Source organism: Streptomyces sp. NPDC005408 (assembly GCF_040606445.1).
GTDB lineage: Bacteria > Actinomycetota > Actinomycetes > Streptomycetales > Streptomycetaceae > Streptomyces.
This window is the reverse complement of the sequence record NZ_JBEXEX010000004.1, coordinates 223,371-278,461: the sequence shown is the minus strand read 5'-3', so window position 1 is coordinate 278,461 and position 55,091 is coordinate 223,371. Positions and strand designations below refer to the sequence as shown.

56 protein-coding genes, 4 tRNA genes and 1 pseudogene (2 of these 61 cut by a window edge) are annotated in these 55,091 nt (G+C 68.8%); 41 read left to right on the top strand and 20 right to left on the bottom strand.

Features of this window, described 5'->3' with window-relative positions:
• Together ABZS64_RS06745 and ABZS64_RS06740 are read left to right on the top strand one after the other, a co-directional pair.
• Positions 1–599 carry the 3' portion of an ABC transporter ATP-binding protein gene (locus tag ABZS64_RS06745; protein WP_355824046.1) on the top strand. It extends 343 nt beyond the left edge of the window, so 599 of the gene's 942 nt are visible here — the last part of the coding sequence; its start codon lies off the left edge, out of view; the stop codon is at positions 597–599.
• On the top strand, positions 586–1,473 hold the full coding sequence (locus tag ABZS64_RS06740) for an ABC transporter permease (protein WP_355824044.1): 888 nt from the start codon (positions 586–588) through the stop codon (positions 1,471–1,473). Before ABZS64_RS06745 ends, ABZS64_RS06740 begins: the two co-directional genes overlap by 14 nt.
• A gap of 7 nt (positions 1,474–1,480) precedes the next feature.
• Here the strand turns inward: ABZS64_RS06740 and ABZS64_RS06735 are convergent, their stop codons facing one another.
• Positions 1,481–2,029: an NAD(P)H-dependent oxidoreductase gene (locus ABZS64_RS06735; RefSeq protein ID WP_355824041.1), complete on the bottom strand. Its 549-nt coding sequence runs from the start codon at positions 2,027–2,029 to the stop codon at positions 1,481–1,483.
• A 96-nt stretch (positions 2,030–2,125) separates the two neighbouring features.
• Complete coding sequence (locus ABZS64_RS06730) at positions 2,126–3,430, bottom strand: M28 family metallopeptidase (protein ID WP_355824039.1); 1,305 nt, start codon at positions 3,428–3,430, stop codon at positions 2,126–2,128.
• 267 nt (positions 3,431–3,697) lie between these two features.
• On the opposite strand from ABZS64_RS06730, the gene ABZS64_RS06725 reads away from it, so the two are divergent.
• On the top strand, positions 3,698–3,904 hold the full coding sequence (locus ABZS64_RS06725; RefSeq protein WP_355824036.1) for a hypothetical protein: 207 nt from the start codon (positions 3,698–3,700) through the stop codon (positions 3,902–3,904).
• A gap of 20 nt (positions 3,905–3,924) precedes the next feature.
• Here ABZS64_RS06725 and ABZS64_RS06720 read toward each other — a convergent pair whose 3' ends face one another.
• Positions 3,925–4,374, bottom strand: a complete 450-nt coding sequence (locus ABZS64_RS06720) for a VOC family protein (protein ID WP_355824033.1) — start codon at positions 4,372–4,374, stop codon at positions 3,925–3,927.
• 21 nt (positions 4,375–4,395) lie between these two features.
• On the opposite strand from ABZS64_RS06720, the pseudogene ABZS64_RS06715 reads away from it, so the two are divergent.
• Both ABZS64_RS06715 and ABZS64_RS06710 read left to right on the top strand, forming a co-directional pair.
• Positions 4,396–4,977 (top strand): annotated as a pseudogene (locus ABZS64_RS06715) (ABATE domain-containing protein); the annotation flags it as partial.
• A gap of 21 nt (positions 4,978–4,998) precedes the next feature.
• On the top strand, positions 4,999–5,391 hold the full coding sequence (locus tag ABZS64_RS06710; protein ID WP_355824134.1) for an SRPBCC domain-containing protein: 393 nt from the start codon (positions 4,999–5,001) through the stop codon (positions 5,389–5,391).
• On the opposite strand, the gene rarD is transcribed toward ABZS64_RS06710, so the two are convergent.
• Positions 5,392–6,372, bottom strand: a complete 981-nt coding sequence (gene rarD / locus ABZS64_RS06705; protein ID WP_355824030.1) for an EamA family transporter RarD — start codon at positions 6,370–6,372, stop codon at positions 5,392–5,394.
• A gap of 123 nt (positions 6,373–6,495) precedes the next feature.
• The gene (locus ABZS64_RS06700) at positions 6,496–7,356 is read right to left on the bottom strand and encodes an SDR family oxidoreductase (protein WP_355824027.1); all 861 of its coding nucleotides are present in this window, start codon (positions 7,354–7,356) and stop codon (positions 6,496–6,498) included.
• A gap of 93 nt (positions 7,357–7,449) precedes the next feature.
• On the opposite strand from ABZS64_RS06700, the gene ABZS64_RS06695 reads away from it, so the two are divergent.
• Positions 7,450–7,824: a helix-turn-helix domain-containing protein gene (locus ABZS64_RS06695; RefSeq protein ID WP_355824024.1), complete on the top strand. Its 375-nt coding sequence runs from the start codon at positions 7,450–7,452 to the stop codon at positions 7,822–7,824.
• 35 nt (positions 7,825–7,859) lie between these two features.
• On the opposite strand, the gene ABZS64_RS06690 is transcribed toward ABZS64_RS06695, so the two are convergent.
• The 5 genes from ABZS64_RS06690 to ABZS64_RS06670 form a co-directional block, all read right to left on the bottom strand.
• The gene (locus ABZS64_RS06690; RefSeq protein ID WP_355824021.1) at positions 7,860–8,909 is read right to left on the bottom strand and encodes a 2-oxoacid:ferredoxin oxidoreductase subunit beta; all 1,050 of its coding nucleotides are present in this window, start codon (positions 8,907–8,909) and stop codon (positions 7,860–7,862) included.
• Positions 8,902–10,851 carry a 2-oxoacid:acceptor oxidoreductase subunit alpha gene (locus ABZS64_RS06685; RefSeq protein ID WP_355824018.1) on the bottom strand — a complete coding sequence of 650 codons (1,950 nt, stop codon included), beginning with the start codon at positions 10,849–10,851 and terminating at the stop codon, positions 8,902–8,904. Before ABZS64_RS06685 ends, ABZS64_RS06690 begins: the two co-directional genes overlap by 8 nt.
• Positions 10,852–11,100: 249 nt before the next feature.
• Positions 11,101–11,760, bottom strand: coding sequence for a response regulator transcription factor (locus tag ABZS64_RS06680; protein ID WP_355824131.1), 660 nt, complete (start codon positions 11,758–11,760; stop codon positions 11,101–11,103).
• 246 nt (positions 11,761–12,006) lie between these two features.
• A complete protein-coding gene (locus ABZS64_RS06675; RefSeq protein ID WP_355824129.1) occupies positions 12,007–13,320 on the bottom strand; it encodes a sensor domain-containing protein in 1,314 nt (437 codons plus the stop codon).
• 574 nt (positions 13,321–13,894) lie between these two features.
• On the bottom strand, positions 13,895–15,076 hold the full coding sequence (locus ABZS64_RS06670; protein WP_355824015.1) for a sensor domain-containing protein: 1,182 nt from the start codon (positions 15,074–15,076) through the stop codon (positions 13,895–13,897).
• Between the two features lie 191 nt (positions 15,077–15,267).
• Here ABZS64_RS06670 and ABZS64_RS06665 point away from each other — a divergent pair, with 191 nt between their 5' ends.
• The 12 genes from ABZS64_RS06665 (at position 15,268) to ABZS64_RS06610 (ending at position 26,454) form a co-directional block, all read left to right on the top strand.
• Positions 15,268–15,666 carry an NADH-quinone oxidoreductase subunit A gene (locus ABZS64_RS06665; protein WP_355824012.1) on the top strand — a complete coding sequence of 133 codons (399 nt, stop codon included), beginning with the start codon at positions 15,268–15,270 and terminating at the stop codon, positions 15,664–15,666.
• A complete protein-coding gene (locus ABZS64_RS06660) occupies positions 15,657–16,250 on the top strand; it encodes an NADH-quinone oxidoreductase subunit B family protein (RefSeq protein WP_355824010.1) in 594 nt (197 codons plus the stop codon). Before ABZS64_RS06665 ends, ABZS64_RS06660 begins: the two co-directional genes overlap by 10 nt.
• A complete protein-coding gene (locus tag ABZS64_RS06655) occupies positions 16,247–17,434 on the top strand; it encodes an NADH-quinone oxidoreductase subunit C (protein WP_355824007.1) in 1,188 nt (395 codons plus the stop codon). Before ABZS64_RS06660 ends, ABZS64_RS06655 begins: the two co-directional genes overlap by 4 nt.
• Positions 17,431–18,399, top strand: coding sequence for a complex I subunit 1 family protein (locus ABZS64_RS06650; protein WP_355824004.1), 969 nt, complete (start codon positions 17,431–17,433; stop codon positions 18,397–18,399). The genes ABZS64_RS06655 and ABZS64_RS06650 overlap by 4 nt, the downstream gene beginning before the upstream one ends.
• Positions 18,399–18,959, top strand: coding sequence for an NADH-quinone oxidoreductase subunit I (locus ABZS64_RS06645; protein ID WP_355824001.1), 561 nt, complete (start codon positions 18,399–18,401; stop codon positions 18,957–18,959). The genes ABZS64_RS06650 and ABZS64_RS06645 overlap by 1 nt, the downstream gene beginning before the upstream one ends.
• Positions 18,956–19,525, top strand: a complete 570-nt coding sequence (locus ABZS64_RS06640) for an NADH-quinone oxidoreductase subunit J (RefSeq protein WP_355823998.1) — start codon at positions 18,956–18,958, stop codon at positions 19,523–19,525. The genes ABZS64_RS06645 and ABZS64_RS06640 overlap by 4 nt, the downstream gene beginning before the upstream one ends.
• Positions 19,525–19,902 (top strand): NADH-quinone oxidoreductase subunit NuoK, encoded by a 378-nt coding sequence (gene nuoK / locus ABZS64_RS06635; protein WP_355823995.1) that lies wholly within the window; start codon positions 19,525–19,527, stop codon positions 19,900–19,902. Before ABZS64_RS06640 ends, nuoK begins: the two co-directional genes overlap by 1 nt.
• On the top strand, positions 19,899–21,911 hold the full coding sequence (locus tag ABZS64_RS06630) for an NADH-quinone oxidoreductase subunit L (RefSeq protein ID WP_355823993.1): 2,013 nt from the start codon (positions 19,899–19,901) through the stop codon (positions 21,909–21,911). Before nuoK ends, ABZS64_RS06630 begins: the two co-directional genes overlap by 4 nt.
• A 27-nt stretch (positions 21,912–21,938) precedes the next feature.
• The gene (locus tag ABZS64_RS06625; RefSeq protein ID WP_355824126.1) at positions 21,939–23,516 is read left to right on the top strand and encodes an NADH-quinone oxidoreductase subunit M; all 1,578 of its coding nucleotides are present in this window, start codon (positions 21,939–21,941) and stop codon (positions 23,514–23,516) included.
• Positions 23,513–25,054, top strand: a complete 1,542-nt coding sequence (locus ABZS64_RS06620; RefSeq protein WP_355823990.1) for an NADH-quinone oxidoreductase subunit N — start codon at positions 23,513–23,515, stop codon at positions 25,052–25,054. The genes ABZS64_RS06625 and ABZS64_RS06620 overlap by 4 nt, the downstream gene beginning before the upstream one ends.
• A 147-nt stretch (positions 25,055–25,201) precedes the next feature.
• Positions 25,202–26,065, top strand: a complete 864-nt coding sequence (gene htpX, locus ABZS64_RS06615; RefSeq protein ID WP_355823988.1) for a zinc metalloprotease HtpX — start codon at positions 25,202–25,204, stop codon at positions 26,063–26,065.
• On the top strand, positions 26,062–26,454 hold the full coding sequence (locus tag ABZS64_RS06610) for a YccF domain-containing protein (RefSeq protein WP_355823987.1): 393 nt from the start codon (positions 26,062–26,064) through the stop codon (positions 26,452–26,454). The genes htpX and ABZS64_RS06610 overlap by 4 nt, the downstream gene beginning before the upstream one ends.
• Positions 26,455–26,562: 108 nt before the next feature.
• Here the strand turns inward: ABZS64_RS06610 and ABZS64_RS06605 are convergent, their stop codons facing one another.
• Positions 26,563–27,831: an amino acid permease gene (locus ABZS64_RS06605; protein WP_355823984.1), complete on the bottom strand. Its 1,269-nt coding sequence runs from the start codon at positions 27,829–27,831 to the stop codon at positions 26,563–26,565.
• A gap of 84 nt (positions 27,832–27,915) precedes the next feature.
• Between ABZS64_RS06605 and ABZS64_RS06600 the strand changes: the two genes are divergently transcribed.
• The gene (locus tag ABZS64_RS06600) at positions 27,916–28,185 is read left to right on the top strand and encodes a GlsB/YeaQ/YmgE family stress response membrane protein (RefSeq protein WP_355823982.1); all 270 of its coding nucleotides are present in this window, start codon (positions 27,916–27,918) and stop codon (positions 28,183–28,185) included.
• Between the two features lie 15 nt (positions 28,186–28,200).
• Here the strand turns inward: ABZS64_RS06600 and ABZS64_RS06595 are convergent, their stop codons facing one another.
• The 3 genes from ABZS64_RS06595 to ABZS64_RS06585 form a co-directional block, all read right to left on the bottom strand.
• Positions 28,201–28,830 (bottom strand): alpha-ketoglutarate-dependent dioxygenase AlkB, encoded by a 630-nt coding sequence (locus tag ABZS64_RS06595; protein ID WP_355823979.1) that lies wholly within the window; start codon positions 28,828–28,830, stop codon positions 28,201–28,203.
• 32 nt (positions 28,831–28,862) lie between these two features.
• Positions 28,863–29,375, bottom strand: a complete 513-nt coding sequence (locus tag ABZS64_RS06590) for a methylated-DNA--[protein]-cysteine S-methyltransferase (protein WP_355824124.1) — start codon at positions 29,373–29,375, stop codon at positions 28,863–28,865.
• A 196-nt stretch (positions 29,376–29,571) separates the two neighbouring features.
• On the bottom strand, positions 29,572–30,060 hold the full coding sequence (locus ABZS64_RS06585) for a YajQ family cyclic di-GMP-binding protein (protein ID WP_355823976.1): 489 nt from the start codon (positions 30,058–30,060) through the stop codon (positions 29,572–29,574).
• Positions 30,061–30,255: 195 nt separating this feature from the next.
• On the opposite strand from ABZS64_RS06585, the gene ABZS64_RS06580 reads away from it, so the two are divergent.
• Positions 30,256–30,337 (top strand) — tRNA-Tyr (locus tag ABZS64_RS06580).
• A 117-nt stretch (positions 30,338–30,454) separates the two neighbouring features.
• Here ABZS64_RS06580 and ABZS64_RS06575 read toward each other — a convergent pair.
• From ABZS64_RS06575 to ABZS64_RS06565, 3 genes are all read right to left on the bottom strand, one after another.
• Complete coding sequence (locus ABZS64_RS06575) at positions 30,455–30,952, bottom strand: GyrI-like domain-containing protein (protein ID WP_355823974.1); 498 nt, start codon at positions 30,950–30,952, stop codon at positions 30,455–30,457.
• Between the two features lie 77 nt (positions 30,953–31,029).
• On the bottom strand, positions 31,030–31,686 hold the full coding sequence (locus ABZS64_RS06570; protein ID WP_355823971.1) for an SDR family oxidoreductase: 657 nt from the start codon (positions 31,684–31,686) through the stop codon (positions 31,030–31,032).
• A gap of 68 nt (positions 31,687–31,754) precedes the next feature.
• Positions 31,755–32,987: an amidohydrolase family protein gene (locus ABZS64_RS06565; protein WP_355823968.1), complete on the bottom strand. Its 1,233-nt coding sequence runs from the start codon at positions 32,985–32,987 to the stop codon at positions 31,755–31,757.
• Positions 32,988–33,225: 238 nt separating this feature from the next.
• Between ABZS64_RS06565 and ABZS64_RS06560 the strand changes: the two genes are divergently transcribed.
• The 10 genes from ABZS64_RS06560 (at position 33,226) to ABZS64_RS06515 (ending at position 39,514) form a co-directional block, all read left to right on the top strand.
• Positions 33,226–33,298: transfer RNA gene (locus tag ABZS64_RS06560), tRNA-Thr, on the top strand.
• A gap of 46 nt (positions 33,299–33,344) precedes the next feature.
• A tRNA-Met gene (locus ABZS64_RS06555) sits at positions 33,345–33,417 on the top strand.
• A gap of 88 nt (positions 33,418–33,505) precedes the next feature.
• Positions 33,506–33,670, top strand: coding sequence for a 50S ribosomal protein L33 (gene rpmG / locus ABZS64_RS06550; RefSeq protein WP_003956487.1), 165 nt, complete (start codon positions 33,506–33,508; stop codon positions 33,668–33,670).
• 85 nt (positions 33,671–33,755) lie between these two features.
• A complete protein-coding gene (locus ABZS64_RS06545; protein WP_355823966.1) occupies positions 33,756–34,208 on the top strand; it encodes a MaoC family dehydratase N-terminal domain-containing protein in 453 nt (150 codons plus the stop codon).
• Positions 34,208–34,636, top strand: coding sequence for a MaoC family dehydratase (locus ABZS64_RS06540; protein WP_355823963.1), 429 nt, complete (start codon positions 34,208–34,210; stop codon positions 34,634–34,636). Before ABZS64_RS06545 ends, ABZS64_RS06540 begins: the two co-directional genes overlap by 1 nt.
• Before the next feature lie 130 nt (positions 34,637–34,766).
• Positions 34,767–35,327, top strand: coding sequence for a TetR/AcrR family transcriptional regulator (locus ABZS64_RS06535; protein ID WP_355823961.1), 561 nt, complete (start codon positions 34,767–34,769; stop codon positions 35,325–35,327).
• Between the two features lie 79 nt (positions 35,328–35,406).
• Positions 35,407–36,849, top strand: coding sequence for an MFS transporter (locus ABZS64_RS06530; protein WP_355823959.1), 1,443 nt, complete (start codon positions 35,407–35,409; stop codon positions 36,847–36,849).
• Positions 36,850–36,941: 92 nt separating this feature from the next.
• Positions 36,942–37,997: a UDP-N-acetylmuramate dehydrogenase gene (locus tag ABZS64_RS06525; RefSeq protein WP_355823956.1), complete on the top strand. Its 1,056-nt coding sequence runs from the start codon at positions 36,942–36,944 to the stop codon at positions 37,995–37,997.
• A gap of 141 nt (positions 37,998–38,138) precedes the next feature.
• Positions 38,139–38,663: a SigE family RNA polymerase sigma factor gene (locus ABZS64_RS06520; protein ID WP_355823953.1), complete on the top strand. Its 525-nt coding sequence runs from the start codon at positions 38,139–38,141 to the stop codon at positions 38,661–38,663.
• Entirely contained in the window at positions 38,660–39,514 is an 855-nt protein-coding gene (locus ABZS64_RS06515; protein WP_355823950.1) for a hypothetical protein, read from the top strand. The genes ABZS64_RS06520 and ABZS64_RS06515 overlap by 4 nt, the downstream gene beginning before the upstream one ends.
• Positions 39,515–39,805: 291 nt before the next feature.
• On the opposite strand, the gene ABZS64_RS06510 is transcribed toward ABZS64_RS06515, so the two are convergent.
• The gene (locus ABZS64_RS06510; protein WP_355823947.1) at positions 39,806–40,438 is read right to left on the bottom strand and encodes an NAD(P)H-binding protein; all 633 of its coding nucleotides are present in this window, start codon (positions 40,436–40,438) and stop codon (positions 39,806–39,808) included.
• An 87-nt stretch (positions 40,439–40,525) separates the two neighbouring features.
• Between ABZS64_RS06510 and ABZS64_RS06505 the strand changes: the two genes are divergently transcribed.
• A complete protein-coding gene (locus ABZS64_RS06505) occupies positions 40,526–41,122 on the top strand; it encodes a TetR/AcrR family transcriptional regulator (RefSeq protein WP_355823944.1) in 597 nt (198 codons plus the stop codon).
• On the opposite strand, the gene ABZS64_RS06500 is transcribed toward ABZS64_RS06505, so the two are convergent.
• The gene (locus ABZS64_RS06500; protein WP_355823941.1) at positions 41,112–42,134 is read right to left on the bottom strand and encodes an adenosine deaminase; all 1,023 of its coding nucleotides are present in this window, start codon (positions 42,132–42,134) and stop codon (positions 41,112–41,114) included. The two genes, ABZS64_RS06505 and ABZS64_RS06500, sit on opposite strands and share 11 nt — an antisense overlap.
• 123 nt (positions 42,135–42,257) lie before the next feature.
• Positions 42,258–43,484 carry a pyridoxal phosphate-dependent aminotransferase gene (locus ABZS64_RS06495; protein ID WP_355823938.1) on the bottom strand — a complete coding sequence of 409 codons (1,227 nt, stop codon included), beginning with the start codon at positions 43,482–43,484 and terminating at the stop codon, positions 42,258–42,260.
• Between the two features lie 169 nt (positions 43,485–43,653).
• Between ABZS64_RS06495 and ABZS64_RS06490 the strand changes: the two genes are divergently transcribed.
• The 10 genes from ABZS64_RS06490 to ABZS64_RS06445 form a co-directional block, all read left to right on the top strand.
• Positions 43,654–43,726, top strand: a tRNA-Trp gene (locus ABZS64_RS06490).
• A gap of 109 nt (positions 43,727–43,835) precedes the next feature.
• Positions 43,836–44,123 (top strand): preprotein translocase subunit SecE, encoded by a 288-nt coding sequence (secE, locus tag ABZS64_RS06485; protein ID WP_355823935.1) that lies wholly within the window; start codon positions 43,836–43,838, stop codon positions 44,121–44,123.
• Positions 44,124–44,198: 75 nt separating this feature from the next.
• The gene (gene nusG / locus ABZS64_RS06480; protein ID WP_355823932.1) at positions 44,199–45,131 is read left to right on the top strand and encodes a transcription termination/antitermination protein NusG; all 933 of its coding nucleotides are present in this window, start codon (positions 44,199–44,201) and stop codon (positions 45,129–45,131) included.
• 177 nt (positions 45,132–45,308) lie between these two features.
• Entirely contained in the window at positions 45,309–45,743 is a 435-nt protein-coding gene (rplK, locus tag ABZS64_RS06475; RefSeq protein WP_355823929.1) for a 50S ribosomal protein L11, read from the top strand.
• Positions 45,744–45,849: 106 nt separating this feature from the next.
• Complete coding sequence (rplA, locus tag ABZS64_RS06470) at positions 45,850–46,572, top strand: 50S ribosomal protein L1 (protein WP_355823926.1); 723 nt, start codon at positions 45,850–45,852, stop codon at positions 46,570–46,572.
• Positions 46,573–46,723: 151 nt separating this feature from the next.
• Entirely contained in the window at positions 46,724–47,584 is an 861-nt protein-coding gene (locus ABZS64_RS06465; RefSeq protein ID WP_355823923.1) for a DUF1396 domain-containing protein, read from the top strand.
• A gap of 261 nt (positions 47,585–47,845) precedes the next feature.
• A complete protein-coding gene (gene rplJ / locus ABZS64_RS06460; protein WP_355823922.1) occupies positions 47,846–48,376 on the top strand; it encodes a 50S ribosomal protein L10 in 531 nt (176 codons plus the stop codon).
• A 109-nt stretch (positions 48,377–48,485) separates the two neighbouring features.
• Positions 48,486–48,869: a 50S ribosomal protein L7/L12 gene (gene rplL / locus ABZS64_RS06455; protein ID WP_355823919.1), complete on the top strand. Its 384-nt coding sequence runs from the start codon at positions 48,486–48,488 to the stop codon at positions 48,867–48,869.
• A gap of 570 nt (positions 48,870–49,439) precedes the next feature.
• Positions 49,440–52,925: a DNA-directed RNA polymerase subunit beta gene (gene rpoB, locus ABZS64_RS06450; protein WP_355823916.1), complete on the top strand. Its 3,486-nt coding sequence runs from the start codon at positions 49,440–49,442 to the stop codon at positions 52,923–52,925.
• Between the two features lie 96 nt (positions 52,926–53,021).
• Positions 53,022–55,091 carry the 5' portion of a DNA-directed RNA polymerase subunit beta' gene (locus ABZS64_RS06445; protein ID WP_355823913.1) on the top strand. The gene runs 1,830 nt beyond the window's last position, so 2,070 of the gene's 3,900 nt are visible here — the first part of the coding sequence; the start codon lies at positions 53,022–53,024; the stop codon falls past the right edge of the window.

Below are 55,091 nucleotides of genomic sequence, written 5' to 3'. Positions count from 1 at the left end.
GCACCCGCGTCGCAGGTGCCCTGGACCGGGTCGGGCTCACATCGGCCGCGGGCAAGAAGGCCAAGGCGTACTCCCTCGGAATGAAACAGCGGCTCGGGCTCGCTGCCGCGCTGCTGCAGCCGCGGAAACTGCTGGTGCTCGACGAGCCGACCAACGGCCTCGACCCGCAGGGGATGCGTGAAATCCGGTCGCTGGTACGGGAGTTGGCCGCGGACGGGACCACCGTCTTTCTCTCCTCCCATCTCCTCGACGAGATCGAGCAGGTGTGTTCGCATGTGGCGGTGATGGCCCAGGGGCGGCTGCTCATCCAGGGACCGGTAGCCGATCTCGCGGCGGGCGCGCGCGGGCGGCTGGTGGTCACCACGCCCGACCCGGCCGATGCCGCGCGCATTCTCAAGGAGCAGGGCGTGACCGATCTGACCGTCACCGACGAGCGGGTGACAGGAGACCCGCCCGCAGCACCTGCGAAGGACCTCGCGGAGCTCAACGCGGCGCTGGTCCGGGCAGGCGTACGGGTGCGGGGCTTCGGCATCGAGCGCGCATCGCTCGAGGACGCCTTCGTCGCGCTGACCGGGGAGGGCTTCGATGTCGCAGGCTGACACGCTCGTACGCGCCGCGGGCGAAAGGACGAGCAGCCCGCTGTGGACACTCGGCCTCTTCCGCTCCGAGCTGACCACCACACTGCGGCGCTGGCGCACGCTCGCCCTGCTGGGTGTGCTGGCCGCCGTTCCCGTACTGATCGGCATCGCCGTCAAGATCGAGACGAGCGACGGCGGGCCGGCCGGCGGCGGCGGTGGGCAGGGGCCCGCGTTCATCGCGCAGATCACCAACAACGGGCTGTTCCTGGTCTTCGCCGCGCTCGCCGCGACCCTGCCCGTCTTCCTCCCGATGGCGATCGGGGTCGTCGCGGGCGATGCGATCGCGGGCGAGGCGAACTCCGGCACCCTGCGTTATCTGTTGGTCGCCCCGGCCGGACGGACCCGGCTGCTGCTCGCCAAGTACGCCACGACCTGCGCCTTCTGTCTGGTCGCGACCCTGGTCGTGGCAGCGTCCGCGCTCGCCGTCGGGGCGCTGCTCTTCCCGCTCGGCGATGTCACGACGATCTCCGGCACCCGCATCTCGTTCGGTGACGGGCTGCTGCGGGCCGGGCTGATCGCCGTCGTCGTCGCCGCGTCGCTGACCGGTATCGCGGCACTGGGTCTGTTCGTCTCGACCCTGACGGGCAGCGGCATCGCGGCGATGGCGACGACGGTCGGACTGCTGATCACCGTGCAGATCCTGGACACGATCCCGCAGCTGCACGGGATCCATCCGTATCTCTTCCCGCACTACTGGCTGTCGTTCGCGGATCTGCTGCGGGAGCCCGTGTACTGGGACGAGGTGCTGAAGAACCTCGGTCTGCAGGGGGTGTACGCGGCGGTGTTCGGGTCGGCGGCGTGGGCGCGCTTCACCGCGAAGGACATCACCGCATAGTCGAGTGTCAGCGGGTGAAGAACTCCTTGGCCCGGGCGGTCGCGTCCGTGTCGCTCTCCACCTGACCCGGCCGGGTGCCGTTTCCGAGCAGGACGCCTGCGAAGCGCATGCCCATGAACTCCGCGGTGTTGCGCAGGGTTCCGATCAGCGGCTCCGCCTTGTCGGCAGTGCTGGCGTATGAGGTCACACCCCACAGGGTGCGCCCGGTCATCCGTGCCCTGAAGTCCACGCCCGGTACGCGCAGCCAGCCCGACCAGTGGTCGAGGTACCTCTTGGTGCTGGTGGACACGCTGTACCAGTACAGCGGGGACGCGATGACGAGGTCGGTCGCCTCCAGCGTGGCGTCAAGGAGCGTCGCGGCATGCCCGGTGGGCGCGGGGTAGCTGCCATCGCCCTCGTGGCGCAGGTCCTCGAACTCGGGCACCGGGAGCTCGGACAGCCGCAGCCAGCGCTGCTCGGCCCCGGCCGGAAGCTGTTCGGCGGCCAGGCGGGCCAGCGTCTCGGTGTTGCCGCCGGTGCGGCTGCTGCCCAGCAGGAACAGGAACTTCCGGGTCATGGGCTCTTCCCCTTGCGCGTCCGAAGATGACTGCATGCGTGCGCAAGTATATGCACACGCATGCAGTCTGTGGGGGGTGGCAGTCGTCGGGACCTCTCAGAAGGTGACCTTGAAGCTGTTGATGTAGCCGGAGTCCTGGGCTGCCTTGTCCTGGACGCGGAGCTTCCAGGTGCCGTTGGCGACCTCGGAGGCGGCGTTGACGGTGTAGGTGGTCTGGACGTTGTCCGCCGAGTCGGAGGAGCTGAACGGCTTCAGGTTGTAGACCGTTCCGTCCGGGGCGAGCAGGTCGACGACCAGGTCGCCGCGCCAGGTGTGGATGATGTCCACGCCGACCTTGAGGGTGCTCGGGGCGTTGCCCGTGCGGCCGGTGACGGTGACCGAGGAGGTGACCGCGGCGCCGTTGTCCGGGATGGAGACGTCAGCGGTGTTCTCGAAGACGGTGCCCGGGCTGGTCGTCCCGGCGGACAGGGTCCAGATCGCGTGCGCGATCGCGTCGCTGTTGCGGTCCAGTGCGGTGTCGTTGATGTTCGCGGTCGTGTCGCAGGAGGAGTGGTAGCAGCGGTCGAAGGCCTGACCGGCCGTGCCGCCCCACTTCTGGGCCTGGGCCGCCGTCTTGGTGTAGTCGGCGCCGGTGAACAGGCCGCCGACCGGCACGCCCGCGTTCTTGAACGGCGCGTGGTCGGAGCGGCCGTCGCCCTCGGTCTCGATCTCCGTGGGGATGTTCAGTCCCGCGAAGTAGTCCTTGAAGGTCTTCTCGATCGCCGGGTCGTCGTCGTAGACGAAGTAGCCGGGATTCGGGGAGCCGATCATGTCGAAGTTGAGATAGCCGGAGATCTTCGAACGCTCCGCGCTGGGCAGGTTGTTGACGTAGTACTTCGACCCGACCAGGCCCAGTTCCTCCGCACCCCACCAGCCGAAGCGCAGGTGCTTCTCCGGCTTGAACTGAGCGCGGGAGACGGCGAGCGCGGTCTCCAGGACGGCTGCCGAGCCGGAGCCGTTGTCGTTGATGCCGGGTCCGGCCGAGACCGAGTCGAGGTGGGAGCCGGCCATCAGTACCTGGTTGGCGTCTCCGCCCGGCCAGTCGGCTATCAGGTTGTAGCCGGTGGCGCCGCTGGAGGTGAACTGCTGGAGGGACGTGGTGAATCCGGCCGCGTCCAGCTTGGCCTTCACGTAGTCGATGGATGCCTTGTAGCCGGTGCGGCCGTGCGCGCGGTTGCCGCCGTTGGCCGTGGCGATCGACTGGAGCTCGGTCAGGTGCGCCTTGACGTTGGCGAGGGGTATGTCGGGGGCGGCGAGCGCGGGCGCCGGTGCGGCGGTCGCTGCGGGCGCGGCGGATACGAGCAGCCCGGCAAGGGCGAGCGCGGCGGCCGCGGCCGTGCGTCTTGGTATGGACAGGTTCATGTGTGGGGGCTCCGAATTCCGAACGGGGGCAGGACGGAACGTGCGAGACGCCCCGGGATGGCGGGTCCCGGGGCGCTGGAGCTGTTGGTGCGCAGTACGTGCTGAGAGTTCAGCGAGAGTTTGACTCACCGTCAAGGGCGGAAACCGGTCAGTGGTGTTCGCATGCCGGACGGTGCGGGGTTACGGAATGGCCAATACCGCGGCGCTGTTCACGTACGGAACCGCAGGCCAGGAGCCGGAGACGCCGCTGAGCCGCAAGCTGACCGTATGAACCTGGATCCGTTCCTCATCCTGACGTTCTTCGGCGAGATGTTCCTGCGCGTCGGCATCGTGGCCGCGTTCGTCACGGTGGGCGTGACGGGCCTGCTGGTCGGTCTCATCGCGCTGGGCGCACGGCGGGTACGCCGCCGGTGGGCGGATGCCGAAGAGGAGTGTGAGGGGCTGGCGTCCTTCACCTGGAACGAGCCGGAGTAGGAGGCTGGTTCACCACTCCGCTATTCGACGCAGAACTCATTGCCTTCCGGGTCGGCCATCGTCGTCCACACGCCCCCCGGTTCGTCGGCGTGATAGAGCACCCGCGCCCCCAGGCCCTCCAGCCGTGCAACCTCCGCCTCGCGGCGTTCCGCGCCCACGTGCAGGTCGAGATGGAGCCGGTTCTTGGTCGTCTTCTTCTCCGGTACACGCTGGAAGAGGAGCCTGTGCCCGAGTCCCACCCCGTTGTCCTGGTCGAAGGGGTCGTCCGGATGCCGGACGGCGGCGTAATCGAGCCAGGCGTCCCGGCCGTGCGACTGGATCGTCGAGCCTTCCGGCAACTGCCCGTATCCGCGCAGCCGCTCGATGAGGGCGCTGTGGTCCTCCACCTCGTAGCCGAGGGCCTCGGCCCAGAAGTCCGCCTGCGCATGCGGGTCGGACGTATCGACGACAACTTTCCAGTGCAGTTTCATGTAACCACTTATAGTGGTTACATGAGCGAGCCTGCAAGGGGACTGACCCTGCATCCGCCGGAAGGGCGTCCCTTTCGTTTCGACCCCGGTGCGCTCTGCCTTGAGCTGCTGGCGACCGGAGGACCCGGCGCGTTCGCCCGGTACGAGGTGCTGCATGAGCCCGCAGACCTGGTGCGCTGGGCGGGCGAGAGCCGGCTGCCCGACGGTCTTGAGCCGGTCGTCGCGCCCGACGAGGTGGCGGCTGCCCGTGTGCTCCGGGATGCCCTGTGGCGGCTGATCGCCGGCCGGGCACACGGCGGCGCGCTGAGCCCCGCCGATCTGGCCGTGGTCAACAAGGCCGCGGCGCAGACCCCGCTCGCCCCCCGGATCACCGACCGGGGCGGCCGCGACTGGGCACCCGGGGCCACCGGCACCCAGCTGCTGTCGGCGGTGGCACGCGATGCGGTGGACCTCCTGACCGGTCCGTACGCACACCGCATCCGCGAATGCGGCGCGCACAACTGCTACCTGCTCTTCGTCGACACCTCCCGCCCGGGCCGCCGCCGCTGGTGCGCGATGGAACGGTGCGGCAACCGCAGCAAGGCCAGGGCACATCGCGTCCGCCACACAGAGGGAGAAAGCGTCATGCCGACAGGACTGACCCAGGACGCCGGCTGGGAGATCGGAGTGTCGAAGACGCTGCCGCTGCCCGTGTCCACCGTGTGGGACTTCATCGCCGGTCCCGAGGGTGTCGCCCTCTGGCTCGGCAAGGGTGTCCAACTGCCCACCGAGAAGGGGGAGTCGTACGAGACCGGGGACGGCATCGCGGGCGAGGTGCGCAGCTACCGGCCCGGTGACCGGGTCCGGCTGACGTACGGCACGACCACCCTCCAGGTCGCGGTCTCATCGCCCGGCGATGGCAGGACCGTGCTCCGCTTCCACCAGGAACATCTCGCGGACGCCGAGGAACGCGAGCGGCAGCGGGCGCACTGGAAGGCCGTGATGGGCAAGGTCACCGACGCCCTCGGGGTGGCCTGATCAGCCCGTCCGGCGATTGAGGAGCGGGGTCCGTGGCGGAGCCCCGGCGGGTTCGGCCGCGGGGGCCGCGGCGGCCAGCCGCAGCGCCTCCGCCTTCGTACGCCGTGCTGTCCGCAGCGCGTCCCACGTCAGGCAGGTCAGCGCCAGCCACACCAGCGCGAAGCCCGCCCACCGCTCGGCGGGCATCGCCTCGTGGAAGTACAGGATCCCCAGCAGGAACTGGAAGACCGGCGCCAGATACTGCAGCAGCCCCAGCGTGGAGAGCGGCACCCGGATCGCCGCCGCGCCGAAGCAGACCAGCGGCACCGCCGTCACGACACCCGTCGCGGCGAGCAGCGCCGTATGGCCCGCGCCGTGCGAGCCGAAGGAGGCGGAACCGTCCGCCCCCAGCCAGAGCAGAAAGCCGAGCGCCGGGAGGAACTGGATCGCGGTCTCGGCGGCGAGCGACTCGAGACCGCCGATGTTGACCTTCTTCTTGACCAGCCCGTACGTCGCGAAAGAGAAGGCCAGCGTCAGTGAGATCCACGGCGGCTGCCCGTAGCCGATCGCCAGCACCAGCACCGCGGCGAAGCCGGTGCCGACGGCCGCCCACTGCGCCGGACGCAGCCGCTCCTTGAGCAGCAGGACGCCCATCGCGATGGTGACCAGCGGGTTGATGAAGTAGCCGAGCGAGGCCTCGACGACGTGGCCGGAGTTCACGGACCAGATGTAGAGACCCCAGTTGACGGTGATCACCGCAGCGGCGACGGCGATGAGCGCCAGCTTGCGGGGCTGACGTATCAGCTCCCGCACCCAGCCCCAGCGCTTCAGCACCACCAGCGCGATGCCGACGACGGCCAGCGACCAGACCATCCGGTGGGCGAGGATCTCCATCGCTCCGGACGGCTTCAGAAGTGGCCAGAAAAGCGGAACCAGGCCCCACATTCCGTAGGCACCGATCCCGTACAGCAGTCCTGCCCGCTGTTCACCGTCGGACTTCACTGGCCCCTCCCGCCCCTGCGCGCATCACCACGACGAAGGTACGCGGCGCAGGGGCGGGCTGTCATGTCCGTATCGCTATACGGTCATGACGGACCTTGGTCCGCCACACGAGGTCATGGGGGTTCATACGGTGGCGAGCGCCGCGGCCACCGAGTCGGCGAGCGGCGTCGTGGGGCGGCCCGTCAACCGCGCCAGGTCGCCCGTCGTACCCGCGAGCAGCCCGCGCCCGATCGCCGCGTCGACATCGACGAAGACCTCGGCGAGCGGCTCGGGCAGGCCCGCGCCCGTCAGGATCTCCAGGTGCGCATCGGCCGGGACGTTGTTGTACGTGATCGTCCGGCCGGTCTGCCGCGAGAGCTCGGCGGCGTACTCCGTGAAGGACCAGGCGACGTCGCCGCTCAGTTCGTAGGCCTTGCCCTGGTGGCCGTCGCCGGTCAGCACGGCAGCCGCGGCGGCGGCGTAGTCGGCGCGGGCGGCCGAGGCGATACGGCCCTCACCGGCGCTGGCGACGACGGCGCTGTGCTCCAGGGCGGGGGCGAGGTGCTCGGTGTAGTTCTCGGTGTACCAGCCGTTCCGCAGGAAGGTGTACGGCAGCCCGGAGTCCAGGATCGCCTGCTCGGTGGCCTGGTGCTCGGCGGCCAGCTGGAAGTCGGCGTCGGGTCCGCCCAGCACGCTGGTGTACGCGAACTGCGCGACGCCCGCCGCCTTCGCGGCCACGATCACGGCGGCGTGCTGCTCCACTCGCTGACCGACCTCGCTGCCGGAGATCAGCAGCACGCGGTCACCGGCGCCGAAGGCTCCGGCCAGCGTCTCGGGCGCGCTGTAGTCGGCGATACGCAGGTCGATGCCGCGGGCCGCGAGATCGGCGGCCTTCTCCTTGTTGCGGACGACGGCCACGAGCTGATCTGCGGGGACGGTGGCGAGCAGCTCGTCGATGACGAGACGGCCAAGGGCTCCGGTTGCTCCGGTGACGACGATGCGCATGGGTGATTTCTCCTTGTTCGGCGCGATTCCAGAGCTCACCCTAGGGTGTGCACTAACTGGAGGAAAGTACCCACTTTGAAGTAAGGTACTGGCATGGCCGTAAGGAGAGACCCCGACGTCAATCACGCGATGTGCCCCTCGCGTCTGATCCTTGAGCACGTCACCAGCCGCTGGGGTGTGCTCGTTCTCGCCGCCCTGCTGGAGCGCTCGTACCGCTTCAGCGAGCTGCGCCGCGAGGTCGGCGGCGTCAGCGAGAAGATGCTCGCCCAGACCTTGCAGACCCTGGAGCGCGACGGATTTGTGCACCGCGATGCCAAGCCGGTGATCCCGCCGCGCGTCGACTATTCGCTGACCGAGCTCGGCAAGGAGGCCGCCGAGCAGGTGTGGGGCCTTGCCCGCTGGACGGAGAAGCGGACGGACGAGGTGCTCGCGGCGCGTACGGCATACGACGAAGCCCGGACCTCCTGACGGGAGATCCGGGCCTCGGGCGGTTCGGCGACAGGTCAGCCGACGACGGTCCAGGTGTCGTTGCCGGCGAGCAGTGCGGCGAGGTCGCCCTTGCCGTTCTGCTCGATGGCGGAGTCGAGCTGGTCGGACATCTGGATGTCGTACACCGGCCGCTCAACGCTGCGCAGCACCCCGATGGGGGTGTGGTGCAGGGTGTCGGGGTCGGCGAGCCGGGACAGCGCGAAGGCCGTGGTCGGACTCGGGTTGTGCGCGTCGTGGACGAGGATCTGCGACTCGTTGTCGGCGGTGACGTGCACGACCTTGAGGTCGCCGGTGGCCGCGTCCCGTACGACGCCCTTGTCGTTGTCCGTGCCGAAGCGGATCGGCTGCCCGTGTTCCAGGCGGATGACCGCTTCCTGCGCCTGCTGCTTGTCCTTGAGGGCGTCGAAGGCGCCGTCGTTGAAGATGTTGCAGTTCTGGTAGATCTCGATGAGGGCGGTGCCCTGGTGGTCGGCTGCCTGGCGCAGCACCTCGGTGAGGTGTTTGCGGTCGGAGTCGATGGTGCGCGCCACGAAGGACGCCTCGGCGCCGAGGGCCAGCGATACCGGGTTGAACGGCGCGTCCAGGGAACCCATCGGCGTCGACTTGGTGATCTTGCCGACTTCGGAGGTCGGGCTGTACTGGCCCTTCGTCAGACCGTAGATCCGGTTGTTGAAGAGCAGGATCTTCAGGTTGACGTTGCGGCGCAGGGCGTGGATGAGGTGGTTGCCGCCGATGGACAGGGCGTCGCCGTCGCCGGTGACGACCCAGACGGACAGGTCGCGGCGGGAGGAGGCGAGTCCGGTGGCGATGGCGGGCGCGCGACCGTGGATGGAGTGCATCCCGTAGGTGTTCATGTAGTACGGGAAGCGGGAGGAGCAGCCGATTCCGGAGACGAAGACGATGTTCTCCTTCGCCAGGCCGAGTTCGGGCATGAAGCCCTGCACGGCGGCGAGGATCGCGTAGTCACCGCAGCCCGGGCACCAGCGCACTTCCTGATCGGACTTGAAGTCCTTCATGGACTGCTTGGCCTCGGCCTTGGGCACCAGCGAGAGCGCCTCAGTCATTGATGGCCTCCTTGAGAGCCGTGGCGAGCTGCTCGGCCTTGAACGGCATGCCGTTGACCTGGTTGTAGCTGTGCGCGTCGACCAGATACTTCGCCCGGACCAGGGCGGCGAGCTGGCCGAGATTCATCTCCGGTACCACTACCTTCTCGTAACGCCCCAGAACCTCTCCCAGATTCCTCGGGAACGGGTTGAGGTTGCGCAGATGGGCCTGCGCGATGGGGATGCCGGCGGTGCGCAGGCGGCGTACGGCGGCGGTGATGGGGCCGTAGGTGGATCCCCAGCCGAGCACCAGGGTGGTCGCGCTGTGCGGGTCGTCGACGGTGAGGTCGGGGACCTCGATGCCGTCGATCTTGGCCTGGCGGGTGCGGACCATCAGGTCGTGATTGGACGGGTCGTAGGAGATGTTGCCGGAGCCGTCCTGCTTCTCGATGCCGCCGATCCGGTGCTCAAGCCCCGGCGTGCCGGGCACCGCCCACGGCCGTGCCAGGGTCTTGGGGTCACGCTTGTAGGGCCAGAACACCTCGGTGCCATCGGCGAGGGTGTGGTTGGGGCCCTGCGCGAACTGGACCCTCAGGTCGGGCAGTTCGTCGATGTCGGGGATGCGCCAGGGCTCGGAGCCGTTGGCGAGGTAGCCGTCGGAGAGCAGGAAGACCGGGGTGCGGTAGGTGATCGCGATCCGGGCCGCCTCCAGCGCCGCGTCGAAACAGTCCGCCGGAGTCTTGGGGGCGACGATCGGCACCGGCGCCTCGCCGTTGCGGCCGTACATGGCCTGCAGCAGGTCGGCCTGCTCGGTCTTGGTCGGCAGACCGGTGGAGGGACCGCCGCGCTGGATGTCCACCACCAGCAGCGGCAGCTCGAGGGAGACGGCGAGCCCGATCGTCTCCGACTTCAGGGCGACACCGGGGCCGGAGGTGGTGGTGACGGCCAGCGCGCCGCCGAAGGCGGCTCCCAGCGCGGCACCGATGCCGGCGATCTCGTCCTCGGCCTGGAAGGTCCGCACGCCGAAGTTCTTGTGCTTGGACAGTTCGTGCAGGATGTCGGAGGCCGGGGTGATCGGATAGGAGCCCAGGTAGAGGGGCAGGTCGGCCTGCTTGCTTGCGGCAACGAGCCCGTAGGAGAGGGCGAGGTTGCCGGAGATGTTGCGGTAGGTGCCGGTGGGGAAGGCGGTGCTGGCCGGGGCGACCTCGTAGGAGACGGCGAAGTCCTCGGTGGTCTCGCCGAAGTTCCAGCCGGCGCGGAAGGCGGCGATGTTCGCCTCGGCGATGGTGGGCTTCTTGGCGAACTTGGACCGCAGGAACGTCTCGGTGCCCTCGGTCGGCCGGTGATACATCCACGACAGCAGCCCGAGCGCGAACATGTTCTTGGAGCGTTCGGCTTCCTTGCGGGACAGCCCGAAGTCCTTGAGCGCCTCGATGGTCAGCGTGGTGAGGGGGACGGGGTGGACGTGGTAGCCGTCCAGCGAGCCGTCCTCCAGCGGGCTGGTGTCGTAGCCGACCTTGGCCATCGCGCGCTTGGCGAATTCGTCGGTGTTGACGATGATCTCGCCGCCGCGGGGCACGTCGTCGATGTTGGCCTTCAAGGCGGCCGGGTTCATCGCGACGAGCACGTTCGGTGCGTCGCCGGGCGTGAGGATGTCGTGGTCGGCGAAGTGGAGCTGGAAGCTGGAGACCCCGGGCAGGGTGCCGGCGGGGGCGCGGATCTCGGCGGGGAAGTTCGGCAGCGTGGACAGGTCGTTCCCGAACGACGCCGTCTCCGAGGTGAACCGGTCACCCGTGAGCTGCATACCGTCACCGGAGTCACCCGCAAAACGAATGATCACCCGGTCCAGTCGGCGGATTTCCTTCTCGCCGGCGGGCTTGCGCTGTTCCCCGACAAGAGCCTCATTGGCCTCGTCATTGGCCTCATCGGCCTGCTCGGCTGGGCTACTGACCTGGCTGGTCACTGAACTGGACCTCCCTCGAGGCGGCGGCTCGGGCCCGGTCGGCCCTCCGGCCGTCCCACTAGCCACCCTACGTCGGTAAGGATGGCCTTCCCTGGACCGCTCACATGTCGGGCACTACTTTGAGATGTCCCGACGCCCTTGTTTGCCATGTTTTGTTCGCCCCCCGGGTTCTTTCTGAAAGACGCTCCCCATCCATACTTCGGTTCTGGGACTAATGACCGGCTCAACATCTGACAGAGTGTCAGCCAATTACGAGTTCAGGTAGGTCAACACCGCCAGTACACGCCGGTGATCCCCGTCACTGGGGGACAGCCCGAGCTTCAGAAAGATGTTGCTGACATGCTTCTCCACCGCGCCGTCGCTCACCACCAGCTGTTTGGCGATCGCTGAATTCGTACGCCCCTCGGCCATCAGACCCAGGACCTCGCGCTCGCGCGGGGTGAGATTGGCCAGCACATCCTGCTTGCGGCTCCGGCCCAGCAGCTGTGCTACGACCTCGGGGTCCAGCGCGGTGCCGCCCCGGGCCACCCGCACCACGGCGTCCACGAATTCCCGCACCTCGGCCACCCGGTCCTTGAGCAGATAGCCGACGCCGCGGCTGCTGCCCGCGAGCAGCTCGGTCGCGTACTGCTCCTCCACGTACTGCGAAAGGACCAGCACCCCGATCCCGGGATGGTCCCGGCGCAGCCGCACCGCCGCGCGTACGCCCTCATCCGTATGAGTGGGCGGCATCCGCACGTCGGCGACCACCACATCGGGCAGCGACTCCTGCGCGGCGAGATCGCCGACTGTCTTGATCAGCGCGTCCGCGTCTCCCACGCCGGCCACGACATCGTGCCCGCGGTCGGTCAGCAACCGGGTCAGGCCCTCCCGAAGCAGCACTGAATCCTCGGCGATGACCACCCGCACCCTGTCCTCCACGACCCTGAAGCCCCCATGTCGATCTGCTTCCCACCCCTGCGCCTTCCAGCATCCCAGTATTGGGACGGGAGTGGGCCCAAGCTGGGGGAATCGACGGAATTGGGGGCGTACGGGCGTGTGGCGCCGGGGTCGCAGTGCGGCCAGGTGTGGGGCGGCGGTGTCATCCGGCCGGGGCCCGTGTCGCGGCCGGTGCCGGAGGGGGCCGCCGGGGGCCGGTTTCGGCGCCGGGCCGGCTCAGCCGCGCCAGGGGAGCTCGGCGGTCACCGTCGTCGGACCGCCGGCCGGGGAGTCGAGGGCCAGGATCCCGTCGACCGCGTCCAGCCGTTCCGCCAGGCCCGCGAGACCGCTGCCGCCGGAGAGGTCGGCGCCGCCCCGGCCGTCGTCGGTGACCTGCAGCATCAGCCGGTCCTGAGAGCGCCAGACGTCGACCGTGGCGCGGCCGGCCTGCGCGTGCTTGCTGATGTTCTGCAGCAGCTCGGAGACGGTGAAGTAGGCGATGCCCTCGATGGCGGGGGCGGGCCTGGAGGGCAGATCCACCTCGACCGTCACCGGGACAGTGCAGCGGGACGCGACGGCGGAGAGCGCGGCGTCGAGCCCGCGGTCGGTCAGTACGGCGGGATGGATCCCGCGCGCCAGATCGCGCAGCTCCTGCAGAGCCACCTTCACCTCGCCGTGCGCCTCGTCCACCATGCGGGCGGCCGCGTCCGGATCCTCGGCCAGCTTCTCCTTGGCGAGCCCCAGATCCATGGCGAGCGCGACGAGGCGGGCCTGGGCCCCGTCGTGCAGATCGCGCTCGATACGCCGCAGATCGGCGGCCGCGGTGTCGACGACCACGCCGCGGTCCGACTCCAGCTCGACGACACGGGTGTCGAGCGAGGAGGGGCCGAGCAGCCCCGTGACCATGACCCGGTCGACCGAGGCGAGGCCGCGGATCAGCCAGGGGGTCGCGAGGACGAGCACCAGGCCGACGGCGGCGGTGGAGCCGATCTCGAACGGGGTGTCGAGATAGAAGTGGTTGCCGTCGCTGTCGCCGTAGAGCGAGATACCCGACTCGTCGAGGTAACGGGGGAAGGTCCAGTGCCACAGCGGATACGTCAGCAGGGCCCAGCCGTTGACCCAGAAGGTGACCGAGACGACGAAGGCGAAGGTCGCCCACGGGAAGTGCAGCAGGGCGTAGACGAGATGCCGCCAGGACGCCCCGCTCTTGAGGACCGCGCCGACCCAGGACATCAGCCCGTTCGTACGGGCCCGGACGGGCGCGGGGTCCCCGACGTCGAGCCGCAACAGCCCCCGCGCCCGGGCCCGCTCCATCGCCCCGAGCCCGCGGCACCCGGCCAGACCGGCGGCCAGGATCGGGATCCCGAGGAAGGTGATGAGCATGCCCGCGCCGAGCGAGACGGCCGTGATGGCGAAGGTGAAGAAGACGATGCTGATCGGCAGGCTCAGCAGCAGATAGCAGAACTCCCGCCAGGTCCGCCCTTCGAGCGGCGCGCGCAGAGCCGCGGGAAGGAAGTGCTCCCGGCGCTCGGATCCGTATTCCGTGGCCATCGAGGTCGTCCGTTCTGCGATGCGGGCTGTCATGGGTCAAGCGTGGGCCGGGGGGAGGCCGCGACACCATGAGGGCGGGCACCGTGTTGGGTAGGGGGTTTTCCCTACCATGCGGGTTTCCAGGGGTCGTGGTGGGCGTGGGCCGAGGGGCGTTGGTGGTTGCTGCCCGGTGGGTGGTCTCGCGGGCGAGCCCCGAGAGGCAGAGCAGTTCTGCGTGAGCGGCGCGAAGCTGCCGCACAGGAGGGGGCTGAGGCCGCCGCCCCCGCGTATCTCCCTCGCTCGCCGGGCGGCGCGTGCCCTGCGTCCCGCACCCGCCTGGGAGGCGTGGGCGCGAGCCCGATGTGGTCCTCCGCGGCGGAGCCGTCGGAGCCGCAGGCGGTGGGGGGTGTCAGCCCTCACATCTCTGAGCCTGGCCCGGCCGGTGCGGCGCGCAGGTGCGAGCCCGTCTCGTGCTCCGCGGCGAGGCCGCCGGAGTCTCGGGTCGCGGGGGCGTCAGCCCCCGACACCCCTCCCCCAGGGGTCTGGGGGCGCAGCCGCCAGTTTCGGGAAGGGGCGGGTGGGGACAACAATCCCCTCAGACCTCGGCCCGCCCCCGCCACGGCAGCTCCGCCGTCACCACCGTCGGCCCCCCCACCGGCGAGTCCAGCACGAACAGCCCGTCCACCGCCCCGAGCCGTTCCGCCAGGCCGGACATGCCCGAGCCCCCGTCCAGCCGCGCGCCCCCGCGACCGTCGTCCGTGACCTGGATCAGCAGGCGGTCGTTCGCCCGCCAGACGTCGACCGCTGCGCGGCCGGCCTGCGCGTGCTTGCTGACGTTCTGCAACAGCTCGGAGACGGTGAAGTAGGCGATGCCCTCGATCGCCTCGGCCGGCCGTTCCGCCAGGTCGACGGTCACCTTCACCGGCGCCGTACAGCGCGAGGCCACCGACGAGAGCGCCGCATCAAGACCCCGGTCGGTCAGCACGGCGGGATGGATCCCCCGCGCCAGATCGCGCAGTTCCTGCAGCGCGAGCTTCACCTCGCCGTGAGCCTCGTCCACCATCACCGCCGCCGCGTCCGGATCTTCGAGGAGCTTCTCTTTCGCGAGGCCGAGCCCCATGGCGAGGGCGACGAGGCGGGCCTGGGCCCCGTCGTGGAGATCGCGTTCGATACGCCGCAGATCGGCGGCCGCCGTGTCGACGACGACCCCCCGGTCGGACTCCAACTCCGCGACGCGCCGTTCCAGTTCGTCGGAGGGGGAGAGCAGCCCGCGGACCATCGCCCGGTCCGCGTTGGTCAGCCCGCGCGCGACGAAGGGCAGTACGGGCCAGAGCACGAACAGGCCCACCAGCGTCACGGCGAAGGTCAGCACCCCCCACGGCAGCCGTATGAAGGAGTACAGCACCGACCGCCACGCAACCGGGTCCTTCAGGCTTGTCCACAGCCAGGGGAAGAGCCCCTCGCGCCGGTGCCCCGGGCGGCCGTGGAGGGGGCTCGGCTCGTCGATCCGTATGCCGAGCAGCGCCCGTGCCCTGGACCGCTCCGTCCTGCCGAGCACGCGCGCGCCCGCGAGCCCGAGGGCGAGGAGCGGCAGCCCGATCACTGTCACCGACAGGGTCGCGCCGGTGAAAATCATGAACGCCACGTACACAAAGCCGATCAGCGCGACCGGCAGATTGCAGAGGAGATGGGCGATCTCCTTCCAGGTGTGGCGGTCGTAGGCGAAGCGCGCGGCAGGCGGCCGGTCGTCGTCGGGGGCGGTGATGCTCGCGGTCATGCGCCCAGCCTGCCGGGCCGGGTCGTCGCACGCCATGGGGTTCATGGGTGGGATGAAGTAGGGATAACCCCACCTGATGTGCGACGCGACTGCTTACGGTCCCTTTAGCAGGGCCTAGACTCCGATGCGTAGAGATAGATCGTCGAACAGATCGAACAGATTGCCAACGAGTCAGGGAGCGAGGGGCGGACGTGCCGGAACCGACCGTGGCCGTGCTCGCGGCGGACTATTTCGAGAGCTACTCGGTCGTCGGACTGCTCGCGCTGATCGGCGTGCTGTTCGTCGCCGTGGCCTTCGGGGCGGGCCGGCTGCTGCGGCCGGTGGTGCCCACGCCGGAGAAGCTGCTGACGTACGAGTGCGGAGTCGACCCGGTCGGCGAGGGCTGGGCGCACACCCAGGTCCGCTACTACGTCTATGCCTTTCTGTACGTGATCTTCGCCGTCGACTCGATCTTCCTCTTCCCGTGGGCGACCGTCTTCGCCGCCGCGGGATACGGCGCGACGACACTCGTGGAGATGTTCATCTTCCTCGGCTTCCTGGCCGTGGGACTGCTCTACGCATGGAAGAAGGGCGTCCTGACATGGACGTGACCCGGCCCGAACTCCTGCCGGAGCCGCAACGCCTGGGTGTGCTGTCACGCCTGGCCCCGGAGCCCATGAAGGTGGTCCTCAACTGGGGACGCCGCTACAGCCTCTGGGTCTTCAACTTCGGCCTCGCCTGCTGCGCGATCGAGTTCATCGCCGCTTCGATGGCGCGCCACGACTTCATCCGGCTCGGTGTGATCCCCTTCGCGCCCGGCCCGCGCCAGGCCGACCTGATGGTCGTCTCGGGCACGGTAACGGACAAGATGGCCCCGGCGGTCAAGCGCCTGTACGAGCAGATGCCCGAGCCCAAGTACGTGATCTCTTTCGGTGCCTGCTCCAACTGCGGCGGCCCGTACTGGGATTCGTACTCCGTGACCAAGGGCGTCGACCAGATCATCCCCGTCGATGTGTACGTGCCCGGCTGCCCGCCCCGCCCCGAGGCCCTGCTCCAGGGGATTCTGACCCTGCAGGAGAAGATCGCGCGCGAGTCGCTCGGCGAGCGGTACGGGAACGGTGGCGCCCGGGCGTCCGTAGATCAGCTGCGCAGCGGTCTGGTCACCCCGCCGCCGGTACCGGGAGGTGACCGGTGAACGCCTACGACCCCGCCTATGACCGGCTCCCCGACGCCGTCACGGAGATCTTCGGCGAGGAAGCCACCGCCGAGCGGGCGTACGACCTGCTCACGGTCGATGTCCCTGTCGGCTCCTGGATCGCCGCACTCGAGATCGCCCGCGACAAGCTGGGCTGCACCTATTTCGACTGGCTGAGCGCGGTCGACGAACCGGGCACGGGCTTCCGCGTCTGCGCCCATGTCGTGGCACTGGGCGGCGGTACGGTCCACCGCTTGCTGCTCCGTACGACCGTTTCGCACACCGCCCCCTCCCTCCCCTCCGCGGTCGAGATCTACGCGGGCGCGGCCTGGCACGAGCGCGAGACGTACGAGATGTTCGGCGTCGACTTCACCGGCCACCCGCACCTCGTCCCCCTGCTCCTCCCGGACGGCTTCGAGGGTCACCCGCTGCGCAAGGACTTCGTGCTGGCGGCCCGGGTCGCGAAGGCCTGGCCCGGCGCGAAGGAGCCGGGGGAGTCGGAGCACGGCGGCCCGAAGCGCCGCCAGATGCTCCCGCCGGGCGTCCCGGACCCGAACGAATGGGGCCCCCTCAAGGGCCAGCTCCCCCCTGCCCCGGCCCGCCCCGCAAGGGCAGCCCGCACGGCAGGCGCACCCGCCGCCCCGGGCGAACGCCCGCCCCGCCGCGCCCGCAGCGTGTCGGAAGGCTCGGCCTCGCAGGAAGCTGCGCCGACCGAACGCCCGCCGCGCCGCGCCCGCAGCGCATCGGAAGGCTCGGCCTCGCAGGCCTCCGCGGCTGTTCCCGAAGCGCCGGACGCGGCGGAGGCGCCGGACGCTGCGGTGGCGGCCGAGGCTCCCGCGGCCCCGCCCCGTCGCGCCCGCACCGCCTCCGAAGGCTCGGCCTCCCAGCAGCCCACCCCGGACGCCCCCTGGCACAACGCCCGCCCGGCCTTCGACGAGTCGGCCGAGGGCGAGGCGGCGCCGACCAAGGCCCCGGAGGCACCCGCGCCGGAGGCACCCGCGCCGGAGGCACCCGCGCCGGCCGAGGAGGCCGCGCCGGCCGCCGAAGAACCGGCCCCCGCTGCCGAGGAACCGGCCGCCGAGGAACCGGCTGCGACCGAACCCACCCCACAAGCCCCCGTCCGGCCCGAGGCCGACGAAGCCCCGGCCGACGACGCGGCCGAACGCCCCGGAGGAGACGCGTGAACGACGCTCTTGACGTCGCCCTCCGACTGGTCGTCGTCTTCGCCGTATTCCTGGTCCTTCCCCTCGTCATCGGGCAGACCGAGCACAAGGTGATGGCCCATATGCAGGGGCGCCTCGGCCCCATGTACGCGGGCGGCTTCCACGGCTGGGCCCAGCTCGTCGCGGACGGCGTGAAGTTTGCGCAGAAGGAGGACGTCGTCCCGGCCGGTGCCGACCGCCGCATCTTCCAGCTCGCGCCCGCCGTCGCCCTCCTGCCCTATCTCCTCGTCCTCGTCGCGATCCCGATCGGCCCGAGCGAGGGCGCGGTCGGTCAGGTCGTCGATGCGGGCATCTTCTTCGTGCTCGCCGTGATGGGCGTCGGGGTCCTCGGCTCGCTCATGGCGGGCTGGGCATCGGCCAATAAGTTCTCCCTCCTGGGCGGACTGCGCACCGCCGCTCAACTGCTGGCGTACGAACTGCCGATGCTGCTCGCCGCCGCCTCCGTCGCCATGGCCGCCGGCACGGTCTCGCTGCCCGGCATCCTGAACGCCTTCGAGTGGTGGTGGCTGCCCTGGCAGATCGTGGGCGCCCTGGTCTTCTTCACAGCGGGCCTCGCCGAACTCCAGCGCCCGCCCTTCGACATGCCGGTCGCCGACTCCGAGATCATCTTCGGCGCGTACACCGAGTACACCGGCCTGCGTTTCGCACTGTTCCTCCTCGCCGAGTACGCAGGGATCATCGTCCTGTGCGGTCTGACCACCGTCCTCTTCCTGGGCGGCTGGCACGGCCCGTTCGGGGCGGACGGTCTCGGCTGGGTCTGGACCCTGCTCAAGACGGCCGTGCTCGCCTTTGTCGTCATCTGGCTGCGCGTGAGCTATCCGCGGATGCGCGAGGACCAGCTGCAGAAACTCGCCTGGACCACGCTCATCCCGCTCGCCCTCGCCCAGATCGCCCTCACCGGCATCGTGAAGGTGGTGATCCAGTAATGCCTCCGATCCCCGGATCCGGTCTCGCCAAGGGCCTAGCAGTCACCCTGCGGACGATGACGAAGAAGACCGTCACTCAGCAGTACCCGGACGCCCAGCCCGAACTCCCGCCCCGCAGCCGCGGCGTGATCGGCCTGTTCGAGGAGAACTGCACGGTCTGCATGCTCTGCGCCCGTGAGTGCCCCGACTGGTGCATCTACATCGACTCCCACAAGGAGACGGTCCCGGCCGCCGCCCCCGGCGGTCGCGAGCGCAGCCGCAATGTCCTCGACCGGTTCGCCATCGACTTCGCGCTCTGTATGTACTGCGGTATCTGCATCGAGGTCTGTCCTTTCGACGCGCTGTTCTGGTCACCGGAGTTCGAGTACGCGGAGACGGACATCCGCGAACTCACCCATGAGCGGGACAAGCTCCGCGAGTGGATGTGGACGGTGCCCGCGCCGCCCGCGCTCGACCCGGGCGCCGAGGAGCCGAAGGAGATCGCCGCGGCCCGCAAGGCAGCGGAGAAGCTCGCGGCCGCCCAGGCGGAACCCCCGGCGGACGAGGGAGGCCCGGCATGATGCTCGCCGCAGCCGGGACGCACGGCTTCCTCTCCCCGACCGGCGTCGAGATCGCCTTTCTCCTCGTCGGCCTCGCCACGCTCGGCGCCGCCGCCATCACGGTCACGACCAAACAGCTGGTGCACGCCGCCCTCTGGCTGGTCGTGGCGCTCGGCGGCCTCGCCGTCGAATATCTGCTGCTGACGGCCGAGTTCATCGCCTGGGTGCAGGTCCTGATCTACGTCGGTTCCGTTGTCGTCCTCCTTCTCTTCGGGCTGATGCTCACCAAGGCCCCCATCGGCCGCTCCCCGGACGCCGACTCCCGCAACGGCTGGGTCGCCCTCGCCGTGGCCGTCGCCGCCGCAGGAGCCCTGGTCTGGGTGGTCGTTGACGCGTTCCGTACGACCTGGATCGACCTGGACGGACCCGCCCAGGGCTCCACCCAGGTGTCCGGCGAGATCCTCTTCCGGCACTGGGTGCTGCCCTTCGAGGCGCTCTCCGTACTGCTGCTCGCCGCCCTCGTCGGGGCGATCGTCCTGTCCCGCAAGCACGCCAAGGACGCCAAGGCTCCCGAGGGGAAGAGCTGATGCACCTCGCCTATCCCGCCGTGCTCGCCGTCCTCCTTTTCAGCGTCGGGCTGTACGGAGTGCTCGCACGCCGCAACGCGATCCTGGTCCTGATGTCCGTCGAGCTGATGCTCAACGCGGTCAACCTCAACCTCGTTGCCTTCGACGTCTGGATGCGCGACACCCTGCACGCCGGCCAGGCGCTCACCCTCTTCACCATCGCCATCGCCGCAGCGGAGATCGGCATCGGCCTGGCGATCGTCCTGATGGTCTACCGCAACCGCGGAACCTCGGACGTCGACAAGCTTCGCGACACCGCCGAGGGCCCCGACGGTGAGCCCCACGCCCCTGACGCCGACGCAGCCACCGCGGCGCAGAAGGCTGAGGCCACCGCGTGACCACCACGACCCTCGCCGTCCTTGTCCCCCTTCTTCCGTTCCTGGGCGCCGCGGCCGGACTCCTGCTCGGCCGTACGGCACCCGGTTTCGTACGGCCCCTGGCTGTCCTGCCCACCCTCGCCGCGGCCGCCATCGCCGTCCTCGTAGCCGTCCGCCAGGGCGGGGGCAAGGCGATCGTCGCCTCGACCGAACTCACCCCGACCGGGTCGGTCCCCATCGACCTCGCCCTGTACCTCGACGGCTTCGCGGTCCTCGTCGCCGTCCTGGTCGGCGTCGTGGCGTCGTGCGTGCAGATCTACTCGACGGGCTATCTGCGCGACGACCCGCGCTACCCCTCGTACGCGGCGCTCGTCTCCCTCTTCACCTCCGCGATGCTGCTCGTCGTCTACTCCGGCGACCTGATGGTGCTCATGGTCGGCTGGGAGATCATGGGCATCTGCTCGTACTTCCTCGTCGGCCACTACTGGGAGACGCCCGAGGCACGCGCCGCCTCCCTCAAGGCCTTCCTGGTCACCAAGCTCGGCGATGTCCCCTTTCTCTTCGGTCTGTTCGCGCTCGCCGTCGACGCCGGTACCTTCCGAATTACCGGAATCCTTGGCTCCGTCGCGGCCGGCGGGATCGAGCACCCCACGCTGATCGCTCTGCTGCTTCTCGCCGGTGTGGCGGGCAAGTCGGCGCAGTTCCCGCTGCACACCTGGCTGCCCGATGCGATGGCTGGCCCCACCCCCGTCTCCGCGCTGATCCACGCCGCGACGATGGTCGCCGCCGGTGTCTACTTCGTGGCCCGACTCCTTCCCGTCTTCTCCGCCTCTGCGGCAGCGATGATCGTCCTCGCGGTGATGGCCGCCGTCACCATGGCCGGCTCGGGCCTCGCCGCCCTCGCCCAGGACGACATCAAGCGCGTCCTCGCCTACTCGACCATCGGCCAGCTCGGCTATATGACGGGCGCGCTCGCCTCCGGTGACCGGGGCGCCGCTGTCTTCCACCTCCTGTCGCACGGTGCGTTCAAGGCGCTCCTCTTCCTCGCCGCCGGCGTGATCATCCACGCCGCCGGAACCAACTCGCTCGCCGCCATGTCCCGGATGAGCGGTCTCGCCAAGCGCATCCCCGACGCGTACTGGACGATGACCGTCGCCCTGCTCGCGCTCGCCGCCATCCCTCCCTTCGCCGGCTTCTTCTCCAAGGAAGCCGTCCTCGTCGCCGCCGAGCACGCGGCGCTCGGCGAATCCGACATCGCCCCCGCTGCGGCCGGCTGGACGGTGCTGGTCTCCGGTCTGATCACCGCCCTCCTCACCGCCGCGTACGCGATGCGTCTGTGGCTGCTCGCCTTCCGCGGCCGCGGAGCCGAAGCCCCGGACCACGGCCGCCAGCCCATCGCCATGAATGCCGTGCTCTGGGTGCTCGCAGTCCCCTCACTCGGCTTCGGCCTGACCGTCGGCTACCTCAACGACTGGTTCGACGGCCACAGCCTCACCCCGACCGTCACCACTGCCGTCCTCGGCACGGGTGTCGCGCTCGTCGGCGGACTGATCACCTACGGCACCTGGCGCGCCCTGCAGTTCCGCGCGGGAGCAGCGGTCGCACGGGCCCCTATGGGCGCCGTCGCCGCCCATCCGGACGCGGCGCCGTCGGTCATCGAGGCCGAGGCCATCGCGACTCACACCCTCGCGTACGGCGACATTGCTGCGGCCCCCGACCCGTCGGACCCCGGCCGTCTACTGCTCGGCCCGCTCCACCGCCACGCCGCCGCCGGTTTCCACGTCGACGCCCTCTACTCCGCGCTGTTCGTACGTCCCGTCCGGGCCGCCGCCCAGCTGGTCAGCTTCCTGGACCGGGAGGTTGTCGAGACGTACGTACGCGGTTCAGGCACGGGAGCCCGCTGGCTCGGCGCGGCCGTCCGCCGCGCCCAGACCGGCAATGTGCAGACCTACCTGAGCGCGCTGCTGGCAGGCTCCGTCGTCCTGGCGATCGCTGCCGTCGTCCTTTCCAACGTCAACGCGGGATCGTGAGCCGTGATCGATATCAGCGAGTCCGTGATGCAGTTCCTTCTCGCGTTCATCGTCGTCGGCCCGCTCATCGGGGCGGGCGCCGCCCTCCTGCCCGCCCCGCCGGGGCTGCGCGGCAAGGGCCCGGACCAGGCGGTCCTGCGCCACGGCGTGACCGTCACCGGCGTGATCCTCGCCGCGGCGATCGTGCTCGCCATCGGCTTCGACCACGACCACCCGTCGAAGATGCAGGCCACGACGGACATCAGCTGGATCCCCGCACTCGATGTGCGGATCCACTTCGGTGTCGACGGCATTTCCCTCCCCCTTCTGGTCCTTACGGCGCTGCTGACCTTCCTGTGCGCGCTGTACAGCTACTTCAAGATGCCTTCGGGCCCGTCCCCGAAGGGCTTTGTCGCGCTTCTGCTGGTCCTGGAATCCGGGACTCTCGCGACCTTCGCCGTCCTCGACCTGCTGCTCTTCTTCCTGGCCTTCGAGATGGTGCTCATCCCGATGTACTTCCTCATCGCCCGCTGGGGCGGCGAGGAGCGGCATCCCGCCGCCTGGAGGTTCATCCTCTACACGCTGCTCGGCTCTGTGGTCATGCTGCTCGGCCTGCTGCTGATCGGGCTGAAGACCGGCACATTCGACATGGTGGCACTCGCCACTGACAACGGCCGTGGACTGACCGCATCCACGCAGGTCATCGCCGTTTTGGCGATCGGGATCGGGCTCGCTGTGAAGACCCCGATGTGGCCGCTGCACAGCTGGCTGCCGGACGCGCACACCGCCGCACCGACCGTTGGCTCCGTCCTGCTCGCCGGCGTACTGCTCAAGATGGGTACGTACGGATTCATCCGCATTGTGCTGCCCATCGCGCCCGACGGAATGCAGACCTTCGCGCCGTATCTCGCAGCCTTCGCCGTCGCCGGGATCATCTACGGATCTCTGGCCTGTCTCGCTCTCGCCAAGCATGGCGCGGGCGGCGACCTCAAGCGTCTGATCGCGTACTCCTCCGTCGGCCACATGGGCTTCGTGCTCCTGGGCATCGCGTCGATGACGCCGACCGGCGTCAACGGCGCGCTCTTCGCCAACATCGCCCACGGCCTCATCACCGGCCTCCTCTTCTTCCTGGTCGGAGCCCTCAAGGACCGCTACGGCACAGCCGACCTCGACACCCTCGCCGGCGCTACCGGAGCCGCCCTCTACGGCCGGGCCCCGCGCCTCGGCGGCCTCCTCGCCTTCGCCGCCGTCGCCTCGCTCGGCCTTCCCGGCCTCGCCGGATTCTGGGGCGAGATGCTCGCGCTGTTCGGCGCGTTCGACCCCGCCGAGGGCCTGAGCCGGCCGGCGTTCCTCACCTTTATGGCGATCGCCGGCTTCGGCACCCTGCTCACAGCCGCGTATCTCCTCGTGGTCGTGCGCCGTGTCTGCATGGGCGCGCTGCGACAGGAGGGGCAGACGGGGCAGGAACAGCAGGAAGTGAAGCCGCTCGCCGATGTCCAGAACTACGAGTTCGCGGCCTGGACCCCGCTCGTGGCCCTCACCGTCATCGCCGGACTCTGGCCCGCGGTCCTCCTCAGCCTTACCGACCCGGCCGTGCAGAAGCTCCTCGCAGGAGGCAATTCGTGACCGTGGCCGCCGACAGCGTCACCAGCCTCGTCCAGTCCGTCGACTGGCTCACGATCGCGCCTCCCACCATCACCGCGACGGTGGCCCTGATCGTCCTGGTTGCCGACCTCTTCGTATCCGAGAAGCGCAAGCCGCTGCTGGGGGCCATCGCGATCACCGGTCTTGTCGCCGCGCTGATCACCCTCCTTCCGTTGCGCAAGGGCAACCGCGCGACGTTCTGCCTCACGACCGACGCCGACGCATGCAGCTACACCGCCGATCACTTCACGCTGGTGATCCAGTTCCTCGTGCTCGGCGGCGCACTGCTCACCGCGCTGCTCTCGCTCCACGACACCCGCAAGCAACTCCCCGCAGGGGAGTTCTGGTTCCTGCTGCTCTCCTCAGCGGCCGGTGCGGCGCTGCTGCCCGCTTCACGCGACCTGGCCACTCTGGTTGTCGCCCTTGAGGTCGCATCGCTGCCGGCGTTCGCGCTCGTCGGCCTCAGGCGTGGCGACCGGCTCTCCAGCGAAGCCGCCCTGAAGTTCTTCCTCTCCTCGGTCACCGCGACCGCTGTGATGCTGCTCGGCGTCAGCTTTGTGTACGCCACGACGGGCACCCTGCACCTCACGCAGATCGCCACCGAGCTCGACAAGGTCCCCGGCCAGCTGGACAGCCTCGCCAAGGTGGGCGTCACGCTGACCCTCGTCGGCTTCGCCTTCAAGACGGCCGCGGTTCCCTTCCACTTCTGGGTTCCCGACACCTATGTGGGTGCCCCGCTCCCCATCGCCGCGTATCTCTCGGTCGTCGGAAAGGCCGTCGGTTTTTCCGGCCTCATCCTGGTGACGGTCATCGCCTTTCCGGGATACGCGGATGTCTGGGGTCCGGCCATGGCTGTCCTCGCGGCTCTCACCATGACCGTGGGCAATGTGGGTGCGCTGCGCCAGTCGGCCACGCGCGCGTGGAGTGCGGTACGCCTGCTGGCCTGGTCCTCCGTGGGGCAGGCCGGGTATCTGCTGGTGCCGATCGCGGCCGCCGCGTACTCCAGCGACGACCAGATCGGGGCGACCGTCGCGTACGCCCTGATGTACGCCGTGGTGAACCTCGGGGCCTTCGCGGTGGCGGCCGTCGTCGCCCGTACGCACCCGCTCAACCGGATCTCCGACTACCGCGGGCTCTACGCCACCCGCCCGTTCACCGCCCTTGCCATGGGCTTCTTCCTGCTCTGCCTGGCCGGCCTGCCGCCCGGCATCGTCGGTCTGTTCGCCAAGGTGACCGTCTTCTCCTCGGCTGTCGACGCCGGCCTGGGCTGGCTTGCCGTCATCATGGCCATCAACGTTGTGATCGCCCTGTACTACTACCTGCAGTGGACCGCGATCCTCTTCCGTGCCCCCGAACCGGCCGCTGAAGGAGCCGAGGAAAGCACAGAGGCGGCAGTACCCTCCACGAAGCGCGCCCCCGCCCCGGTCACCGTGGCCATCGCCCTGACCGCCGTCGTCGGCGTCGTCCTCTCCGGCTATCCGCAGCTGGTGCTCCGCTTCGCGGCGAGCAACTTGTTCTGAGCGGCACCCGATCGGCCCATTCCAAGGGCAGGAGCACAAGGGAACTAGCGTCCTTCGCCTGGCGTTGACCAGTACAGAAGGGTCCACTGGTGAGTGGAGCACCACCACGCAAAGGGTTCCCCTGCCGCACCACTTGGAGGGCGTACCGTGCACCGCCGGCACAACGGGCTGAAGACCGCCGTACTCCTCGGGGGGCTGTCCGCTCTCATCCTCCTTATCGGCAGTTTCTTCGGCCGTACGGGCCTGCTCATCGCGCTCGTCGTCGCGCTCGGCACCAACGCGTACGCCTACTGGAACAGCGACAAGCTGGCACTGCGGGCCATGCGCGCCCGCCCCGTCAGCGAATTCGAGGCGCCCGCGCTGTACCGCATCGTCCGTGAGCTCTCCACCGCCGCCCGTCAGCCCATGCCCAGCCTGTACATCTCGCCGACCCAGGCCCCCAATGCCTTCGCCACTGGACGCAACCCGCGCAATGCAGCGGTGTGCTGCACCGAGGGGATCCTGCGGATCCTCGACGAGCGCGAGCTGCGCGGCGTCATCGGCCACGAACTGAGCCATGTCTACAACCGCGACATCCTGATCTCCTCGGTCGCCGGCGCGCTGGCCTCCGTGGTGATGTTCCTGGTGAACTTCGCCTGGCTGATCCCCATAGGGCGCTCCGACGACGACGAGGGTCCCGGCCTCGTGGGCATGCTCCTGGTCATGATCCTCGGCCCGCTGGCCGCCTCGGTGATCCAGCTCGCCGTCAGCCGCTCGCGAGAGTACGAGGCCGATGCCTCGGGCGCCCAGCTCACTGGAGATCCGCTCGCCCTCGCGAGCGCTCTGCGCAAGCTCGACGCCGGTACCAAGCAGCTGCCGCTGCCGCCCGAGCCGCGCCTCGAGACCGCGAGTCATATGATGATCGCGAATCCGTTTCGTCCTGGTCCGGGTCTGTCCAAGATGTTCTCGACGCACCCGCCCATGGGGGAGCGCATTGCCCGACTCGAGCAAATGGCAGGTCGTCGCCCGTGAAAACAATCCTGAACGTCATCTGGCTCGTCCTGTGCGGCTTCTGGATGTTCCTCAGCTACATGGTCGCGGGACTCGTGCTGTGCATCACGATCATCGGCATCCCGTTCGGCCTCGCCGCGTTCCGCATCGGCGTGTACGCCCTCTGGCCCTTCGGCTACACCGTCGTGGAACGCCGTGATGCCGGAGCGCCGTCCTGCGTCGGCAATGTGCTGTGGCTGGTCCTCGCAGGATGGTGGCTGACGCTCGGCCACATCGTCACCGGCATCGCCCTGTGCATCACGATCATCGGTATCCCGCTGGGCATCGCCAACTTCAAGCTGATCCCGGTATCCCTGCTGCCGTTCGGCAAGGAGATCGTCCGCACGGACCAGCCGTTCGCCTCGCGATAGGCGGGAACGGCCGTCGGCCGCTTCGGCCCATGCGCCGGTGAGCTGCGCCGACGACCTGCGCCGACGACCTGCGCCGGACAGCTTGGCCTCGGCGAGTACGAGTCCGCGCTAGGCCCGTCGGCGCACCGCATACACCACCACGCCGACGGCCAGAACCGCCGCGCCTGCCGCCACGGAGAGGGCCGGGAGGGCGAAGGCCAGCACGAGGCATCCCACCAGCCCGCAGCCAGCGGTCACCCGCACCGTCATCGCCCCCGCCCCCGTCACCCGAACGGGCCTATCCCGGTCCGAGTCGGAACTGAGCGTCCACGCCGAGGCGTTAGCAATGGCGTAGTACACCAGCACTCCGAACGACGAAAAGCCGATCGCCCCGCGCACATCCGCCGTCGCCGCCACCACGGCGACGACAGCGCCCACCGCGAGCTCAGCGCGGTGCGGCACCTGGAAGCGAGGGTGCACGGCGGCCAGCGCGCCCGGCAGATGACCGTCCCGGGCCATCGCCAGCGTCGTCCGCGAGACGCCGAGAATCAGCGCGAGCAAAGACCCGAGCGCCGCCACCGCGGCCCCCACCCGCACCACGGGCGCCAGCCACTGGGCGCCCGCAGCCCGTACGGCATCGGCGAGCGGAGCCGTCGCCCGGCCCAACTCCCCGGCCCCCAGCACAGAAAGGACCGATACCGCCACGCACACATAGACCACCAGCGCGATGCCCAGCGCCAGCGGCACGGCGCGCGGGATCGTACGAGCCGGATCCTTCACCTCTTCGCCCAGCGTGGCGATCCGGGCGTACCCCGCGAACGCGAAGAACAGCAGCCCCGCCGCCTGGAGCACGCCGCCCGCCGATGCGTCCGCGCCCACATCCAGCCGCCCGAAGTCCGCCGAGTCCGACCCGAGGGAGACCACCACGACTGCAGCCAGGACCGCGAGTACCACCGCCACGATCGCCCGCGTCAGCCACGCCGACTTCTGAACGCCCCCGTAGTTCACGGCAGTCAGCGCCACCACCGCGGCGACCGCCACCGCGTGCGCCTGGTCCGGCCAGGCATACGCGCCCACCGTCAACGCCATCGCCGCGCACGAAGCGGTCTTCCCGACGATGAACGCCCAGCCCGCCAGATATCCCCAGAACTCGCCGAGCCGCTCCCGTCCGTACACATACGTCCCGCCGGAAGCCGGATAGAGCGCGGCGAGCCGCGCCGACGACATGGCGTTGCAGTACGCGATCACGGCCGCCAGTGCCAGCCCCAGCAGCAGGCCCGACCCGGCGGCACGGGCTGCGGGACCGAGCGCCGCGAAGATGCCCGCCCCGATCATCGACCCCAACCCGATCACGACCGCATCGAAGACTCCCAGGGACCGCCGCAGTTCCGGTGTCATGTGACGACCCTACTGATCTCCGCAACCGCGCTCAGTCCCCCTACGTCCTCCAGAGCAACACCGTACGAAAGGCAGGTTCACGGCATGGGCATCATCAGCTGGATCATTCTCGGGCTGCTCGCCGGCGCCATAGCCAAGATCCTGCTCCCGGGCCGAGACCCGGGCGGCCTGATCGGCACCACGCTCATAGGTGTGGCCGGAGCGTTCATCGGCGGCTGGATATCCGCCCGGTACCTGGACAGGCCCATCACCAACGAGTTCTACGACGGGGCCACTTGGGCCTCGGCCATCGGCGGCTCGCTCGTGCTGCTGATCATCTACCGGATCCTGTTCGGCCACTCGCGCTCGCGCTGACGCCCGCAGGGCCCCTCAGCCCGGCAGGCCGGTCTCCCGCAGGGTGATGTTCAGCCGTCCGCTGCTCATGCCCGTGGCCGGGTCGGCCGTGCCCGGGTACACCTTCGGCACCCCGTGGTAGGCGAAGCGCGCGGGTCCGCCGAAGACGAAGAGGTCCCCGGAGGCCAGCTCCACATCCGTGTAGGGCTGCTTTCGCGTCTCGGTGTTCCCGAACCGGAAGACACAGCCGTCGCCGATGCTCAGGGACACCACGGGAGCGCCGGAGCGTTCCTCCTTGTCCTGATGCATCCCCATCCGCGCCGTGCCGTCATAAAAGTTGATCAGTGCGGTGTCGGGGGTGTACGTCTGATCCGCCTCGTCCTGCCCGTACGCGGCGACCAGTGCCGAGCGGCCCAACTCCACCAGCCAGTCGGGGAATTCGGCGACCCTCGCGCCGTTCACATCGTCCGCCGTGCGGCTGTACCGGTACGGCTGCCAGTGCCACCCCACGCACACGGTCTGCACGGACATCTCGCCACCGCCCGGCAGCACCGTGTGCCGGATCGGCGCCGGGCCGCGCGCCCAGGCGCGGCAGGCCTCCACCAGTTCCCGCTGTCGCTCCACCGGCAGCCACCCCGGCACATGCACCGCCCCCGGGGCGATCACCGCCCGCTCCCTGGGGAACAGTGCCTCGCCCCTCACGGCGTCGGCACGCCTTCGAGTCCGAGGAGCCGCTCCTTGCGCTCCAGCCCGCCCGCGTACCCGCGCAGTGTGCCGTCCGCCCCGATCACCCGGTGGCACGGCCGCACCACGAGCAGCGGATTGCGCCCGATCGCGGTCCCTACGGCGCGCACCCCCGCAGCCGAGGTGCCGATCCGTTCGGCGATCTGTCCGTACGTGGCCGTAGCCCCGTACGGAATCTCCTCCAGCGCCTGCCACACCCGACGCTGGAAATCGCTTCCGCCGTCCACGTACTCGATCTCGAAGTGGGTCAGCCGGCCCTCGAAGTACCCGTCGAGCTGCCTGCTGATCTCCTTGAAGGCCGCGGGGTCGCGCTGCCACCCGTCCCGGACGACGGCCGCTCCCTTCTGGCCGGGTAGCGAGAGTGAGGCAAGCGCGGTGCCGCCCTTGGCCGTGGCGGACTCCTCGCCGACCAGCAGCAGTTCGCCCAGCGGGCTGTCGATGGTCGTGTAGACCGTCCTCGCGGTCATGGCAGTCATGGCTCGTTCCTCTCCTCGCAGCGTGTCCTGCGTCCCACGCCTACGAGTCTGCGACGCCCGTTCCGCCGAAGCTGGCGGTATTCGGACATCACGCCGGGCGCCGCCTTCCCCCGGTCCCCAGCAGCACGGGGCGGGGGCGGGGCGGCCGAGCCGCTCCGCCCCCGGTTGCCCGGCGCCCACGCCGGAATCAGCGGTAGTTCACGAACTGCAGCGCGAACTCGAAGTCCTGGCCCTTCAGCAGCGCCTGGACGGTCTGCAGGTCGTCCCGGCTCTTCGAGCTGACCCGCAGCTCGTCGCCCTGGACCTGCGCCTTGACGCCCTTCGGGCCCTCGTCGCGGATGATCTTCGCGACCTTCTTGGCGTTCTCCTGGGAGATGCCTTCCTCGATCGAGGCGAAGATCTTGTACTCCTTGCCGGACAGCTGGGGCTCGCCCGCGTCCAGCGCCTTCAGCGAGATCCCGCGCTTGACCAGCTTGGTCTGGAAGACGTCGAGGATGGCGGCGACCCGCTCCTCGGAGTTGGCCTGCATAAGGATCTTCTCGCCGGACCAGGCGATCGAAGCCCCGACGTTCTTGAAGTCGTAGCGCTGAGAGATCTCCTTCGCGGCCTGGTTGAGGGCGTTGTCGACCTCCTGCCGCTCGACCTTCGAGACGATGTCGAAACTGGAGTCGGCCATGTCCTGTGGCTCCTTGTATCGGGTGCGTGGAGGCGCGGCCGGAAGACCCCGGACCGCTCCCGCAAGCCTAGCCACCCGCACCGGCCCCGAGGGCTGATCAATCCGGTGGCGAACCACCCCCGGGCATCAGGTATCGTTTACGTCGTTGCCACGGAGCGCCGCCCCACAGCGGTCACTCTTTCGGCGATATCCCATGGCGGTGTGCCCGAGTGGCCAATGGGAACGGACTGTAAATCCGTCGGCTCTGCCTACCCAGGTTCGAATCCTGGCGCCGCCACGTGATGATGATGGCCCCCGATCTGCGGAAACGCGGACCGGGGGCCATCGTCGTATGCGCCGCGCCCGCGCCCGCCGCACACATCCCCTCGGCGCGGACGGCCGCCAGGTCCACCCCTCAGTCCGCAAGCCGGAACGCCAGCTCGATCTCCCATTTGGACGGGTCCGGCTCGACGCGGGGGTCGGTCAGATACGACTCCAGACGGCAGCCCCAGCGCTCGGCGCCGTCGACGACCGTCATGTCCCACTCCAGGTCCTCCCGGTCCGCCCACTCGCGTACCGCCGTGATCACCCCGAACAGCTGGTCGGGGTGGCCGACATGGGTGACCGTCACGTAGCGGCCCGGGGGCAGCACGGCGACTCCGATATCGCCTTCGGGTTCCGGCATGGACGCGACGGGCACGCCCGCCTCGACCTCCGACTCCGCTTCCATGTCGATGCTGTTGAAGCGGAAGAAGGGGGCGCCGGCGAGTTCCGCGCCGCGCCCGGTCAGCCAGCCGAACAGTTCCGGCAGCCGGTCCGCGATCGCAGCGAAGGCGTCCATCCGTACGGATCCGCGGATGAAGGCGTAGAGCCGCTCTTCGCGCTCCACGACCGTCGGGTGAATCTCAGGCATGTGTTCCCTCATGGCTTCAAAGACTGTATGGAGAACGGAAACTCATCGACCGAGCGATTCGGCGGTTCGCCGTGGGTTCAGTTTCCGGCGATGTCCTTCACTGCGACGGTCACCGGTACCGAGCCGCTGATCAGCTCCAGCGTCAGCCCCGCCGTGCCCGGTGTCTCAACGAACTCCGCGAGCACCGCCGCCACATCGTCCCGTGGCACAGTCCCGCGGCCCGTCTTCGCCTTCAGCTGTACGAGACCGGTGCCCGCGTCGTTCGTCAGCGTGCCCGGCCGCAGAATCGTCCAGTCGAGGCCCGTCCGGGACCGTACGTCGTCGTCCGCCGCGCCCTTCGCCCGCAAGTAGACGTCGAACTCGCCGTCGCCCGGGTGCTGCGCGTCCGCGCCCATCGACGAAACCACGATGTACCGCCGTACGCCTGCCCGTTCCGCGGCGTCCGCGAACAGCACCGCCGCGCCCCGGTCCACCGTGTCCTTGCGTGCCGTGCCGCTGGACGGGCCCGCGCCCGCCGCGAAGACGGCGGCGCCGGCGCCCTGAAGCACCGCGGCGACCTCCTCCACCGAGGCCGACTCCAGGTCGAGCAGGACCGGTTCGGCACCGGCCTCGCGCAGGTCGTCACCCTGTTCCGCTCTGCGGATGATGCCCGCGACCTCATGCCCGCCCGCCGAGAGCAGCCGCTCCAGGCGGAGTGCGATCTGACCGTGTCCTCCAGCGATGACAATGCGCATGACTACGACGGTACGTCCCAAGCGCCGAGCTCGCTCATGGACACGCCTTCTCCGACGTCAAGCAGACGTCAGGGGCAGGTGTCCGGCCGCCCCTGCCGCGGCAGTTCGAGCGCGACCGCGGCCGCCGAGTCGCAGTACTCCCGTACCGCGCTCGTCCGGGCCACCACCCGTCCGCGGTGAATCACGATCCGGCTGTACCCCAGCGAAAGCACCCCCGAGATCCGCTCGCCGCGCACCGCGAGCAGCTCCGCCGGGAAGCCCGCCTCCACCCGTACCTCGGGCAGCCCCATCGCCTGCCGCGCGGCCCCCGCCACCGCCCCGTACGCGTCGCGCGCCGGCATCCCACCCTGCGAGGCCAGCAGATATGCGGCCTCCAGCGGATCGCCGCGGCCCACCGGATTCGAGACGTCCCGCAGCGCCCCACTGCCCGCCGCGACCCGCACCCCGGCGGCGCGCAGCAGGCGCACCGGCGCGTTGCCCCGCTGTTCGACGGCCCCGCAGCCGCCCTGCGGCACGGACACCACCGTGACCCCGGCCGCGGCCAGCTGGTCGGCCGCCCTCGACGCCACATCGCGCGGAAGCCGTGCGAGCCCCGCGCACGGCCCGATCACAACGCCGGGCCGCAGCCCGCCCGCCATCGCCGCCAGCCGGGCGAGCCGGGCCGGATCGTCGCCGTGGGTGTGCAGATCGACAGGGCAGCCGTGCTCGGCCGCGACCTCGAGGACGGCTTCCGCGTATCCGGTCGGATCGGGGTCGGCGTCCGGGCAGCCACCCACCACCCCGGCGCCCATCTTCACCGCGTCCCGCAGCATCGCAAGGCCGTCGGCCCCCGCGACGCCCGTGAGCAGTCTGGGCACGGCCACAGCCGTCAGATCCGCGAGCCCGCGCAGCGAGCGCCGCGCCTGCAGCACCGCCTCCAGCGGACCGAGCCCCTGCACATCCCCGATCCGTACGTGCGAGCGCAGCGCCGTCGCCCCGTGTCCCAGCTGCAGCAGGGCGGCCTCGGTGGCACGCCGCTGGACGTCCTCGGTGTCGTACGAAACGGGTCCGGGGCAGTCGGCGGTCAGCGCCGTGTCCCCATGGGTGTGCGGTTCGGCCGGGGCGGGCAGCAGCAGATACCCGCTCAGGTCGACCCGGGTGCAGTGCGGGGTGAGGCTGCCCGCGGTGCCGACCGCCTCGATGCGGCCGCCGCTGAGCCGTACGTCGACGGTGCGGCCGTCCGTGAGCCGGGCGCCGCAGAGCAGCAGCGCGGTGGTGTCCGCCGTGGCGCCGTCGGGTGGCTGCGGCTGGCTGTCGGGCATCGCGCTCCTGTGTGGGGCGGTGGGCTCGGGCGGCGTGATGGAAAACAGGATCACGAGGGCAAGATCACGCGGCGTGGGTCGAGCCTAGGGGGTGCCGAGCGCGCTTCGAGGAGGAGCGCAATAGTCGTACCGGTGTGGCCACGAGTGGCGTACGGGACGGGCGGGGCTCAGGCCGTGCGGCGGGCGCCGAAACGGATTTGGGCGATCGGCGACCGACCGTGTAATGTCTTCATCGCTCGCCCCAATAGCTCAGTCGGTAGAGCGTCTCCATGGTAAGGAGAAGGTCTACGGTTCGATTCCGTATTGGGGCTCTGATGTCGGGGATCCTCACCCTCGGGTGAGGAGATCCGGTATCGCAGCGGTGTAGCTCAGTCGGTAGAGCAAGCGGCTCATAATCGCTGTGTCACCGGTTCAAGTCCGGTCACCGCTACACACAGTAGCCGATTGTGGGGTCGGTCCTCCGATCGGCTACTCTTTTATGCGTTCATCCGTCAACCGTCCGTCCAAGGAGCACTCACGTGGCTGCCACCGACGTCCGCCCGAAGATCACGCTGGCCTGCGTGGAGTGCAAGGAGCGGAACTACATCACCAAGAAGAACCGGCGTAACAACCCGGACCGTCTTGAGATGAAGAAGCACTGCCCGCGCTGCAACTCGCACACGGCGCACCGCGAAACGCGCTAATCAGGCTCGTATACGAGGCCGCCCCCGACTCGGGGGCGGCCTCGTGTCATTTGTTGAGGTCCAACTGTCAGGAGGGAGCCAGTCCATGGCGCTCGACCAGTCCTTCGTGGGGCGGACATATCCGCCCACCTCGCCTTATGAGGTAGGCCGGGAAAAGATCCGCGAGTTCGCCGAGGCTGTGGGCGACGCCAATCCCGCGTACACCGACCCGGATGCCGCCAAGGCGCTCGGCCACTCCGATGTGATCGCGCCGCCGACTTTCGCTTTTGCGATCACTTTCAAGGCGGCTGAACAGGTCACTCAGGACCCGCAGTTGGGACTGGACTACGACCGCGTGGTGCACCGCGAGCAGAAGTTCGCGTACACCCGGCCGGTCGGCGCGGGGGACCGGCTCATCGTCACCTCGACGATCGAGTCCATCAAGTCCCTTGCGGGCAACGACGTCCTGGACATCCGCGGCGAGGTGCACGACGAGGCCGGCGCGCATGTCGTGACCGCGTGGACCAAGCTGGTGGCGCGCGCCGCCGAGGAGGCGTGATGACGGCGAAGATCTCTTACGCGGACGTCGAGGTCGGCACTGAGCTTCCGGCGCAGAGCTTTCCGGTGACGCGGGCGACGCTGGTGCAGTACGCCGGCGCCTCGGGGGACTTCAATCCGATCCACTGGAACGAGAAGTTCGCCACGGAGGTAGGGCTTCCCGATGTGATCGCGCACGGCATGTTCACGATGGCCGAGGCGGTCCGTGTGGTGACCGACTGGGTGGGCGACCCTGGCGCGGTCGTCGAGTACGGCGTCCGCTTCACCAAGCCCGTCGTCGTGCCGAACGATGAGAAGGGCGCGCTGATCGAGGTCAGCGGCAAGGTCGCGGCCAAGCTGGACGACAACCGCGTACAGGTCGACGTGACGGTGATGAGCGAGGGGCAGAAGGTGCTGAGCATGTCCCGCGCGGTGGTGCAGCTCGCCTGAGAGTCCCGCCCGGGCGGCGAGTCCCGGCGATACGGCGATGAGTAAGGGGCACCCCTCCCTGCGGGTGCCCCTTACGTCGTCCTGTCGGCCTCTCTTGACTTCGTTAGTGATTGGCCACTAACTTAGTCATATGGCCAGGATGAGTGCAGCAGAGCGACGCGAGAGCGTTATCCATGCCGCGGTCACCGAGTTCGCGCGCGGCGGTTACGACGGGACCTCCACCGAGGCGATCGCCAAGCGGGTCGGCGTATCGCAGCCGTATCTCTTCCGGCTTTTCAAGAACAAGCAGGAGCTCTTCCTCGCGGCGGCGACCCGCTGCCTGGAGCAGACCCGCCAGGCGATGGCCGACGCCGCGCGTGATGTGCCGCCTGAAGAGGTGCACTTGGCGATGGGTACCGCGTACAAGAAGCTTCTGGCCGACGACCCCGACAAGCTGCTCATGCAGATGCAGGTGTACGTGGCCGTGGCCTCGGCCGAGGCGGCCGGGGACCATGAGTTCGGCGAGGCGATCCGGGCCGAATGGGAGAAGCTGTGGGACTTCTCCCATCTGGCGCTCGGCGCCGATGTGCAGGAGACCACGTACTTCCTCTCCTACGGGATGCTCATCAACGTCCTTGCCTCGCTGGGCTTCCCGAAGAGGCATCGGGTCTGGTCGGCCTTCGACATGTCCAAGATTCCGGTAGCGGAGTAGGGCCTCGCGCTTTCATCTGTGCGCGCACTTCTCTGCCCACGAAAGTTAGTCATCGATAACTAACATCAGGGGAAACGTCATGGAACAGAGCACGGCCCGCCGCGGCAGCGCCGCCTGGGCACTCGTCATCACCAGCGTCGCCGGTTTCATGGCGGCTCTCGACAACCTCGTCGTGACCACCGCCCTCCCCTCCATCCGCAAGGATCTCGGAGGCGCGCTGGAGGACCTGGAGTGGACGGTGAGCGCGTACACCCTCACCTTCGCCGTCCTGCTGATGTTCGGTGCCGCGCTCGGCGACCGTTTCGGCCGCCGCAGGCTGTTCATAGCGGGTCTGGCCGTCTTCACCGGCGCATCCGCCGCGGCGGCCCTCGCGCCCGGCATCGACGCCCTCATCGCGGCCCGCGCCGTCCAGGGCGTCGGCGCCGCAATCATGATGCCGCTCACCCTGACCCTGCTCACAGCGGCCGTCCCCGTGGCCCGCCGCGGCGCGGCCCTCGGCATCTTCAGCGCTGTCACCGGCCTCGCCGTCGCCAGCGGACCGCTCATCGGCGGCAGCCTGACCGAGCACATCTCCTGGCAGTGGATCTTCTGGCTGAACGTCCCGATCGGCCTGGCCCTGCTGCCGCTGGCCCGGCTGCGCCTGGACGAGTCGTACGCCCCCAACGCCCGGCTCGACATCCCCGGCACCCTGCTCGTCAGCGGCGGCCTCTTCGGAATCGTCTACGCCCTGGTCAACGGCCAGGCCGACGGCTGGTCCAGCACCCCGATCCTGGCCGGTCTGATCGTGGGCACACTGCTCCTGATTGCCTTCGTACGCCACGGTCTGACCAGCAAGAACCCCATGCTGCCGATGCGGCTGTTCCGGCAGCGCGCCTTCTTCGGCATCAATGCCGCGAGCCTGCTGATGTTCCTGGGGATGTTCGGCTCGATCTTCCTGCTGAGCCAGTTCATGCAGGGAGTCGCCGGGTACTCGCCCACCGAGGCGGGGCTGCGGATGCTCCCCTGGACCGGTATGCCGCTGATCGTCGCGCCCATCGCGGGCATCCTCTCGGACAGGATCGGCGGCCGCCCGGTCGTCGCCACGGGCCTCGCTCTGCAGGCCGTGGGGCTCGCGCTCTTCGCCCTGGTCCTTGAGCCGGGTGTGTCGTACTCGGCGCAGCTGCCCGGTCTGATCCTCGGCGGCGTCGGCATGGCGCTGTACTTCGCCCCCGCGGCCAGCGTGGTCATGTCCAGCGTCAGCCCGGCCGAGCAGGGCATCGCATCCGGCGCCAACAACGCCCTGCGCGAGGTCGGCGGAGCGCTCGGTATCGCGGTTCTGGGTGCGGTCTTCGCCGCCCAGGGCAGCTACGAGTCCCCCCAGGCCTTCACCGACGGCACCGTCCCGGCACTGTGGATCGGCGCGGGCGCGGTGGCAGTCGCGGCGCTGATCGCCCTGCTGATCCCGGGCCGCCGCCACACGACCCCGGCGGACGCCCCGGTCATCTCCGAGGCCGTCGAGACGCCCGCACCCGTCGCCGTGTGATCCGTCCTTGTGTGACCCGTACGACAGAGGTGTACGCATCCGGTCCGTGGCCCCGCCCGAGCGGTGGAGCCACGGACCGTACCCTTGTCCCCGTGCAGGAACTCCACGACGCCCCCCTCGCCCCCCTGACCACCTTCCGGCTCGGCGGCCCCGCGACCCGCCTCGTCACGGCGACCACCGACGACGAGGTGATCGCTGTCGTACGCGATGCGGATGCCGCTGGCACCCCGCTGCTGATCATCGGCGGCGGCAGCAACCTGGTCATCGGTGACAAGGGCTTCGACGGCACCGCGCTGCGCATCGCCACCCGCGGTTTCGAACTGTCCGGGACCACGCTGGAGTTGGCGGCCGGCGAGGTCTGGACGGACGCCGTCGCGCGCACCGTGGAGGCGGGCCTCGCGGGCATCGAGTGCCTGGCCGGCATCCCCGGCTCTGCCGGTGCCACGCCGATCCAGAACGTCGGCGCGTACGGCCAGGAAGTCTCCAGCACCATCACCGAGGTCGTCGCCTACGACCGCCGCACCGGCGAGACGGTCACCGTCCCGAACGCCGAGTGCGCCTTCTCCTACCGCCACAGCCGCTTCAAGCAGGACCCCGAGCGCTATGTCGTCCTGCGGGTCCGCTTCGAGCTGGAGGACGCGGGGGGTCTGTCGGCACCCCTCAAGTACGCCGAGACGGCGCGCGCCCTCGGCGTCGAGGCGGGCGACCGAGTCCCGGCGGCCGCGGCCCGGGAGACCGTGCTGAAGCTGCGCGCCGGGAAGGGCATGGTGCTGGACCCTGAGGACCACGACACCTGGTCGGCGGGCTCGTTCTTCACCAATCCGATCCTGGAGCAGGCCGCGTACGAGAACTTCCTCGCCCGGGTCCACGACCGGCTCGGTCCCGACGTCGCGCCGCCCGCCTTCCCGGCGGGGGAGGGGCGCACCAAGACCTCTGCGGCCTGGCTGATCGACAAGGCCGGTTTCACCAAGGGGTACGGCAACGGTCCGGCCCGTATCTCCACCAAGCACACGCTCGCGCTCACCAACCGCGGCGAGGCCACGACCGAGGACCTGCTGGCGCTGGCCCGCGAGGTCGTGGCGGGGGTGCGCGAGGCATTCGGCGTCACGCTGGTCAACGAGCCGGTGACGGTCGGCGTCAGTCTGTAAAGGTCTGAGTCTGCAGCAGGCAGTGCCATAGCAGGCAGTTCCATCGGCAGTCCGCGAAAGCCGATGGAACCTGCCGGGTTCCCCAGGTTGTCGAGTGAGTGACAGGGTCTTCGGACCACACACCGCTCGGGGGGAGCGCCGGTGCGTCAGGGCGGCTCGGCTCGCGATTCGGAATTCGCGGAATTCGTGACGGCGTCACATGTGTCGCTGCTGCGGACCGCCCGTCTGCTGACGGGTGACCCGCACACGGCCGAAGACCTCGTGCAGGCCGCGCTGATACGGGTCTATACGCACTGGGGACGCTCGTCCGGCTGGGACTCGCCTCAGGCGTACGCCCGGAAGGTCGTCGTCAATCTCTATGCGACCTGGCGTCGGCGCCGCTGGCACACCGAAGTCGTCCACCCCGGAGCGGAGAGCGCGGGTGACGGTCACGACATGGCCGGGAGCGCGGAGGCGAGGCTCGAACTGGGCCGCGCGCTCGCAGCCCTGCCCCGTGCCCAGCGCGCTGTGGTGGTGCTCCGCTTCTACGAGGACCTGTCGGTGGAACAGACGGCCGAGCTGCTCGGCTGTTCGCCCGGGACGGTCAAGAGCCGTACCAACAGGGCCTTGGAGCGGCTGCGTGCTGCGGGTGCGCTGGCCGGCTATGCGGGAAGGGGCACGCGGTGAGCGATGAGGAAGAGGTGCTGAGGCGGGGCCTGAAGGACCTGGCCGAGGGGGACGGCCCGACCGGAAGCCTGACGGCGGTGGAGGCATTCCTGGCGAAGGGCCGCCGGGCTCGGGCCCGCCGCCGCGCGACGGTGGCCTGCTGTGCGGTGGTGCTGGTCGCGGGTGGCACCGGGTTCGGCCTGCGGCTCACCTCCGGCGACCGCGCGTCGGATCGAGTGGTGAGCAAGGGGACCGAGAGCCCTTCGTCGCCGAAGGGGGGCCCGCTGGCGACCGGGCCCGCCAGGCCCGAGGAGCGGGTCAGGTACCGGTACGACCTGTCCCAGGTCTGTGATCTGCAGTACGCCGTCTTCGGCGGCCGCACCTGGGAGGCCGGCGGTGATGGGGTGCAGTACACGATCAGGTGGGCGCCCGGTGCCGACCGACACAGCGGATACATGACCCTGACCGGCCCGGACACCGCTCTCTTCGAGACCGCCGAATCCCAGCTGCCCGGGCTGACCTTCCACCCCGTGTCCGGAAAGGTGCCCTGCATAGACAAGGAGCCGAAGCGGGAGCTGTCCGACGAGCCCGCCTATCCGATGGGTCCGAAGAACCCGCGCATAGGCGCCAGGTATCCGTACTCCATGACCAAGGAGTGCGAGATGCAGTACGCCGCCTTCGGCGGCAAGTGGTGGAAGGCCGACGAGAAGTGGTCGTCCGGCGTCCGCGTGGACTGGGTGGACGGAAAGCCGCTCGCGGCGTACATGACCCAGGTGTCCGGGACCACCGCCGTCCTTGAGATCCCCCAGCCCAAGAAGAGCTGGAAGATCAACTACTACCTGGTGGACCACAAGGGCGGCGAGTGCGGCTGAGCCCCCGGCGCACTCCGCGGACTCATTGCTCCGCGCCTAGATCCTGTCCGGCCGGTCTTGCCGGGCTCGCGTGCCCTGGCACGGCACTCCCCCGTAGCCCTTCGGGCACGGGAGGTGCCCCCACGCAGCGTTGTCGTCAGTCGCCGACGCTCCGCGTCGGCTCTCCCCCTGCCTTCGGCGGGGGGACCCCCATCCTCATGCCTTGCGATGCTCCCCCGTAGCCCTTCGGGCACGGAGGTGCCCCCATCGCCAGACCCGCTCACTGATCCGGCCTGATCGACCGGACAGGACCTAGTACGCCACCCCGACTCCCTGCTTGACCGTCACCGAGTCCTCGACCATCGCCAGCATCGCGTGTGCCACATCCGCACGGCCGATCGTCCTGCCGCTGCGCGGATTGCCGCCCACGGTCCTCCGGTACGAGCCCGTCAGCGGCTTGTTCAGCAGTCGCGGCGGGCGTACCGAAGTCCAGTCCGTCGTGCTGAGCGCCAGCTCCTCCTCCATGGAACGGAGGTCGTCGTACACAGGCTTCAGCAAGGTGTTGATCACCGCCAGCATCGTGCGGTCCAGCAGCGGCTGGCGCTCGGGCACCGGGCCGAGGGGGCCCGCGCTCACCACCAGCAGCCGGCGCGTCCCCTCCGCCTCCATCGCCCAGAGCACCGAGCGCGTCAGCTTCGCCGCAACCCCGGCATCCGCGCGCTTGCGTGCACCAAGACCCGAAAGGACCGCGTCACGCCCGGCAACCGCCTCCCGCAGCGATTCGCCCTCCTTCAGGTCCGCGCGGAACACCTGCAGGCCGGGACCCGTGAGGGTGAACCGGGCGGGATCGCGCACGACCGCCGTCACCTCGTGGCCGGCCGCCAGCGCCTGCGTGACGATCTCCTGACCGATTCCGCCGGTCGCACCGAAAACTGTGAGCTTCATGGCGCACCCTCCTCGGGTGGGTAAGTATTCACTCACCTCTAGAGTGGGTAAGTACTCACTCACTCGTCAAGTCCCGTCGGAGGATCCATGCAGAAACCGGCTCGCGCCCGCATCGTCGACGCCGCCCACGAGCTCATGCTCACCCTCGGCCTCGCCCGCACCACCACCAAGGAGATTGCCAAGGCGGCAGGCTGCTCCGAGGCCGCGCTCTACAAGAACTTCGCGAGCAAGGAGGAACTGTTCGTCACCGTCCTGAACGAGCGACTGCCCCGGCTGAGCCCCCTGCTCACCAGCCTCACCGCCGAGCCGGGGGAGCGTCCCGTGGAGGAGAACCTCACAGCGATCGCCCGCGAGGCCGCGCTCTTCTACGAGCAGACCTTCCCGATCGCCGCCTCGCTCTACGCCGAGCCACAGCTCAAGCGCCGCCATGAGGAGGCGATGCGTGAGATGGGCGCAGGACCGCACAGGCCGATCCAGGGCCTGGACGCCTATCTGCGCGCCGAGAAGCAGGCAGGCCGCATCAGCGCCGAGGCGGACACCTACTCGGCCGCCTCACTGCTCCTCGGCGCCTGCGCCCAGCGTGCCTTCGCCTACGAGATGACGGAGGGCCGCAAGCCCCCACAGCCCCTCGACGAGTTCGCCGCGGGCATCGCCCGCACCCTGCTGCGCGGAATCAGCCAGTAGCCAGCCAGTCGTCGACCCCCGCCAGCAGCTTGTCCTTCACCTCGCCCGGAGCCGCCGACGCCCGCACCGACTGGCGTGCCAGCTCGGCCAGTTCGGCGTCCGTGAAGCCATGGTGCCTGCGCGCCAGTTCGTACTGGGCTGCCAGCCGGGAGCCGAAGAGCAGCGGGTCGTCCGCCCCGAGCGCCATCGGCACCCCCGCGTCGTACAGCGTGCGCAGCGGCACATCGGCGGGCTTCTCGTACACGCCCAGCGCCACATTCGACGAGGGACACACCTCGCAGGTCACCCCGCGCTCCGCCAGCTTCCGCAGCAGCCGGGGGTCCTCCGCCGCCCGCACCCCGTGGCCGATCCGTGAGGCGTGCAGATCGTCCAGGCAGTCCCGTACGGACGCGGGACCGGTCAGCTCGCCGCCGTGCGGCGCCGCCAGCAGTCCGCCCTCCCGCGCGATCGAGAAGGCGCGGTCGAAGTCCCGTGCCATGCCCCGGCGTTCGTCGTTGGAGAGGCCGAAACCGACCACCCCCCGGTCCGCGTAGCGCACCGCGAGCCGCGCCAGTGTCCGGGCGTCCAGCGGGTGCTTCATACGGTTCGCGGCGACGAGCACCCGCATCCCGAGGCCGGTCTCCCTCGCGGCGCGCTCCACCGCGTCCAGGATGATCTCCAGCGCCGGAATCAGGCCACCCAGCATGGGGGCGTACGAAGTCGGATCGACCTGTATTTCCAGCCAGCCCGAGCCGTCCCGGACATCCTCCTCGGCCGCCTCGCGCACCAGCCGCTGGATGTCCTCGGGAGAGCGCAGACAGGACCGCGCCATGTCGTAGAGCCGCTGGAAACGGAACCAGCCGCGCTCGTCGGTCGCCCGCAGTTTGGGCGGTTCGCCGCCGGTCAGGGCATCGGGCAGATGAACGCCGTACTTGTCGGCGAGCTCAAGCAGGGTGGTGGGCCGCATCGACCCTGTGAAGTGCAGATGCAGATGAGCCTTGGGCAGCAGGGCTACGTCACGTACACGCTCCATTCCAGGATCTTGCCGCAACACACCGCCCGAGGACAGCCGCTTTCCCCGATCGGGTTCTTGCCCGAACGAAGAAACGGAGCGCACCTACTCATATGAGTAGGTGCGCTCCGTTGCCTCAGGACGTCAGTCGCGCGCCTCGGCCAGCAGCTTCTGGAGCCGCGACACGCCCTCGACCAGGTCCTCGTCGCCCAGCGCGTACGAAAGCCGCAGATAGCCCGGCGTACCGAAGGCCTCGCCCGGTACGACCGCCACCTCGGCCTCGTCCAGGATCAGGGCCGCCAGCTCCACCGAGGTCTGCGGGCGCTTGCCGCGGATCTCCTTGCCCAGCAGACCCTTCACCGAGGGGTACGCGTAGAACGCGCCCTCGGGCTCCGGGCACAGCACGCCGTCGATCTCGTTGAGCATCCGCACGATCGTCTGCCGGCGGCGGTCGAAGGCGGTCCGCATCTCGGCGACCGCGTCCAGCGAACCGGAGACGGCGGCCAGCGCTGCGATCTGCGCCACATTCGACACGTTCGAGGTGGCGTGCGACTGCAGGTTGGTCGCGGCCTTGATCACGTCCTTGGGGCCGATCATCCACCCCACGCGCCAGCCGGTCATCGCATAGGTCTTGGCAACACCGTTGACCACGATGCACTTGTCGCGCAGCTCGGGCACGAGCGCGGGCAGCGAGGTGAACTTCGCGTCGCCGTACACCAGGTGCTCGTAGATCTCGTCCGTCAGCACCCACAGCCCGTGCTCGAGCGCCCAGCGCCCGATCGCCTCGGCGTCGGCCTCGCTGTAGACCGCGCCCGTCGGGTTGGACGGAGAGACGAAGAGCACGACCTTCGTACGCTCCGTGCGCGCCGCCTCCAACTGCTCGACGGAGACCCGGTAGCCGGTCGTCTCGTCGGCCACGACCTCGACCGGGACACCGCCCGCGAGGCGGATCGACTCGGGGTAGGTGGTCCAGTACGGCGCCGGGACGATGACCTCGTCACCCGGGTCGAGGATCGCCGCGAACGCCTCGTAGATCGCCTGCTTGCCGCCGTTGGTGACCAGGACCTGCGCGGCCTCGACCTCGTAACCGGAGTCGCGCAGCGTCTTGGCGGCGATGGCGGCCTTGAGCTCGGGGAGCCCGCCGGCCGGCGTGTAGCGGTGGTACTTCGGGTTCTTGCAGGCCTCGATCGCGGCCTCGACGATGTAGTCGGGTGTCGGGAAGTCCGGTTCACCCGCGCCGAAGCCGATCACCGGGCGCCCGGCGGCCTTGAGGGCCTTGGCCTTGGCGTCGACGGCGAGGGTCGCGGACTCGGAGATCGCGCCGATGCGCGCGGAGACCCGGCGCTCGGTGGGAGAGGTTGCAGCGCTCATGGGCCCATCGTCCCAGACGGCAATCCCGCACGGCACACCTGTTTCGAGTAGCGGACCGGAAGCAGTCGGGAGCTATCTGTTCGACGCAGGGCCTGCGAACACGTACACTCACTGCTCGTTGGCCCTCACCAACCACGTCTTCGGATGGGGTAGGTTGGGGAAACCACAAAGGGTCGTAGCTCAATTGGTAGAGCACTGGTCTCCAAAACCAGCGGTTGGGGGTTCAAGTCCCTCCGGCCCTGCTACACACACCTTCGCCAGGATGTGTGCGCATGTACGTACATTCAATGAACCGGCCGTGCGGCTCCACCGGGCGCGGCGCGGCCACGACCCGGAATCAGGTGAAAGATCGTGACGGACGCCGTGGGCTCCATCGACATGCCTGATGCCGATGACGAGGCGCCTGAGTCGAAGAGGAAGAACCGCAAGGGCGGTAAGCGCGGCAAGAAGGGCCCCCTGGGCCGTCTCGCGCTCTTCTACCGACAGATCATTGCCGAGCTGCGCAAGGTCGTCTGGCCCACTCGGAACCAGCTGACGACGTACACCACAGTGGTGATTGTCTTCGTAGTCGTCATGATTGGTCTGGTGACCGTGATTGACTATGGGTTCCAGGAAGCCGTCAAGTACGTCTTCGGCTGATCCCGCGGGGGGCGCCGGCAGCGGCGCCTCTTTCGCATGTTCCACCCCATCTGTATCCAGGAAGAAGCAGCCACCGTGTCTGACCCGAACCTGAACGACGCCATCGAGTCGGCGGAGTCCGTGGAGGACGAGCTCGACATCGTCGAGGCGGCGGACGCTGTGGAGCCGGACCAGGCCGAGGCTGCCGACTCCGCCGCCGGCGAGCCGGCCGAGCAGGCGGCGGTGCACGTCGAGGAAGAGGCCACCGCCGTGGCCGAGGTCGACGAGGACGAGGCCGCCGCAGCCGCCGTCGAGGACGCCGAAGAGGCCGCCGACGCTGAAGAGGCCGCCGATGTTGACGCCGACGCTGAAGAGGCCGCCGACGTCGCGGAGGAAGAGCCCGCTGCCCCGGTCGACCCCGTCGCCGCGCTCCGCGACGAACTGCGCGGCCTGCCCGGCGAGTGGTACGTCATCCACACGTACGCCGGTTACGAGAAGCGCGTGAAGGCCAACCTTGAGCAGCGCGCCGTCTCACTGAACGTCGAGGACTTCATCTACCAGGCCGAAGTGCCCGAGGAAGAGATCGTCCAGATCAAGAACGGCGAGCGCAAGAACGTCCGCCAGAACAAGCTTCCCGGGTACGTCCTGGTCCGCATGGACCTGACGAACGAGTCCTGGGGCGTCGTCCGCAACACCCCCGGTGTCACCGGCTTCGTGGGCAACGCCTACGACCCGTACCCGCTGACCCTGGACGAGATCGTCAAGATGCTCGCCCCGGAGGCCGAGGAGAAGGCCGCCCGCGAGGCCGCCGAGGCCGAGGGCAAGCCGGCTCCCGCCCGCAAGGTCGAGGTCCAGGTGCTGGACTTCGAGGTCGGCGACTCGGTCACCGTCACCGACGGCCCGTTCGCGACGCTGCAGGCGACGATCAACGAGATCAACGCCGACTCGAAGAAGGTCAAGGGCCTTGTCGAGATCTTCGGTCGCGAGACCCCGGTCGAGCTGAGCTTCGACCAGATCCAGAAGAACTAGCTCCTCCCGGAGTCTTCTGGAACATACGCCTCCGAACAGGTCAGAACGGCTCTCGCAGCCGTTCTGACCTGCTCGGTTTTTGGCCGCGCAGCTATACCCGTTATCGTTGTGCGGTATGCCTCCATTCGGATGACTGGATGGAGCGCTGGAAACTCTCACTAGGACCCGGAGAGAGCAATGCCTCCCAAGAAGAAGAAGGTCACGGGGCTTATCAAGCTCCAGATCCAGGCCGGCGCGGCCAACCCGGCTCCGCCGGTCGGTCCCGCGCTGGGTCAGCACGGCGTCAACATCATGGAGTTCTGCAAGGCCTACAACGCCGCGACCGAGTCGCAGCGTGGCATGGTCGTGCCGGTGGAGATCACGGTCTACGAGGACCGCTCCTTCACCTTCATCACCAAGACTCCGCCGGCCGCCAAGCTGATCCTCAAGGCCGCGGGTGTGGACAAGGGCTCCGGCGAGCCGCACAAGACCAAGGTTGCCAAGCTCACCGGCGCCCAGGTCCGCGAGATCGCCACGGTCAAGCTGCCCGACCTGAACGCCAACGACCTGGACGCCGCGTCGAAGATCATCGCCGGCACCGCCCGTTCGATGGGCATCACGGTCGAGGGCTGACAGCCCCCACACGGCGCCGGCCGTAAATCTGGCGCTGTCGACCTCAGTGGTAGGGCCAAGCGCTGGTCCGCACCACGACTCCATACCTGAACCAACAGGAGCAGAAGTGAAGCGCAGCAAGACTCTCCGCGCTGGGGACGCCAAGATCGACCGGGAGAAGCTGTACGCCCCGCTCGAGGCCGTCCGTCTCGCCAAGGACACCACCGCCACCAAGTTCGACGGCACCGTCGAGGTCGCCATGCGTCTGGGCGTTGACCCGCGCAAGGCCGACCAGATGGTCCGCGGCACCGTGAACCTTCCGCACGGCACCGGCAAGACCGCCCGGGTCCTGGTCTTCGCGACCGGTGACCGTGCTGCGGCCGCGGAAGCCGCTGGCGCCGACATTGTCGGCTCCGACGAACTGATCGACGAGGTTGCGAAGGGCCGTCTGGACTTCGACGCCGTCGTCGCCACCCCGGACCTCATGGGCAAGGTCGGCCGCCTCGGCCGTGTGCTCGGTCCGCGTGGTCTGATGCCGAACCCGAAGACCGGCACCGTCACCCCCGATGTCGTCAAGGCTGTGAACGACATCAAGGGCGGCAAGATCGAGTTCCGCGTCGACAAGCACTCGAACCTGCACTTCATCATCGGCAAGGTCTCCTTCGACGAGACGAAGCTGGTCGAGAACTACGCCGCGGCTCTGGAGGAGATCCTCCGTCTGAAGCCGTCCGCCGCTAAGGGCCGCTACATCAAGAAGGCGACCCTGACCACGACGATGGGCCCCGGCATCCCGCTGGACTCCAACCGCACCCGCAACCTCCTCGTCGAGGAGGACCCGGCCGCGGTCTGAGCCTGACGGCTCACTCGATGTGAGAACCGGCCCCCACGCCTCGACAGAGGCGTGGGGGCCGGTTTTATTCGCAGGCGCTGTCTGAGCCGGACGGTAGTGTCGCGAGGGTTTGCGGAGCATCACGTACACCTGTGGGGGGAACATGCATCCGATGTACCGGAAGGCGGCCGGGGGTCTGCTCGCCGGAGCGCTGCTGTGCGGCACCGCGGCCTGTTCGGCGAGCAGCACACCGAAGCCGGACCGTCAGGCCGTGCAGAAGCCGGTCAGGGTCGCTCTGGCCGCGGCCGTCAAGCGCGCGGCCGACAAGAACGAGAAGCTGAGCTCGCTCTCGTACCGGATGAAGGGCCAGGTGCCCGGGGGCGGCACGGTCGAGGGCCAGGCTGCGATGACGATCAAGCCGCCCACCATGCGGATGAAGATGAAGCAGGGGGGCGCCGGGGAGAACGCAGAGGTCGAGATCCGGCTCGTCGGCGGCGTCATGTACCTCAACGGCGGCGAGAAGGCCGCCGCCGAGCTGGGCGGCAAGACCTGGCTCAAGTTCGACATGTCCGTGCTCGGCAAGGGCGGCCAGGACCCGCTGGCAGGGCTCGGCAGCCAGGCTGACCGGAATCCGACGGAGGACTCGGCCTCCCTGACCGCCGCCAAGGACCTCAGGAAGGTCGGCGAGGAGACCGTCGACGGCGTGCGCACCACCCACTACACCGGCACTGTGCCGCTGGCTGCGATGCGCGCGAGCCTCAAGGGCGAGGACGCGGCAACCAGGCAGCGCCGGGAGAAGGGCCTTGGGAAGTACGAGGAGATGGGCGTCAAGGCCGTCACGATGGACATGTGGATCGACGGGAACGACCACACCAAGCAGTTCCGTACCCGGGCCGCCGCCGACAAGGGCCCGCTGGACCTGACCGTCACGTTCCTCGACTACAACAAGCCCGTCGTCGTGACGGCGCCGCCGGCCTCGCAGACCGCGGACCTGGCCGAGATGTTCAAGGACATCGGGAGCGGCCAGGAGTGAGCCGAACGGCCCGATTTGCCTGACCGGGATCCGGTCCCGTACTCTTCCACAGAAGCCAAAGACCGCTGGTCGTTGCCGTGCGCTCGTAAGAGGGTGCGGTGGCCGAAGGATCCGCTAGCTGCGGACGTCCTGCGCAGGTGACTGTGGATTGTTCCCGGACTTCGTCCGGTTGAGCTACGCCCCGTGCACCTGTGCCGGGGCGTTTCGTTTTGTTCAGCCCCTTCTGAGCGGTCCTCATCACCCGGAAGGAGGCCGACGCTCATGGCAAGGCCCGACAAGGCTGCCGCGGTAGCCGAGCTCGCGGACCAGTTCCGTAGCTCGAACGCCGCCGTGCTGACCGAGTACCGGGGTCTCACCGTGGCGCAGCTCAAGACGCTGCGTCGTTCGCTCGGTGAGAACGCCCAGTACGCCGTGGTGAAGAACACGCTGACCAAGATTGCGGCCAACGAGGCCGGGATCACTTCGCTCGACGACCAGTTCACTGGTCCGACGGCGGTTGCCTTCATCACCGGTGACCCGGTGGAGTCGGCGAAGGGTCTTCGTGACTTCGCCAAGGAGAACCCGAACCTCATCATCAAGGGCGGTGTCCTTGACGGTAAGGCGCTTACCGCTGATGAGATCAAGAAGCTTGCGGACCTCGAGTCCCGCGAGGTTCTGCTCGCCAAGCTGGCGGGCGCCATGAAGGGCAAGCAGTCCCAGGCTGCCGCGCTCTTCCAGGCGCTTCCCGCGAAGTTCGTCCGCACCGCGGAGGCGCTTCGTGCCAAGAAGGCCGAGCAGGGCGGTGCCGAGTAATTCGGCTCGCGCATTGATCAGCGTCGCCTGACGGCGCTGGTCGCAGCGGGCCGCACGCCCGCCGACATATACATCCGGCACCAGCCGAATTAGTGGAAGGACCGCCATCATGGCGAAGCTCACCCAGGACGACCTGCTTGCGCAGTTCGAGGAGATGACCCTCATCGAGCTCTCCGAGTTCGTGAAGGCCTTCGAGGAGAAGTTCGACGTCACCGCCGCTGCCCCGGTCGCCGCTGCCGCCGGTGCCGTCGCGGGTGCCCCGGCCGAGGCCGAGGCCGAGCAGGACGAGTTCGACGTCATCCTCACCGGCGCCGGTGAGAAGAAGATCCAGGTCATCAAGGTCGTGCGCGAGCTGACCTCCCTGGGTCTCAAGGAGGCCAAGGACCTCGTCGACGGCGCCCCGAAGCCGGTCCTCGAGAAGGTCGCCAAGGAGGCCGCTGAGAAGGCTGCCGAGTCCCTCAAGGCCGCCGGCGCGTCCGTCGAGGTCAAGTGACCTTCTGAGTCTCTGACTCGCGGTTCCGCATAGGCGCCGCAAGGGACACAGCGAAGGGCGATCACCCATACGGGTGGTCGCCCTTCGGCGTTGTGCGAGGCCTGCCTTGCTCTTCCGGATCCGGCGAGTATCGTGATCTTCGCCGTGCGCCCCTGACGGTGGTGAGTGACGATCCCAGCAGCCGGTTTGGGCTGGGGGGCCTTGACGAACCGCACGCAGCGCGCAATTCTCAGGACGCGTCGTCACAAGGATCCGGTTCCGAGGCATGGATCGACGACCGAACGGGCAGTATCGAGGTGCGCCTCTTGGCGCGAGGGCAAGCCGCGGAGTTGAGAACAACGAGGGTCTCGAAAACCCGCACTGGACATCAGTGTGCCAAGTGGCTACACTGACCCTTTGCGCTGCCTGTTAACTGCCCCCTGCCCGTCACCAGGGGCATCCCCACGTATGAGCATCGTTGATAGAAGCATTCCTGACCTGGTCATTTGACCAATTGGGAGCGTCTGTCTCCGTGCCCATTGTGGGACCGGTACGCGCGTAGTGAGTCCGAGCCCTCGGAAGGACCCCCTCTTGGCCGCCTCGCGCAACGCCTCGACCGCGAATACGAACAACGGCGCAAGCACCGCCCCGCTGCGCATCTCCTTTGCAAAGATCAAGGAGCCCCTCGAGGTTCCGAACCTCCTCGCGCTGCAGACCGAGAGCTTTGACTGGCTGCTCGGCAATGCCGCGTGGAAGGCTCGTGTCGAGGCGGCTCTGGACAGCGGACAGGACGTCCCCACCAAGTCCGGTCTGGAAGAGATCTTCGAGGAGATCTCTCCGATCGAGGACTTCTCCGGGTCGATGTCGCTGACCTTCCGCGACCACCGTTTCGAGCCTCCGAAGAACTCCATCGACGAGTGCAAGGAGCGCGACTTCACGTACGCGGCCCCGCTCTTCGTCACTGCCGAGTTCACCAACAACGAGACCGGCGAGATCAAGTCCCAGACGGTCTTCATGGGCGACTTCCCGCTCATGACCAACAAGGGCACCTTCGTCATCAACGGCACCGAGCGTGTCGTCGTGTCGCAGCTGGTCCGCTCGCCGGGTGTCTACTTCGACTCCAACATCGACAAGACGTCCGACAAGGACATCTTCACGGCCAAGATCATCCCGTCCCGGGGTGCCTGGCTGGAGATGGAGATCGACAAGCGCGACATGGTCGGTGTCCGCATCGACCGCAAGCGCAAGCAGTCCGTCACCGTCCTGCTCAAGGCTCTCGGTTGGACCACCGAGCAGATCCTCGAGGAGTTCGGCGAGTACGAGTCCATGCGCGCCACCCTGGAGAAGGACCACACCCAGGGCCAGGACGACGCGCTGCTCGACATCTACCGCAAGCTCCGTCCGGGCGAGCCGCCGACCCGTGAGGCCGCTCAGACGCTGCTCGAGAACCTCTACTTCAACCCGAAGCGTTACGACCTCGCCAAGGTCGGCCGCTACAAGGTGAACAAGAAGCTCGGCGCGGATGAGCCGCTGGACGCCGGCGTGCTCACCACCGACGACGTCATCGCGACCATCAAGTACCTGGTCAAGCTGCACGCCGGTGAGACCGAGACCGTGGGCGAGAGCGGCACCCAGATCGTCGTCGAGACCGACGACATCGACCACTTCGGCAACCGTCGTCTGCGTAACGTCGGCGAGCTCATCCAGAACCAGGTCCGCACGGGTCTGGCTCGTATGGAGCGCGTCGTGCGTGAGCGCATGACGACCCAGGACGTCGAGGCGATCACGCCGCAGACCCTGATCAACATTCGGCCGGTCGTCGCCTCCATCAAGGAGTTCTTCGGCACCAGCCAGCTGTCGCAGTTCATGGACCAGAACAACCCGCTGTCGGGTCTCACCCACAAGCGCCGTCTGTCGGCTCTTGGCCCGGGTGGTCTCTCCCGTGAGCGGGCCGGCTTCGAGGTCCGTGACGTGCACCCGTCGCACTACGGCCGCATGTGCCCGATCGAGACCCCTGAAGGCCCGAACATCGGTCTGATCGGCTCGCTCGCCTCGTACGGCCGGGTCAACGCGTTCGGCTTCGTCGAGACGCCGTACCGCAAGGTCGTCGACGACCAGGTGACCGACGAGGTCGACTACCTGACCGCCGACGAGGAGGACCGCTTCGTCATCGCGCAGGCCAACGCCGCGCTGACCGACGACATGCGCTTCGCAGAGGCTCGTGTCCTGGTCCGCCGCCGTGGCGGCGAGGTCGACTACGTCCCGGGCTCCGACGTGGACTACATGGACGTCTCGCCGCGCCAGATGGTGTCGGTCGCGACCGCCATGATCCCGTTCCTCGAGCACGACGACGCCAACCGTGCCCTCATGGGCGCGAACATGATGCGTCAGGCCGTTCCGCTGATCACGGCCGAGGCGCCGCTGGTCGGTACCGGCATGGAGTACCGCTGTGCGGTCGACGCCGGCGACGTCATCAAGGCGGAGAAGGAAGGTGTTGTCCAGGAGGTATCCGCGGACTACATCACCGTCGCCAACGACGACGGCACGTACACCACGTACCGCATCGCCAAGTTCTCCCGGTCGAACCAGGGCACCTCGGTCAACCAGAAGGTTGTCGTGGACGAGGGCGCCCGGGTCGTCGAGGGCCAGGTCCTCGCCGACGGTCCGGCCACCGAGCAGGGCGAGATGGCGCTCGGCAAGAACCTGCTGGTCGCCTTCATGCCGTGGGAGGGTCACAACTACGAGGACGCGATCATCCTGTCGCAGCGCCTCGTGCAGGACGACGTCCTCTCCTCGATCCACATCGAGGAGCACGAGGTCGACGCCCGTGACACCAAGCTCGGCCCGGAGGAGATCACCCGGGACATCCCGAACGTCTCCGAAGAGGTCCTCGCGGACCTCGACGAGCGCGGCATCATCCGTATCGGTGCCGAGGTCGTCGCCGGCGACATCCTGGTCGGCAAGGTCACGCCCAAGGGTGAGACCGAGCTGACCCCGGAGGAGCGTCTGCTCCGCGCGATCTTCGGTGAGAAGGCGCGTGAGGTCCGTGACACCTCGCTGAAGGTGCCGCACGGCGAGACCGGCAAGATCATCGGCGTCCGCGTCTTCGACCGCGAGGAAGGCGACGAGCTGCCGCCGGGCGTGAACCAGCTGGTTCGCGTGTACGTCGCGCAGAAGCGCAAGATCACCGATGGTGACAAGCTCGCCGGCCGTCACGGCAACAAGGGCGTCATCTCGAAGATCCTGCCGATCGAGGACATGCCGTTCCTGGAGGACGGCACCCCGGTCGACATCATCCTCAACCCGCTGGGTGTCCCGTCCCGAATGAACCCGGGACAGGTCCTCGAGATCCACCTCGGCTGGCTCGCCAGCCGCGGCTGGGACGTCTCCGGGCTCGCCGGCGACTGGGCTCAGCGCCTGCAGGCCATCGGCGCCGACCAGGTCGCTCCCGGCACCAACGTCGCGACCCCGGTCTTCGACGGTGCCCGCGAGGACGAGATCGCCGGTCTCTTCGAGGCCACGATCCCGAACCGCGACGGTGACCGCCTGGTCCAGCCTTCCGGCAAGGCCAACCTGTTCGACGGCCGCTCCGGCGAGCCGTTCCCGGACCCGGTCTCGATCGGGTACATGTACATCCTCAAGCTCCACCACCTGGTCGACGACAAGCTGCACGCCCGCTCGACCGGTCCGTACTCGATGATCACCCAGCAGCCGCTGGGTGGTAAGGCCCAGTTCGGTGGCCAGCGATTCGGCGAGATGGAGGTGTGGGCGCTGGAGGCTTACGGCGCCGCGTACGCCCTCCAGGAGCTGCTGACCATCAAGTCCGACGACGTCACCGGCCGCGTGAAGGTCTACGAGGCCATCGTCAAGGGCGAGAACATCCCCGAGCCCGGCATCCCCGAGTCCTTCAAGGTGCTCATCAAGGAGATGCAGTCCCTGTGCCTCAACGTGGAGGTGCTGTCCTCGGACGGCATGTCCATCGAGATGCGCGACACCGACGAGGACGTCTTCCGCGCTGCGGAAGAGCTCGGCATCGACCTGTCCCGGCGCGAGCCGAGCAGCGTCGAAGAGGTCTGACGGGTCTGGTCGGGGCCTCCTCGTGAGGCCCCGGCCCTGCCCCGGACCCGTACAGACCATGATTGAGACACGAACCCTGAGAGGGATTGACGCATAGTGCTCGACGTCAACTTCTTCGACGAGCTGCGGATCGGCCTGGCCACCGCGGACGACATCCGTCAGTGGTCCCACGGCGAGGTCAAGAAGCCGGAGACCATCAACTACCGCACGCTCAAGCCCGAAAAGGACGGACTCTTCTGCGAGAAGATCTTCGGTCCGACCCGGGACTGGGAGTGCTACTGCGGTAAGTACAAGCGTGTCCGCTTCAAGGGCATCATCTGTGAGCGCTGTGGCGTCGAGGTCACCCGCGCCAAGGTGCGCCGTGAGCGGATGGGCCACATTGAGCTGGCCGCCCCTGTCACGCACATCTGGTACTTCAAGGGCGTCCCGTCGCGCCTTGGCTACCTGCTCGACCTCGCGCCGAAGGACCTCGAGAAGGTCATCTACTTCGCCGCGTACATGATCACGTTCGTGGACGAGGAGCGCCGTACGCGCGACCTGCCCTCGCTGGAGGCGCATGTCTCCGTCGAGCGCCAGCAGGTCGAGAACCGCCGCGACGCCGACCTCGAGGCCCGAGCCAAGAAGCTCGAGACCGACCTGGCCGAGCTCGAGGCCGAGGGCGCCAAGGCCGACGTGCGCCGCAAGGTGCGCGAAGGTGCCGAGCGTGAGATGAAGCAGCTGCGCGACCGTGCGCAGCGCGAGATCGACCGTCTCGACGAGGTGTGGAACCGCTTCAAGAACCTCAAGGTCCAGGACCTCGAGGGCGACGAGCTGCTCTACCGCGAGCTGCGTGACCGCTTCGGCACGTACTTCGACGGATCGATGGGTGCCGCGGCGCTGCAGAAGCGCCTGGAGTCCTTCGACCTGGAGGAGGAGGCCGAGCGCCTCCGCGAGATCATCCGTACCGGCAAGGGCCAGAAGAAGACCCGTGCGCTCAAGCGCCTCAAGGTCGTCTCCGCGTTCCTGCAGACCAGCAACAGCCCCAAGGGCATGGTTCTGGACTGCGTGCCGGTCATCCCGCCGGACCTGCGTCCGATGGTGCAGCTGGACGGTGGCCGCTTCGCGACCTCCGACCTGAACGACCTGTACCGCCGTGTGATCAACCGCAACAACCGCCTCAAGCGTCTCCTTGACCTCGGTGCCCCCGAGATCATCGTGAACAACGAGAAGCGGATGCTGCAGGAGGCCGTCGACGCGCTGTTCGACAACGGCCGTCGTGGTCGCCCGGTCACCGGTCCCGGTAACCGCCCGCTGAAGTCCCTCAGCGACATGCTGAAGGGCAAGCAGGGCCGCTTCCGTCAGAACCTTCTCGGTAAGCGTGTGGACTACTCCGCGCGTTCCGTGATCGTCGTCGGTCCGCAGCTGAAGCTGCACCAGTGCGGTCTGCCCAAGGCCATGGCGCTGGAGCTCTTCAAGCCGTTCGTGATGAAGCGTCTGGTCGACCTGAACCACGCGCAGAACATCAAGTCGGCGAAGCGCATGGTCGAGCGCGGCCGCACGGTCGTGTACGACGTGCTGGAAGAGGTCATCGCCGAGCACCCGGTTCTGCTGAACCGTGCGCCCACGCTGCACCGCCTCGGCATCCAGGCCTTCGAGCCCCAGCTGGTCGAGGGCAAGGCCATCCAGATCCACCCGCTCGTCTGCACCGCGTTCAACGCGGACTTCGACGGTGACCAGATGGCCGTGCACCTGCCGCTGTCCGCGGAGGCGCAGGCCGAGGCCCGCATCCTGATGCTGTCCTCGAACAACATCCTCAAGCCGGCCGACGGCCGTCCGGTCACCATGCCCACGCAGGACATGGTGCTCGGCCTCTTCTTCCTCACCACGGACGAGGAGGAGCGCGAGGTGCGCGGCGAGGGCCGTGCGTTCAACTCCAGCGCCGAGGCGATCATGGCCTTCGACGCCCGGGAGCTCTCGCTCCAGGCGAAGGTCGACATCCGCTTCCCGGTCGGCACGATCCCGCCGCGTGGCTGGACCCCGCCGGTCGCGGAGGAGGGTGAGCCGGAGTGGCAGCAGGGTGACTGCTTCCGGCTGCGTACGACTCTGGGCCGCGCGCTCTTCAACGAGCTGCTGCCCGAGGACTACCCGTTCGTCGACTACTCCGTCGGCAAGAAGCAGCTCTCCGAG

Excerpts from the sequence above, each read along its gene's own strand:
- ABZS64_RS06660 (WP_355824010.1), top strand. The coding sequence starts at position 15,657 with ATGGACGTGACCCGGCCCGAACTCCTGCCGGAGCCGCAACGCCTGGGT.
- ABZS64_RS06465 (WP_355823923.1), top strand. The coding sequence starts at position 46,724 with ATGTACCGGAAGGCGGCCGGGGGTCTGCTCGCCGGAGCGCTGCTGTGC.
- ABZS64_RS06690 (WP_355824021.1), bottom strand. The coding sequence starts at position 8,909 with ATGACTGAGGCGCTCTCGCTGGTGCCCAAGGCCGAGGCCAAGCAGTCC.
- ABZS64_RS06530 (WP_355823959.1), top strand. The coding sequence starts at position 35,407 with ATGGAACAGAGCACGGCCCGCCGCGGCAGCGCCGCCTGGGCACTCGTC.
- nuoK (WP_355823995.1), top strand. The coding sequence starts at position 19,525 with ATGCACCTCGCCTATCCCGCCGTGCTCGCCGTCCTCCTTTTCAGCGTC.
- ABZS64_RS06500 (WP_355823941.1), bottom strand. The coding sequence starts at position 42,134 with ATGGAGCGTGTACGTGACGTAGCCCTGCTGCCCAAGGCTCATCTGCAT.
- ABZS64_RS06590 (WP_355824124.1), bottom strand. The coding sequence starts at position 29,375 with ATGACCGCGAGGACGGTCTACACGACCATCGACAGCCCGCTGGGCGAA.
- ABZS64_RS06510 (WP_355823947.1), bottom strand. The coding sequence starts at position 40,438 with ATGAAGCTCACAGTTTTCGGTGCGACCGGCGGAATCGGTCAGGAGATC.
- ABZS64_RS06720 (WP_355824033.1), bottom strand. The coding sequence starts at position 4,374 with ATGAAACTGCACTGGAAAGTTGTCGTCGATACGTCCGACCCGCATGCG.
- ABZS64_RS06725 (WP_355824036.1), top strand. The coding sequence starts at position 3,698 with ATGAACCTGGATCCGTTCCTCATCCTGACGTTCTTCGGCGAGATGTTC.
- ABZS64_RS06600 (WP_355823982.1), top strand. The coding sequence starts at position 27,916 with ATGGGCATCATCAGCTGGATCATTCTCGGGCTGCTCGCCGGCGCCATA.
- ABZS64_RS06740 (WP_355824044.1), top strand. The coding sequence starts at position 586 with ATGTCGCAGGCTGACACGCTCGTACGCGCCGCGGGCGAAAGGACGAGC.
- ABZS64_RS06695 (WP_355824024.1), top strand. The coding sequence starts at position 7,450 with ATGGCCGTAAGGAGAGACCCCGACGTCAATCACGCGATGTGCCCCTCG.
- ABZS64_RS06505 (WP_355823944.1), top strand. The coding sequence starts at position 40,526 with ATGCAGAAACCGGCTCGCGCCCGCATCGTCGACGCCGCCCACGAGCTC.
- ABZS64_RS06545 (WP_355823966.1), top strand. The coding sequence starts at position 33,756 with ATGGCGCTCGACCAGTCCTTCGTGGGGCGGACATATCCGCCCACCTCG.
- ABZS64_RS06710 (WP_355824134.1), top strand. The coding sequence starts at position 4,999 with ATGCCGACAGGACTGACCCAGGACGCCGGCTGGGAGATCGGAGTGTCG.
- rplK (WP_355823929.1), top strand. The coding sequence starts at position 45,309 with ATGCCTCCCAAGAAGAAGAAGGTCACGGGGCTTATCAAGCTCCAGATC.
- ABZS64_RS06585 (WP_355823976.1), bottom strand. The coding sequence starts at position 30,060 with ATGGCCGACTCCAGTTTCGACATCGTCTCGAAGGTCGAGCGGCAGGAG.
- ABZS64_RS06540 (WP_355823963.1), top strand. The coding sequence starts at position 34,208 with ATGACGGCGAAGATCTCTTACGCGGACGTCGAGGTCGGCACTGAGCTT.
- ABZS64_RS06640 (WP_355823998.1), top strand. The coding sequence starts at position 18,956 with ATGATGCTCGCCGCAGCCGGGACGCACGGCTTCCTCTCCCCGACCGGC.
- ABZS64_RS06700 (WP_355824027.1), bottom strand. The coding sequence starts at position 7,356 with ATGCGCATCGTCGTCACCGGAGCAACCGGAGCCCTTGGCCGTCTCGTC.
- rplJ (WP_355823922.1), top strand. The coding sequence starts at position 47,846 with ATGGCAAGGCCCGACAAGGCTGCCGCGGTAGCCGAGCTCGCGGACCAG.
- ABZS64_RS06645 (WP_355824001.1), top strand. The coding sequence starts at position 18,399 with ATGCCTCCGATCCCCGGATCCGGTCTCGCCAAGGGCCTAGCAGTCACC.
- ABZS64_RS06675 (WP_355824129.1), bottom strand. The coding sequence starts at position 13,320 with ATGGCCACGGAATACGGATCCGAGCGCCGGGAGCACTTCCTTCCCGCG.
- ABZS64_RS06495 (WP_355823938.1), bottom strand. The coding sequence starts at position 43,484 with ATGAGCGCTGCAACCTCTCCCACCGAGCGCCGGGTCTCCGCGCGCATC.
- ABZS64_RS06605 (WP_355823984.1), bottom strand. The coding sequence starts at position 27,831 with ATGACACCGGAACTGCGGCGGTCCCTGGGAGTCTTCGATGCGGTCGTG.
- ABZS64_RS06565 (WP_355823968.1), bottom strand. The coding sequence starts at position 32,987 with ATGCCCGACAGCCAGCCGCAGCCACCCGACGGCGCCACGGCGGACACC.
- ABZS64_RS06625 (WP_355824126.1), top strand. The coding sequence starts at position 21,939 with ATGCAGTTCCTTCTCGCGTTCATCGTCGTCGGCCCGCTCATCGGGGCG.
- rplL (WP_355823919.1), top strand. The coding sequence starts at position 48,486 with ATGGCGAAGCTCACCCAGGACGACCTGCTTGCGCAGTTCGAGGAGATG.
- ABZS64_RS06535 (WP_355823961.1), top strand. The coding sequence starts at position 34,767 with ATGGCCAGGATGAGTGCAGCAGAGCGACGCGAGAGCGTTATCCATGCC.
- ABZS64_RS06670 (WP_355824015.1), bottom strand. The coding sequence starts at position 15,076 with ATGACCGCGAGCATCACCGCCCCCGACGACGACCGGCCGCCTGCCGCG.
- ABZS64_RS06730 (WP_355824039.1), bottom strand. The coding sequence starts at position 3,430 with ATGAACCTGTCCATACCAAGACGCACGGCCGCGGCCGCCGCGCTCGCC.
- ABZS64_RS06735 (WP_355824041.1), bottom strand. The coding sequence starts at position 2,029 with ATGACCCGGAAGTTCCTGTTCCTGCTGGGCAGCAGCCGCACCGGCGGC.
- ABZS64_RS06575 (WP_355823974.1), bottom strand. The coding sequence starts at position 30,952 with ATGCCTGAGATTCACCCGACGGTCGTGGAGCGCGAAGAGCGGCTCTAC.
- ABZS64_RS06570 (WP_355823971.1), bottom strand. The coding sequence starts at position 31,686 with ATGCGCATTGTCATCGCTGGAGGACACGGTCAGATCGCACTCCGCCTG.